62 protein-coding genes, 1 pseudogene and 1 riboswitch (1 of these 64 only partly in view) are annotated in these 55794 nt (G+C 67.7%); of the genes and pseudogenes, 32 read left to right on the top strand and 31 right to left on the bottom strand.

Translation table 11 applies throughout. The features are described 5' to 3' along the window. The 10 genes from A5771_RS05400 to A5771_RS05355 all read left to right on the top strand — a co-directional run. Positions 1–424, top strand: partial view of an MCE family protein gene (locus A5771_RS05400; RefSeq protein ID WP_064854164.1) — the 3' portion only. It extends 617 nt beyond the left edge of the window; 424 of the gene's 1041 nt are visible here — the last part of the coding sequence; its start codon lies beyond the left edge, outside the window; its stop codon occupies positions 422–424. Between the two features lie 7 nt (positions 425–431). Beyond that, a complete protein-coding gene (locus A5771_RS05395; protein WP_064854163.1) occupies positions 432–1514 on the top strand; it encodes an MCE family protein in 1083 nt (360 codons plus the stop codon). Further along, a complete protein-coding gene (locus A5771_RS05390; RefSeq protein ID WP_064854200.1) occupies positions 1511–2647 on the top strand; it encodes an MlaD family protein in 1137 nt (378 codons plus the stop codon). The genes A5771_RS05395 and A5771_RS05390 overlap by 4 nt, the downstream gene beginning before the upstream one ends. Next, positions 2644–3741: an MCE family protein gene (locus tag A5771_RS05385; RefSeq protein ID WP_064854162.1), complete on the top strand. Its 1098-nt coding sequence runs from the start codon at positions 2644–2646 to the stop codon at positions 3739–3741. The genes A5771_RS05390 and A5771_RS05385 overlap by 4 nt, the downstream gene beginning before the upstream one ends. Continuing rightward, positions 3738–5024 carry an MlaD family protein gene (locus A5771_RS05380; protein ID WP_082947069.1) on the top strand — a complete coding sequence of 429 codons (1287 nt, stop codon included), beginning with the start codon at positions 3738–3740 and terminating at the stop codon, positions 5022–5024. Before A5771_RS05385 ends, A5771_RS05380 begins: the two co-directional genes overlap by 4 nt. A gap of 14 nt (positions 5025–5038) precedes the next feature. After that, on the top strand, positions 5039–5602 hold the full coding sequence (locus A5771_RS05375) for a hypothetical protein (RefSeq protein ID WP_064854161.1): 564 nt from the start codon (positions 5039–5041) through the stop codon (positions 5600–5602). After that, on the top strand, positions 5602–6300 hold the full coding sequence (locus A5771_RS05370) for an RsiV family protein (RefSeq protein ID WP_082947068.1): 699 nt from the start codon (positions 5602–5604) through the stop codon (positions 6298–6300). The genes A5771_RS05375 and A5771_RS05370 overlap by 1 nt, the downstream gene beginning before the upstream one ends. Positions 6301–6375: 75 nt before the next feature. Beyond that, the gene (locus A5771_RS05365; RefSeq protein ID WP_064854160.1) at positions 6376–7662 is read left to right on the top strand and encodes an amidohydrolase family protein; all 1287 of its coding nucleotides are present in this window, start codon (positions 6376–6378) and stop codon (positions 7660–7662) included. Between the two features lie 117 nt (positions 7663–7779). After that, positions 7780–9084, top strand: coding sequence for a TetR/AcrR family transcriptional regulator (locus A5771_RS05360; protein ID WP_064854159.1), 1305 nt, complete (start codon positions 7780–7782; stop codon positions 9082–9084). Positions 9085–9165: 81 nt separating this feature from the next. Next, the gene (locus A5771_RS05355; protein ID WP_064854158.1) at positions 9166–10044 is read left to right on the top strand and encodes a mycofactocin-coupled SDR family oxidoreductase; all 879 of its coding nucleotides are present in this window, start codon (positions 9166–9168) and stop codon (positions 10042–10044) included. Positions 10045–10046: 2 nt separating this feature from the next. On the opposite strand, the gene A5771_RS05350 is transcribed toward A5771_RS05355, so the two are convergent. Both A5771_RS05350 and A5771_RS05345 read right to left on the bottom strand, forming a co-directional pair. Continuing rightward, entirely contained in the window at positions 10047–11117 is a 1071-nt protein-coding gene (locus A5771_RS05350; RefSeq protein WP_064854157.1) for an NAD(P)H-dependent amine dehydrogenase family protein, read from the bottom strand. Continuing rightward, entirely contained in the window at positions 11114–12100 is a 987-nt protein-coding gene (locus tag A5771_RS05345; RefSeq protein WP_064854156.1) for an LLM class flavin-dependent oxidoreductase, read from the bottom strand. The genes A5771_RS05350 and A5771_RS05345 overlap by 4 nt, the downstream gene beginning before the upstream one ends. A gap of 108 nt (positions 12101–12208) precedes the next feature. Between A5771_RS05345 and A5771_RS05340 the strand changes: the two genes are divergently transcribed. The 3 genes from A5771_RS05340 to A5771_RS05330 all read left to right on the top strand — a co-directional run bounded on the left by A5771_RS05340 (position 12209) and on the right by A5771_RS05330 (position 16509). Further along, a complete protein-coding gene (locus tag A5771_RS05340; RefSeq protein ID WP_064854155.1) occupies positions 12209–12859 on the top strand; it encodes an SDR family oxidoreductase in 651 nt (216 codons plus the stop codon). A 57-nt stretch (positions 12860–12916) separates the two neighbouring features. Beyond that, positions 12917–13121: riboswitch (cobalamin riboswitch) on the top strand. Between the two features lie 133 nt (positions 13122–13254). After that, a complete protein-coding gene (gene metE / locus A5771_RS05335) occupies positions 13255–15531 on the top strand; it encodes a 5-methyltetrahydropteroyltriglutamate--homocysteine S-methyltransferase (protein ID WP_064854154.1) in 2277 nt (758 codons plus the stop codon). Positions 15532–15630: 99 nt separating this feature from the next. Beyond that, positions 15631–16509 (top strand): crotonase/enoyl-CoA hydratase family protein, encoded by an 879-nt coding sequence (locus tag A5771_RS05330; RefSeq protein ID WP_064854153.1) that lies wholly within the window; start codon positions 15631–15633, stop codon positions 16507–16509. A gap of 39 nt (positions 16510–16548) precedes the next feature. On the opposite strand, the gene A5771_RS05325 is transcribed toward A5771_RS05330, so the two are convergent. Together A5771_RS05325 and A5771_RS05320 are read right to left on the bottom strand one after the other, a co-directional pair. Next, the gene (locus tag A5771_RS05325; RefSeq protein ID WP_064854152.1) at positions 16549–16938 is read right to left on the bottom strand and encodes a DUF1801 domain-containing protein; all 390 of its coding nucleotides are present in this window, start codon (positions 16936–16938) and stop codon (positions 16549–16551) included. A 54-nt stretch (positions 16939–16992) separates the two neighbouring features. Further along, positions 16993–17220 carry a hypothetical protein gene (locus A5771_RS05320; protein WP_234782960.1) on the bottom strand — a complete coding sequence of 76 codons (228 nt, stop codon included), beginning with the start codon at positions 17218–17220 and terminating at the stop codon, positions 16993–16995. Between the two features lie 46 nt (positions 17221–17266). On the opposite strand from A5771_RS05320, the gene A5771_RS05315 reads away from it, so the two are divergent. Continuing rightward, a complete protein-coding gene (locus A5771_RS05315) occupies positions 17267–18163 on the top strand; it encodes a sigma factor (RefSeq protein ID WP_234782958.1) in 897 nt (298 codons plus the stop codon). A 23-nt stretch (positions 18164–18186) separates the two neighbouring features. On the opposite strand, the gene A5771_RS05310 is transcribed toward A5771_RS05315, so the two are convergent. The 9 genes and pseudogenes from A5771_RS05310 to A5771_RS05270 form a co-directional block, all read right to left on the bottom strand. After that, the gene (locus A5771_RS05310) at positions 18187–19014 is read right to left on the bottom strand and encodes a sterol desaturase family protein (RefSeq protein WP_064854150.1); all 828 of its coding nucleotides are present in this window, start codon (positions 19012–19014) and stop codon (positions 18187–18189) included. Between the two features lie 5 nt (positions 19015–19019). Next, on the bottom strand, positions 19020–19736 hold the full coding sequence (locus A5771_RS05305) for a FadR/GntR family transcriptional regulator (RefSeq protein ID WP_064854149.1): 717 nt from the start codon (positions 19734–19736) through the stop codon (positions 19020–19022). A gap of 58 nt (positions 19737–19794) precedes the next feature. Further along, positions 19795–21519: a DUF3556 domain-containing protein gene (locus tag A5771_RS05300; protein ID WP_064854148.1), complete on the bottom strand. Its 1725-nt coding sequence runs from the start codon at positions 21517–21519 to the stop codon at positions 19795–19797. 63 nt (positions 21520–21582) lie between these two features. Next, positions 21583–22623: pseudogene (locus tag A5771_RS05295) on the bottom strand (MmgE/PrpD family protein); the annotation flags it as partial. A 105-nt stretch (positions 22624–22728) separates the two neighbouring features. After that, the gene (locus A5771_RS05290) at positions 22729–23238 is read right to left on the bottom strand and encodes a DoxX family protein (RefSeq protein WP_064854196.1); all 510 of its coding nucleotides are present in this window, start codon (positions 23236–23238) and stop codon (positions 22729–22731) included. Between the two features lie 10 nt (positions 23239–23248). Then, the gene (locus A5771_RS05285) at positions 23249–24487 is read right to left on the bottom strand and encodes a hypothetical protein (protein ID WP_064854195.1); all 1239 of its coding nucleotides are present in this window, start codon (positions 24485–24487) and stop codon (positions 23249–23251) included. 11 nt (positions 24488–24498) lie between these two features. Continuing rightward, complete coding sequence (locus A5771_RS05280; protein WP_064854147.1) at positions 24499–25389, bottom strand: alpha/beta fold hydrolase; 891 nt, start codon at positions 25387–25389, stop codon at positions 24499–24501. Between the two features lie 10 nt (positions 25390–25399). Beyond that, a complete protein-coding gene (locus A5771_RS05275; RefSeq protein ID WP_064854146.1) occupies positions 25400–25873 on the bottom strand; it encodes a hypothetical protein in 474 nt (157 codons plus the stop codon). Further along, positions 25870–26373: a hypothetical protein gene (locus tag A5771_RS05270; RefSeq protein WP_064854145.1), complete on the bottom strand. Its 504-nt coding sequence runs from the start codon at positions 26371–26373 to the stop codon at positions 25870–25872. The genes A5771_RS05275 and A5771_RS05270 overlap by 4 nt, the downstream gene beginning before the upstream one ends. Before the next feature lie 25 nt (positions 26374–26398). On the opposite strand from A5771_RS05270, the gene A5771_RS05265 reads away from it, so the two are divergent. Together A5771_RS05265 and A5771_RS05260 are read left to right on the top strand one after the other, a co-directional pair. Further along, positions 26399–27247 (top strand): alpha/beta fold hydrolase, encoded by an 849-nt coding sequence (locus A5771_RS05265; protein WP_109401033.1) that lies wholly within the window; start codon positions 26399–26401, stop codon positions 27245–27247. After that, a complete protein-coding gene (locus A5771_RS05260; protein WP_064854143.1) occupies positions 27248–28069 on the top strand; it encodes an adenylate/guanylate cyclase domain-containing protein in 822 nt (273 codons plus the stop codon). It abuts the gene before it with no gap. Positions 28070–28075: 6 nt separating this feature from the next. Here A5771_RS05260 and A5771_RS22495 read toward each other — a convergent pair whose 3' ends face one another. Then, positions 28076–28231 (bottom strand): hypothetical protein, encoded by a 156-nt coding sequence (locus A5771_RS22495; RefSeq protein ID WP_109401032.1) that lies wholly within the window; start codon positions 28229–28231, stop codon positions 28076–28078. Between the two features lie 22 nt (positions 28232–28253). On the opposite strand from A5771_RS22495, the gene A5771_RS05255 reads away from it, so the two are divergent. Beyond that, complete coding sequence (locus A5771_RS05255) at positions 28254–28946, top strand: hypothetical protein (protein ID WP_064854194.1); 693 nt, start codon at positions 28254–28256, stop codon at positions 28944–28946. A gap of 4 nt (positions 28947–28950) precedes the next feature. Here the strand turns inward: A5771_RS05255 and A5771_RS05250 are convergent, their stop codons facing one another. Further along, positions 28951–29274: a putative quinol monooxygenase gene (locus A5771_RS05250; protein ID WP_064854193.1), complete on the bottom strand. Its 324-nt coding sequence runs from the start codon at positions 29272–29274 to the stop codon at positions 28951–28953. A 100-nt stretch (positions 29275–29374) separates the two neighbouring features. Between A5771_RS05250 and A5771_RS05245 the strand changes: the two genes are divergently transcribed. Continuing rightward, positions 29375–29647: a LysR family transcriptional regulator substrate-binding protein gene (locus tag A5771_RS05245; RefSeq protein ID WP_064854142.1), complete on the top strand. Its 273-nt coding sequence runs from the start codon at positions 29375–29377 to the stop codon at positions 29645–29647. On the opposite strand, the gene A5771_RS05240 is transcribed toward A5771_RS05245, so the two are convergent. After that, on the bottom strand, positions 29644–30156 hold the full coding sequence (locus tag A5771_RS05240) for an OsmC family protein (protein ID WP_064854192.1): 513 nt from the start codon (positions 30154–30156) through the stop codon (positions 29644–29646). The two genes, A5771_RS05245 and A5771_RS05240, sit on opposite strands and share 4 nt — an antisense overlap. 72 nt (positions 30157–30228) lie before the next feature. Between A5771_RS05240 and A5771_RS05235 the strand changes: the two genes are divergently transcribed. After that, on the top strand, positions 30229–30582 hold the full coding sequence (locus tag A5771_RS05235) for a hypothetical protein (protein ID WP_064854141.1): 354 nt from the start codon (positions 30229–30231) through the stop codon (positions 30580–30582). Positions 30583–30603: 21 nt separating this feature from the next. Here the strand turns inward: A5771_RS05235 and A5771_RS05230 are convergent, their stop codons facing one another. From A5771_RS05230 to A5771_RS05215, 4 genes are read right to left on the bottom strand one after another with little or no spacing between them, the layout of a single operon-like run. Continuing rightward, positions 30604–30951 (bottom strand): type II toxin-antitoxin system PemK/MazF family toxin, encoded by a 348-nt coding sequence (locus A5771_RS05230; protein WP_064854140.1) that lies wholly within the window; start codon positions 30949–30951, stop codon positions 30604–30606. Position 30952: 1 nt separating this feature from the next. After that, a complete protein-coding gene (locus A5771_RS05225) occupies positions 30953–31168 on the bottom strand; it encodes a hypothetical protein (RefSeq protein WP_064854139.1) in 216 nt (71 codons plus the stop codon). A 40-nt stretch (positions 31169–31208) separates the two neighbouring features. Beyond that, positions 31209–31607 (bottom strand): VOC family protein, encoded by a 399-nt coding sequence (locus tag A5771_RS05220; protein WP_064854138.1) that lies wholly within the window; start codon positions 31605–31607, stop codon positions 31209–31211. A 10-nt stretch (positions 31608–31617) separates the two neighbouring features. Further along, entirely contained in the window at positions 31618–31854 is a 237-nt protein-coding gene (locus tag A5771_RS05215; RefSeq protein ID WP_064854137.1) for a hypothetical protein, read from the bottom strand. 157 nt (positions 31855–32011) lie between these two features. Between A5771_RS05215 and arr the strand changes: the two genes are divergently transcribed. Further along, a complete protein-coding gene (gene arr, locus A5771_RS05210) occupies positions 32012–32422 on the top strand; it encodes an NAD(+)--rifampin ADP-ribosyltransferase (RefSeq protein ID WP_064854136.1) in 411 nt (136 codons plus the stop codon). Between the two features lie 8 nt (positions 32423–32430). Here arr and ychF read toward each other — a convergent pair whose 3' ends face one another. After that, positions 32431–33504, bottom strand: a complete 1074-nt coding sequence (gene ychF / locus A5771_RS05205; protein WP_064854135.1) for a redox-regulated ATPase YchF — start codon at positions 33502–33504, stop codon at positions 32431–32433. 96 nt (positions 33505–33600) lie between these two features. On the opposite strand from ychF, the gene A5771_RS05200 reads away from it, so the two are divergent. Beyond that, a complete protein-coding gene (locus A5771_RS05200) occupies positions 33601–34689 on the top strand; it encodes a DUF6542 domain-containing protein (RefSeq protein ID WP_064854134.1) in 1089 nt (362 codons plus the stop codon). Between the two features lie 128 nt (positions 34690–34817). On the opposite strand, the gene A5771_RS05195 is transcribed toward A5771_RS05200, so the two are convergent. Further along, the gene (locus A5771_RS05195) at positions 34818–35831 is read right to left on the bottom strand and encodes a 4-hydroxy-3-methylbut-2-enyl diphosphate reductase (protein ID WP_428844388.1); all 1014 of its coding nucleotides are present in this window, start codon (positions 35829–35831) and stop codon (positions 34818–34820) included. A gap of 96 nt (positions 35832–35927) precedes the next feature. On the opposite strand from A5771_RS05195, the gene A5771_RS05190 reads away from it, so the two are divergent. Genes A5771_RS05190 through A5771_RS05175 form a run of 4 tightly spaced genes read left to right on the top strand, consistent with a single transcriptional unit; the run spans position 35928 to position 39178 of the window. Then, a complete protein-coding gene (locus A5771_RS05190) occupies positions 35928–36542 on the top strand; it encodes a lipid droplet-associated protein (RefSeq protein WP_064854133.1) in 615 nt (204 codons plus the stop codon). Continuing rightward, the gene (gene xseA / locus A5771_RS05185; RefSeq protein WP_064854132.1) at positions 36539–37783 is read left to right on the top strand and encodes an exodeoxyribonuclease VII large subunit; all 1245 of its coding nucleotides are present in this window, start codon (positions 36539–36541) and stop codon (positions 37781–37783) included. Before A5771_RS05190 ends, xseA begins: the two co-directional genes overlap by 4 nt. Next, positions 37773–38015, top strand: a complete 243-nt coding sequence (locus A5771_RS05180) for an exodeoxyribonuclease VII small subunit (protein ID WP_064854131.1) — start codon at positions 37773–37775, stop codon at positions 38013–38015. Before xseA ends, A5771_RS05180 begins: the two co-directional genes overlap by 11 nt. Before the next feature lie 53 nt (positions 38016–38068). Continuing rightward, complete coding sequence (locus A5771_RS05175; protein ID WP_064854130.1) at positions 38069–39178, top strand: 3-beta-hydroxysteroid dehydrogenase; 1110 nt, start codon at positions 38069–38071, stop codon at positions 39176–39178. Positions 39179–39184: 6 nt separating this feature from the next. On the opposite strand, the gene A5771_RS05170 is transcribed toward A5771_RS05175, so the two are convergent. Then, positions 39185–39709 (bottom strand): 2'-5' RNA ligase family protein, encoded by a 525-nt coding sequence (locus tag A5771_RS05170; RefSeq protein ID WP_064854129.1) that lies wholly within the window; start codon positions 39707–39709, stop codon positions 39185–39187. A gap of 71 nt (positions 39710–39780) precedes the next feature. On the opposite strand from A5771_RS05170, the gene A5771_RS05165 reads away from it, so the two are divergent. Together A5771_RS05165 and A5771_RS05160 are read left to right on the top strand one after the other, a co-directional pair. Continuing rightward, complete coding sequence (locus A5771_RS05165; RefSeq protein WP_165606109.1) at positions 39781–40833, top strand: NAD-dependent epimerase/dehydratase family protein; 1053 nt, start codon at positions 39781–39783, stop codon at positions 40831–40833. Then, positions 40830–41954, top strand: a complete 1125-nt coding sequence (locus A5771_RS05160) for an AI-2E family transporter (protein ID WP_064854128.1) — start codon at positions 40830–40832, stop codon at positions 41952–41954. Before A5771_RS05165 ends, A5771_RS05160 begins: the two co-directional genes overlap by 4 nt. Here the strand turns inward: A5771_RS05160 and A5771_RS05155 are convergent. Beyond that, on the bottom strand, positions 41937–42566 hold the full coding sequence (locus A5771_RS05155) for a DUF4245 domain-containing protein (RefSeq protein WP_064854127.1): 630 nt from the start codon (positions 42564–42566) through the stop codon (positions 41937–41939). The two genes, A5771_RS05160 and A5771_RS05155, sit on opposite strands and share 18 nt — an antisense overlap. Before the next feature lie 56 nt (positions 42567–42622). On the opposite strand from A5771_RS05155, the gene glpX reads away from it, so the two are divergent. Genes glpX through A5771_RS05140 form a run of 3 tightly spaced genes read left to right on the top strand, consistent with a single transcriptional unit; the run spans position 42623 to position 46436 of the window. Next, complete coding sequence (gene glpX, locus A5771_RS05150; RefSeq protein ID WP_207545391.1) at positions 42623–43654, top strand: class II fructose-bisphosphatase; 1032 nt, start codon at positions 42623–42625, stop codon at positions 43652–43654. 26 nt (positions 43655–43680) lie between these two features. After that, positions 43681–45078 carry a class II fumarate hydratase gene (locus A5771_RS05145; protein ID WP_064854126.1) on the top strand — a complete coding sequence of 466 codons (1398 nt, stop codon included), beginning with the start codon at positions 43681–43683 and terminating at the stop codon, positions 45076–45078. Between the two features lie 8 nt (positions 45079–45086). Further along, the gene (locus A5771_RS05140) at positions 45087–46436 is read left to right on the top strand and encodes an MFS transporter (RefSeq protein ID WP_109401028.1); all 1350 of its coding nucleotides are present in this window, start codon (positions 45087–45089) and stop codon (positions 46434–46436) included. Here A5771_RS05140 and A5771_RS05135 read toward each other — a convergent pair. Both A5771_RS05135 and A5771_RS05130 read right to left on the bottom strand, forming a co-directional pair. Then, positions 46393–46980: a TetR/AcrR family transcriptional regulator gene (locus A5771_RS05135; RefSeq protein ID WP_064854124.1), complete on the bottom strand. Its 588-nt coding sequence runs from the start codon at positions 46978–46980 to the stop codon at positions 46393–46395. The two genes, A5771_RS05140 and A5771_RS05135, sit on opposite strands and share 44 nt — an antisense overlap. Positions 46981–46993: 13 nt before the next feature. Beyond that, a complete protein-coding gene (locus A5771_RS05130) occupies positions 46994–47947 on the bottom strand; it encodes an oxygenase MpaB family protein (protein ID WP_064854123.1) in 954 nt (317 codons plus the stop codon). A 132-nt stretch (positions 47948–48079) separates the two neighbouring features. Here A5771_RS05130 and A5771_RS05125 point away from each other — a divergent pair, with 132 nt between their 5' ends. Further along, positions 48080–48757 carry a PAS and ANTAR domain-containing protein gene (locus A5771_RS05125; RefSeq protein WP_064854122.1) on the top strand — a complete coding sequence of 226 codons (678 nt, stop codon included), beginning with the start codon at positions 48080–48082 and terminating at the stop codon, positions 48755–48757. An 11-nt stretch (positions 48758–48768) separates the two neighbouring features. On the opposite strand, the gene A5771_RS05120 is transcribed toward A5771_RS05125, so the two are convergent. From A5771_RS05120 to A5771_RS05100, 5 genes are all read right to left on the bottom strand, one after another. After that, on the bottom strand, positions 48769–49614 hold the full coding sequence (locus tag A5771_RS05120) for a polysaccharide deacetylase family protein (protein WP_064854121.1): 846 nt from the start codon (positions 49612–49614) through the stop codon (positions 48769–48771). A 20-nt stretch (positions 49615–49634) separates the two neighbouring features. Beyond that, positions 49635–50942, bottom strand: a complete 1308-nt coding sequence (locus A5771_RS05115) for a PhoH family protein (RefSeq protein WP_064854188.1) — start codon at positions 50940–50942, stop codon at positions 49635–49637. A 196-nt stretch (positions 50943–51138) separates the two neighbouring features. Continuing rightward, positions 51139–51966, bottom strand: coding sequence for an acyl-ACP desaturase (locus tag A5771_RS05110; RefSeq protein ID WP_064854120.1), 828 nt, complete (start codon positions 51964–51966; stop codon positions 51139–51141). A 104-nt stretch (positions 51967–52070) separates the two neighbouring features. Continuing rightward, on the bottom strand, positions 52071–53345 hold the full coding sequence (gene glyA / locus A5771_RS05105; protein WP_064854187.1) for a serine hydroxymethyltransferase: 1275 nt from the start codon (positions 53343–53345) through the stop codon (positions 52071–52073). Between the two features lie 49 nt (positions 53346–53394). After that, positions 53395–54600, bottom strand: a complete 1206-nt coding sequence (locus A5771_RS05100) for a hypothetical protein (protein ID WP_064854119.1) — start codon at positions 54598–54600, stop codon at positions 53395–53397. A gap of 45 nt (positions 54601–54645) precedes the next feature. Here A5771_RS05100 and coaA point away from each other — a divergent pair, with 45 nt between their 5' ends. Beyond that, positions 54646–55584 (top strand): type I pantothenate kinase, encoded by a 939-nt coding sequence (gene coaA, locus A5771_RS05095; RefSeq protein WP_064854118.1) that lies wholly within the window; start codon positions 54646–54648, stop codon positions 55582–55584. Positions 55585–55794 lie beyond the last annotated feature (210 nt).

Genomic DNA, 55794 nt, shown 5'->3' with positions numbered 1-55794 from the left:
GATCCTGGCGCGCCAAGACCGGGACCTGCAATCGGTGATCGACTACTCCCGCACCGCATTATCGACACTGGCTGCGCGGCGCGACGAGTTGGCGGCATCGACCGGTTCGATCACCCAGGCAACCGATCGCCTGTCGGTTCTGCTGGATGCGATCTATCCGCAGCTTGCGGAGTTTCTGGCGCGCGAGCCCGGATTCGTGGGGCATCTCACCGGCGAAGGCCGGCAGCGGTTCGCCCACTACGGGGCGAATCTGGTGCTGGTGCTCAAAGGCCTTGCCCGAGCAACCCAGAGCGGAAGCTATATCGACGGCTACATCTGCGACATCAACTCCACGGTGTTCGCGTTCTTGGGCCGGGTCATCCCCGGCACCGTCAAACTGGCCTCCCCGGGCAACATCGTCCAACACTCACCGATCTGCAGGTAGGACGGCGATGTCACCGAGACCCAAGCGCGCGATCGAGGGCTACAACCCGATCTGGGTGGGCACCATCACGGTGGCAATCATGGCCGTGGTCGTCACCGCACTCGTCGGCATCGGCAAGTTGGCACTGGGGCACTCCGGGTATCGGGCCGAGTTCGCGCAGGCCGCCCAACTGCGGCCCGGGGATCAGGTCACAGTGGCGGGAATCGAGGTCGGCACCGTCAAAGACGTCGCGCTCACCGGCGATCACGTCACGGTGAAATTCACCGTCGGCAACGGTGTGCGGGTCGGCGATGCCTCCCGAGCGGCGATCAAGCTGACCACCCTGCTGGGGCGGCGCTACCTCGAGTTGTCCCCCGCCGGAGACGGCGAACTGCGTTCTCGCACCATCGCCTTGGCCAACACGTCGGTGCCCTACAACCTGCAGGCCACCCTGGCCGACGCAACCACCACCTTCGAACAGGTCGACGCCGACCGCATCGCCGCCTCCATGGCCGAGATGAGCAACGGCCTCGCCGGTGTGCCTGAGGCACTGCCGGAGGCCCTGCAGAACGTCCAATCCCTGGCCACCGTGATCGCCACCCGGCGCGATCAGATCGGGTCCCTGCTCCAGAACGTCGACACCATCACCGGGTTGATCCGCGACCAGAAGGCCGACCTCGGCGCGCTGGTCATCCAGGGCCGCGACCTGCTCCAGACGATCAACGCCCGGCAGGCGTCGCTACACCGCTTGCTCGACGGCACCACCGCCCTGGTCGACACCGTGAAAACGATCCTGGGCGACGAACCCGCGATCAACGAACTGCTGGCCAACATGCAGCAATTCGCGCAGATGGCCGCCAGCCACGACGCGCTGGTCCGCAATACGCTGCAGGTGATGCCGGTGGCGTTCCGCAACCTCGCCAACGCCAGCGGCAGCGGTACCGCGCTCGACATAAACCTGCCGGCCGGGGTGCTCATCGACTCGTGGATGTGTGCACTCAGCGGACGCGGAAAGCAATTCGGGCTGGCGCAGTACTTCACCGATTGCCAACCCGCCGGGGACCCGTTCCCGGGCTGGCCGCCGCCGGACCCGGCGAGGCTGCCCAGATGACCGCCATTACCACCCGTACCAGGTCGATCGCGATCGGGCTGGCACTCCTCGCCGTCGCCGGAATACTGCTGTGGCACTTAGCATCCGGTAATCGGCAGCGGGCTTTGACCGTCACGGCGCAGTTCGAAGAAGCCGTCGGGCTCTACGAGGGCAATGCGGTGTCCATCCTCGGCATGCCGGTCGGCAAGGTCACCGAAATCGTTCCCAAAGACAGCTACGTCGAGGTGAAACTCGTCATCGACAAAAACGTCGACATCCCCGCCGACGTTCAGGCGGTCACCGTCGCGACGTCCATCCTGACCGATCGGCACGTCGAGCTGACACCGCCGTACGGCGGTGGCCCCAAGCTGCGCGACCGGGATGTCATCAGCCTTCCCCGTACCAGAACGCCCGTCGAGTTCGATCGCACCCTGGCCATGGCCGACAAGCTCTCTCGCGCTTTGGAGGGCGACGGCCAGGGCCACGGCCCGCTCGCCAACTTGATCGGGATCGGCGCCAAGATCTCCTCCGGTAGCGGGCCCGACATCAAGTCCGCTCTCGATCAACTCTCCCAAGCGCTGCGGCTGAGCTCCGACAACGGCGCGGCCACCGGAAAGTCCATCGCGTCGATCGCTGCCAGCCTCGCCGACTTGACCCAGGCCGCCGCCGACAATGACACCGCGATCCGGGAATTCGGCTCGAACATCCGCGCGCTCAGCGACCTGATCGCCGCCGAAAACCTCGGCGCGGGCAGCACCGGCGCCAAGGCCAACCAGATCCTCGACCAGGCGGCCGCACTCCTGGAGAAGAACCGCGACACCCTCAAGGGAACCGTCAGTGATTTCGGTTCCCTCACCGTCGCCCTCAACGACAACCGCCGCCAGGTCGAAGAGATCCTCGATGTACTACCGCTGGTGGGCACCAACATCTACAACGCCGTCGATCCCAGTGGTCACACACTGCGGATCCATCCCACGCTCGACAAACTCATGCTCAACGGCCAAATGGCGAAGGAGATCTGCAATCTCGCCGGGATCAAGGATCTGGGCTGCGCCACCGGGACGGTCGCCGACAACGCGCCCGCGTTCGGCACCACCTTCTTCGTGGAGGGAATGACGGGACTACTCGAACACATGGCGGGAGTCGCAAAATGATGCGGACCGTGGTGGCAGCCGGTATGGCGCTGACGCTCTCTGGGTGTGCCGGGGGTCTGGCCAGCATCCCGCTGCCCGCGCCGGGGCGCATCGACGGCGATATCACCTTGACGGCGGTGTTCACCAACGCGTTGAACCTGCCGGTGAAGGCGAAGGTCAAACTCAACGGCGCCGATATCGGTGAAGTCCAATCCCTTAAGGCCCAGAACTTCTCCGCGCACGTGACGATGAAGGTCAGCGCCAACGCACCGCTGTACGCCGACACCATCGCCGAGCTGCGATCGGCGACTCCTCTCGGCGATATCTTCATCGCGGTGCGACGCGGTCCGGATGCGACTGCGGATTCTGCGCGCCTAGTCGACGGCGACACCATCGCGGCAGACCACACCACCTCCGCCGCGACCATCGAAGACGTCCTTGGTTCGGCCGCTCTCCTGGTCAACGGCGGCGCGATCCGCCGGCTGGTCTCCACCGTCAACGGCGCAGGAGCTGCAGTAGGCGGGCGGGGCGAAAAGGTCGCCGCACTGCTGCACAACTCCAACACTTTGCTGTCGCGGTTCAACGCCCGCTCAACGCAGATCGACCAGGCGTTGCGCAACACCTCAGATCTGGCCGCCACCCTGACCGCTCGCCGTGACACCCTCCACACGGCGCTCGCCGGGGCCACGCCGGCCACGGCCACCCTGGCCGACAACGCCACCAACCTCGCCGACATGGTTTCTGCTGCCGGCCGGATCACCCGGCAGCTCAACCGCTTTCCCTCGATGCAGGGTACCGATACGCGCAGCACCATCAGCGATCTCAACCGGCTCTCGGATGTTTTCAACCAGATCTCGACCGACCCCGATCTGAATCTGAACATCTGGAATCGGATGATCACCGGGATTACCCACATCACCAGCGGACCGGACATCCACGCCGTCGGAATCGTCACCCAGCTGGCGATCGGCGCGCTGCCCGATAAGAACTATCCCGGCGATCCGGGCATCCACGGCCCAGACGGCACCGACTGGCATGCCATGATCGGCAGCCTCCGATACGAGTGGAATCTGTTGTTGAGCCGCATCTACGGGCCCGAGCATCAGCCACGATGATGAACAGCACCCTGCACCTGTTGGAAGGACCGGCACGACTGCTGGTCGATTCGGCCGGGGCCTGCAAGCGCCACCGCGTCGCGGTGTCGGTGACCGGCATCATCGTGACCCTGATCGCCGTTCTGGCCTACATCATCGGCGGAACGCTGGGCATCAGCCCGTTCCGTTCCACCATCGCCGTACACGTACACCTGCGCGAATCCGGCGGCCTGCTACCCAACCAGGACGTCACGCTGCGGGGCGTGCGGGTCGGCAAGGTCGCCGCGGTAGAACTCGGCGAAACCGGAGTCGTGGCCACGGTCGAGATCGACAGTCGCAAACGGGTGCCGCAGAACAGTCTCGTCCGGGTCTCCGCGCTGTCCGCGGCCGGCGAGCAGTACCTGGACTTCCAGCCCGAGCAGCCCGGCGCACCGGCCCTGACCGACGGGGCCGTCATCGCCGAGGACCACACCGCGGTACCGGTGCCGCTGGCGCAACTGCTGGCCGACGCCAATGGACTGCTGGCACAGGTGGACCCGCAGCAGCTCGCCGCCATCACCACTGAACTTCGGGTGTCGAATCAAGGGCCGGCCAAGCTCGCTGCCCTACTCGACGGCGGGGCCTTCCTCATCTCGACCCTGGACTCGGTGCTTCCCCAGACGGTGAGCGTCCTGCGGACCAGCCGCACCGTTTTGACCACCGTCGTCGACAGCAGCGCCGGGCTGATGCGCACCTCGCAGAACGTGCACGACATCATGCGGGGCGCGGCAGCGATGGATGGCGGGTTCCGCACGCTGGTCGATAGCGGTGATCGGCCATTCACCATGCTGGACAAGATCATCGAAGACAACTCCGACACCATGGTCCAGCTGCTGGGCAACCTCGTCACGACCGCACAACTGTCCCACGCGCGGTTGCCGGCGCTGAACGAGATCGTCAACTCCGATCGCGGCGGCTCGGCGGTAGAGGCGTTGAGCAGCGTGGTGCGCGACGGGGCGGTCTGGGTGATCGCGGATCTGTGGCCCCGGTACAGCTGCGACTACGGGCTCCCGCCCCTGCCACCGGCCATACCGAACTATCCCGAGCCGTATCTGCACACCTACTGCCAGAACCCCGATCCTTCGGTTCTGGTCCGCGGCGCCCGTAACGCGCCGCGCCCGCCGGGAGACGGCACGGCGGGCCCACCGCCGGGTTATGACCCGCTGGCACAGACCGATCCGGTCCCGGCCGACTCGCGCACCCTGCCCACACTTTTCGGCGGGGTTCCGATGCAGGTGCAACTGCCCCCGGACCCACCGAGCTGACGAAGGAGGAAACCATGACCGCTCAACTCTGCGACGAGACGCCCGCGGCCGACGTCTCCGAAGAGGGCGACGAGGAGGCCGCGTCGCCACCCGTTCCCCGCCGCCAGCGTCGTGTCGCCCTGGCAGTCGCTGCCGTCATCTCCGTCGCGGCGCTGGGGGCGTTGGCTTTCCTGGGCTGGAACTACCAGCAGCAGCGCGGCATCGCCGCGGCAAGCAAGGCGGCGCTGGCGTCCGCGCAGACCTATGCCACCACGCTGACGAGCATCGACACCACCAGCGTCGACGACAACTTCGCGAAGGTAGTCGACGGCGCGACCGGCGAATTCCGGGACATGTACAGCCAGTCGGCGGCCCAACTGCGGCAGGTGCTGATCGACAACAAGGCGATGAGCAGGGGAATCGTGGTGGACTCCGCGGTCAAGTCGGCGACGAAGAACAGAGTCGAGGTGCTGCTCTTCATCGACCAGGCGATCACCAATGTCGCCAACCCGGCGGCACGGCTGGATCGCAGCCGGGCCGCGATGACCATGGAACGGGTCGACGGCCGATGGCTGGCCAGTCGCGTCGAGCTCAAATAGTGGGCCTCGCACGGCGAATCGCTCCGATCCTGGTGCTGCTCGTGCTGGGCAGCACCGTTACGGCGGCGGTCGCCCGCGCCGAAACCGCCGAAGCGGTGATCTCCGGTGCCAGCCCCGACGGTCTGGGAACCTGGACCGTGCACTATCAGCGCCTCGGTGCCGGCGAGTCACCGACGTCGGAGGCCATCAACGACCACATCGACGCCGAGGCGAACCGTGAAGTCACCCAAGCAACCTGGGACGGATCAACGCGGCGGCCATGGACCTTTGACGCGAAGGGAACGCTGCACGTCCGGGCCACGACGGTATCGGAGGTCTTCGTCGGGTCCTACAACACCGCGGAGCCGCACATGCCGATGCAGACGGTCGGCACGGTTGTCTGCGACACCCGCACCGGTGACATCATCACGTGGGACAACCTGTTCCGCGACAAGACCGCCGGGCTGACTCGCCTCGGCGAACGGGTAGAGGCGCGTCTGACACCGGTCGCTTCGCCGGTGGAGTTGCGCGACTGGCGGCGCGCCGGCCAGTTCGCACCGGTCGACATCAACTTCAGGCGCTGGATCCCCACCCGCGACGGCATCGAGTTCCACTTTGCTGACGTGCAATTCGGCCGCGGCCTCAAGGTCATCACCATCCCGTGGGCCGAGATCGACGACCTGATCACCCCCGAGTTCGCCTCCATCGCGGAACGTTGACCAAATATCTGTTCCGCCGTAGAGTCGGGCACACGTGACGCCGGTTGATGACCCGCACAGCCCGAGGAGCCCGGAATGAAGATGGACGACTTCGTCCTCGTTTCAGTCGACGATCACCTCGTCGAGCCGCCCGACATGTTCGAGGGCCACATCCCCGACAGATACAAAGATGATGTGCCTAAGCTGATCCAGCGCGCCGACGGCACCGACGCCTGGGTCTTCGAGGGACAGGAAGCCACCAACGTCGGCCTCAACGCGGTCGCCGGCCGCCCCCCGGACGAGTACGGCGCCGAGCCGACCAAACTGAGCGAGATCCGCGAAGGGTGCTACAACATCCACGAGCGGATCCGCGACATGAACGCCAACGGCGTTGCCGCCGCGATGAACTTCCCGTCCTACCCGCAGTTCTGCGGACAGTACTTCGCTCGCGCCAAGGACAAGGATCTCGCGCTGGCGGTGCTGCGGGCTTACAACGACTGGCACATCGACGAATGGTGCGGCACCTACCCGGGCCGGATGGTCCCGCTGGCACTGCCGCCGATCTGGGACCCGAACCTGATGGCCGACGAAGTCCGGCGGGTGGCGAAGAAGGGCTGTCACGCGGTCACCTTCTCGGAGAACCCCACCAAACTCGAGTACCCCTCGCTGCACGACCCGCACTGGGATCCGTTCTGGCAGGCCTGCAGTGACGAGAACACCGTCGTCTGCCTGCACATCGGTTCGTCGTCATCGGTGGTGATCACCTCGATCGACGCCCCCGTCGACACCATGATCACCCTGCAGCCGATGAGCATCGTCAATGCGGCGGCGGACCTGGTCTGGTCGCCGACGCTGCGCAAGTTCCCCGACCTGACCTTCGCGCTCTCCGAGGGCGGCATCGGCTGGATTCCCTACTTCCTGGAGCGCGTCGACCGGGTCTACAAGATGCACCGCGCCTGGACCCATCAGAACTTCGGCGGCAAGCTGCCCAGCGAGGTCTTCCTGGAGCGCATCGTGACCTGCTTCATCGACGACGGCTTCGGCATCGAGAACCGGCACAAGCTCAACCTCGACATGATCACCTGGGAATGCGACTATCCGCACTCCGACTCGACGTGGCCACTGGCACCGGAGTCACTCGCCGGCTACCTCAACGGCGTGCCCGATGACGAGATAGACAAGATCACCCACGAGAACGCGCTGCGGCTCTTCTCCTTTGACATGTTCGGGAAGCTGCCGCGCGAGCAACTCACCGTCGGTGCGCTGCGGACGCAGGCGCGCGACGTGGACCTGGGCTACCGCTCCTCGCAGCGGCTGAAGAAGACCGGCACCGACACCGTGACCGTGCTCGACCTGGCCGCTAAACTGCCCACCGGGACGTAATCGGCGCCCGGCCCAACTGCCCGGTCCGACAGTTACCTTCTGGTAGCGTTCAACCAAATGTTCGGTCACTAGGTGCTCGGGTACATCCCGGCTGATCACGGGCGTAGTGGAGGTACGGTGGGGCGCCGAAAGCCAGCCGGAGCGGTAACTTCCGCGAACCGTACCGGCGGCTACGACGACGGCACGCGCCGCACCGAGATTCTGCAGACCGCCGCGACCCTGATCGCCTCCTCGGGCCTGCGGACCTCGCTGCAGGAGATCGCCGATGCCGCCGGCATTCTGCCCGGCAGCCTGTACCACCATTTCGACTCCAAGGAAGCCATCCTGGTCGAGCTCGTCCGGCGCTACCACGCCGACCTCGAGCAGGTCGGCGACGTGGCACAGGAGCGGTTGGACGAACTGGGTTCAGCGCCGGTCACCGACGCGATCGTAGAATTGGGCGCGGCGATCGCGCGGTGCGCCGTCGCGCACCGCGCCGCACTGCAGATGTCGTTCTACGAGGCGCCCAGCGCGAATCCGGAACTGGTCAAGCTGCTGCAGAATCCGCCTACCGGCGCTCAGCACGCCATGCTGCAGACCCTGCGGGCCGCGCGCTGGAGCGGTCACATCCGGCCGGACATCGACCTACCGACGCTCGCCGACCGGATGTGCCAGTCGATGATGCATGTCGGGCTCGACGTCATCCGGCACAAGGCGGCCGCCGACCAGACCGCGGCGCTGCTCAGCCGCATCATGTTGCAGGGCTTGGCCGCTCGGCCCTGCAGCGACGAGGAGTTGGACCGCTCTCCGGCGTTCATGGCCGCCGAAGCGGCGATCCAGACCTGGGCCGACGAACGCGCGGCCGAAGCCGATGACAAGGCCGCCCACGTCCGCCGGATCGCCCGCGCCGAGTTCGGGAGCAAAGGCTACGAGGTCACCACCGTCCGCGATATCGCCTCCGCGGCGGGGATGGGAACCGGCACGGTTTACCGGTTGATTGGCTCGAAAGACGAGCTGTTGGCCTCGATCATGGCCTCATTCGGCGCCAAAGCCGGTGGTGGATTCGCGGCCGTGCTGCGTGCGGACGCGACACCGATAGCCAAGCTCGACGCCTTGAGCTGGATCAACATCAACGCCCTGGACCAATTCCCGGACGAGTGGAAGATCCAGCTCGCCTGGATGCGGCACTCTCCGCCGGACACTCCCAACCCCGGCCTGGCGTTCACCACCCGACTGCGGCAACTCAAATCGCTGTTGTCGGCCGGGACTCGCTCGGCCGACATCCGGGTCGAGACGCCGTCGATGGAGATGCTGTCGCGATGCGTGATGGACCTGCTGTGGGTGCCGGAGAACATTGTGCGCGCCCAGGGAACCCGCGCCGCGCTGATCCTGGCTCGCGACACCCTGGTGCGCGGGGCCGCCGAGCGCAGCCCCGCCGGCTAGCGAACGCCGGCGAGAAACTGCTACCAAAGTTTTGTTCCGATACCTATTGATTAAGCGGATTCCGTCACATAGGTTCGGTCCATGTCCGGAAAGCTCAGCGGCAAGGTCGCATTCATCACCGGCGCTGCCCGCGGCCAGGGCCGCGCTCACGCCCTGGCGATGGCCAGAGAAGGCGCCGACATCATCGCGGTGGACATCTGTCGCCAGATCGAGTCGAACCCCTACCCGCTGGCGACGCCCGATGATCTCGCCGAGACCGAACGAGCGGTCAAGGAACTGGGCCGCCGGGTCGTCGCGCGCATCGCTGACGTGCGCGAGCGGCACGAACTGCGTGACGCGGTGGAGGCCGGCCTGGCCGACCTGGGCAAGATCGACATCGTCGTCGCCAACGCCGGCATCCTGCCGATGGCCATGGGCAAACCCGACCCGATGCAGTTCGTCGACGCCTCCGACGTCGACCTGGTCGGGGTGATGAACACCGTGGCGGTCGCCATTCCGCACCTGCCCGACGGCGCATCGGTCATCGTCACGGGTTCGACCGCCGGAATGATCCGCGGCACCACCGACAATCCGAACATGGGTCCCGGTGGCGCCGGCTACGGGTGGAGCAAGCGCATCGTGATGGAGTACGTCGACGAGATGAGCCTGCACCTGGCGCCCCGGATGATCCGGGTCAACGCCATCCACCCGACCAACTGCAACACCCACCTGTTGCAGAACGACGGCATGTACTCGATGTTCCGCCCGGATCTGACCTCGCAGGGCAAGAAGGCCACCCGCGAGGACGCCGAACCGTTGTTCACCCTCTTCCAGGCCATGCCTATCCCATACATCGAGCCCGAGGACATGGCCAACCTCGGGGTCTTTTTGGCCAGCGAGGACGCCCGCTACATCACCGGCCAGCACATCCGCGTCGACGCCGGATCGCTGCTCAAGTGGCCCAATGGGCCAGGTGGATAACGTCAGAATGCGTGGCGGGGCAACGTGATCGGCAGATCTAGCGAGCTCAGCAGCCCCGGAGCGGCGTCCACCACATAGGGCACCGCGTTGACGACGCGCATCGCGGTCGCCGCCATCGCGCCCCGGCCGGCGCCGTGGCCTGCCGCGTCACCCAGGGTCATCGCGCAATGGATGTCGGGATCGCCGTCGATGTCCACCCGATAGGTGGCGTCACAGTCCGAGGCCAACCAGTCCGGTGCGACGTCGCGGGCCATCCGGATGATGTGCTCGACCACGATGGCTTCTCGTCCGTCAACGACCCCGACCGCCCGGGTGCACACCGCGCCGCACGTCCCGGCCGCGATGGTCCCGAAGGCCACTTCGATATCGCGATGCGTGACTCGCCTGTCCAGCGAACCGCAGATCTCCTGGACTTGCGCGCCCAGACCCTGCGCCATCAGGTGAATCGGTGCGCTCCAAGCCATCTCGATAAAGCCCGGGGTGCTCAGCATCGGCTCGAAGTCCAGCGGCCGGCCGAACCCCATCCCATCCATCATTACGTCGGCAACCGGGTAGTGGTCGTTGAGCGCGATCTCGCGCACCGTCAGCGTGCGAATCGACTTGGACTGAGTAGCCAGCATCAGGGCGAGCTGATCGGAGCCGAAGCCGGGAAAGACCCCGGACACATAGAACGACGCCGCACCGGCCTTGGCCGCCGCCTGCAGCTGTTCGCGCCACTCGGGATGAAAGTAGCTCGGCGGATACACCAGGCTGGTCGTCGACGTCGAGACGACGTTGATTCCCGCCTCCAGCAGCCGCAGATAGTCGGGCACCGCTGCAGCGTCGCGGTCCGGTCCGCTCGCGGCATACACGACGCACTCCGGCCGCAGTTGGATCAGCGCATCGGCGTCACCGGTTGCCGCCACCCCGAGCGCGGCGCCGCCGGCGAGTTCGCCGGCATCACGGCCCGCCTTCTTCGCCGAATGCACCCAGACGCCAACAAGTTCCATATCGGGCCGGCGCCGGATCGCGTCGATCGCAATGGAGCCGACACCGCCGGTTGACCACACCACGACGCGGATCTTCCGATTCATGCATTCCCCTCCGAGTTCGCGCGCCCAACGGCTGCCACTGCATGTTCCAGATAGGGCCAGGCAAGGGTGGGCGGAAGCCCGCCGCACAGCGGAAGCAGCGGCAGGCTGCGACCGGACCGCAGCTGCTCGACGGCCTCCCCGATGGTGAAGATGCGGTACGGCCCGGGTGCTTCCCGCAGTTCCGTCACGCTGGCGGCCCGCGAGATGCTCGCTACGCTCTCATCTCCGTGCCGGTAGCCGGCGGCGGTGACGGCATCGTGAAGCAGGTACGGTCCGAGTTCGCCCCAAGCCTTATCCACGTCGTCCGCAATGAAGACGGTCGTCGGCGCGTCAGGCTCGGGGAACTGGGCCGGACCTGGTTCATGGCCGTGCTCCCGGCACTGCGATTCGTAAAGGTCTTTCAGGCCAGCCGGATTCGCCTGAGCGAGAAATCCCAGCCCGTGGCGGGCGGCCCGCCGGGCCGCTGCCGGACTACCACCGGCAACCATCATGTGCGGGCCGCCCGGGGTCACGCACGTCGGCGTCACATGGATCCGACGGCCCTGATACTGAACCGGTTCGCCGCGCAGCAGCCGCAGCAGCAATTCCAGCTTGTCGTCAGCCAGGCGTCCGCGCGCACGCATGTCGATGCCGAAGTGCTCGTACTCTTCGGCGCGGTGCCCGAGACCGAAGGCGTAGGCGACGCGCCCGTTGCTGAGGATGTCGAGCACGCTGATGTCTTCGGCTAGCCGGACCGGATCCCAGAACGGCAGGACCACCGCGGCCAGCATGATCGTCAACGCCTCGGTGCGGGCGGCGATGGCCGTGGCCAGCAGCAACGGCGAGGGCAGGTGGCCATCCTCGGTGCCGTGATGCTCGGAGAGCACGGCGGCGACCGCGCCACGGGTTTCGGCCCAGGCGCACATGTCGATGGCCGCGCCGTAGAGCTCGCTGCTGGGCGTTCCGGACGCGGGCGCCCGCATGTCGAAGCGAAGAGTGAACATCTCGCAGCGGCTCCTTCAGGAATCCGCCCGACTATAACCTAATATTTGTTCCCATGTCGCGGTCGGCGCCGGTCGCATCGGCGGCCGGCAGCAGGTAGCGTCGGATTCATGGCGCGCATTGTGATCGTCGGCGGCCACGGCAACGTCGCCTTGCTGCTCAGCCCCATCCTGACCGACTGCGGTGACGAGGTGACCTCGATCTTCCGCAATCCCGACCACTCCGAGGAAGTCGCGGTGACCGGGGCGGTGCCGGTGGTGGCCGACATCGAACAGCTCGACACCGACGAGCTGGCCGAGCTGGTGGCCGGCCACGACGCGCTGGTGTTCTCCGCCGGTGCCGGCGGCGGCAACCCGGCGCGCACCTACGCCGTCGACCGCGACGCCGCCATCCGCACCATCGACGCCGCCGCGCAAGCCGGCGTCCGGCGCTTTGTGATGGTGTCCTACTTCGGCGCCGGTCCTGATCACGGCGTGGCGGAAGACGATCCGTTCTACCCATACGCGCAGGCCAAGGCCGCCGCCGACGCCCATCTGCGGGCCACGGACCTGGATTGGACGGTGCTGGGGCCGAGCCGGCTGACCCACGAACCGGCGACCGGGCGGATCACGGTGGGCCCGGACACGGCCAAAGGTCAGGTGTCCCGGGCCAACGTCGCGCAGGTGATCGCGGCCTGCCTGGCCGACCCCACGACGATTCGCCGCACCATCGAATTCAACGACGGCCAGACCCCCGTCGCGGCAGCGCTGCAGGCCGGATGAGCGGGTAACGTCGACCACGCAACTGGTTTGCCGACATCGCCGGTAGTAGTGGCGGCGTTGACATCGAGCGCAACGCGGTTTTCCGTGGAGCGTGAGAGGGAACCCGGTGAGAGTCCGGGGCTGTCCCGCAGCGGTATGCAGGAACGACCGCCGTCATCGGCACTGGTCAAGGGTTCGCCCACGACTGGGAAGCGACGGCCACTAGGAGCACCCCCGGTGCGCGCCTGCGAGTCCGAAGACCTACCTGTTGTGTCGGGCGCGCCGCGCCCGGCGGATCAACGCCTCGCGGAATGGGCGTCTGGTTTTTCAGCGTTATAGTGCGTTAAATTGCACGGAACCGGATTGGCTGGACGACCGCCGGCGGTGACCCACCCTCTGGATCAAAGGATCGCATCGTGACCGTTCAACCCTTTACCGCCACCGTTCTCGGATCTCCGCGGATCGGGCCGCGCCGCGAACTCAAGCGCGCCACCGAGAGTTACTGGGCCGCCCGGATAGGACAAGACGAACTGAAGAAGGTCGCTGCCGACCTGCGCCGCGACACCTGGGCACAGTTGGTCGCCGCCGGTCTGGACTCGGTGCCGGTGAACACGTTCTCCTACTACGACCAGATGCTCGACACCGCGGTGCTGCTCGGTGCGCTCCCGCAGCGGGTCGCCGGGGTGGCCGACGAGCTGGACCGTTACTTTGCCGCCGCACGGGGCAACTCCGAGATCGCCCCGCTGGAGATGACGAAGTGGTTCGACACCAACTACCACTACATCGTTCCGGAGATCGGCCCGGACACCAAGTTCGCGCTGAATCCGGCCAAGGTGCTCGCTGAGTTCAAAGAGGCTGCCGAGCAAGGGATTCCGGCTCGCCCGGTGATCATCGGTCCCATCACCTTCCTGCTGCTGAGCAAGGCGGTCGACGGTGCGCCGGCGCCGATCTTCCGCCTCGACGAGCTGACCGACGTCTACGCCGAGCTGCTTTCCAAGCTGGCCGAAGCCGGGGCCGAGTGGGTGCAGATCGACGAGCCGGTGTTGGTGACGGACGGCGCCCCGGACGCCCCGGCGCTGGCCGAACAGGTCTACAGCCGCCTCGCCGGTGTGGCGGGCCGGCCGGCGATCTTCGTCGCCACCTACTTCGGCGACCCGGGCGGTGCGCTGGCCGCGCTGGCCCGAACCCCGGTCGAGGCGATCGGCGTGGATCTGGTCTACGGCTCGGTGGACTCAGTGGCCGCGGTTCCGGAGTTGGCCTCCAAGACCCTGGTCGCCGGTGTCGTCGACGGCCGCAACATCTGGCGCATCGACCTGGAGGCCGCGCTGGCGAAGCTGGCGACCGTCCGGGAGTCGGTGGCTGCGGTGGCTGTCTCCACGTCTTGCTCGACGCTGCATGTCCCCTATTCGCTGTCGTATGAGGCCGATTCGGCGCTGGACGACAACCTGCGCAGCTGGCTGGCGTTCGGCGCCGAGAAGGTGACCGAAGTGGCCGTCCTGTCTCGGGCCCTGGCCGAGGGCCGCGATGCCGTCTCCGACGAGATCGCCGCCTCCAACGCCGCCGTCTCCTCGCGCAAATCCGACCCGCGGCTGAGCAATGCCGATGTCCGCGACCGGATCGCGACGATCACCGCGGCCGGCGCGCGCCGCGGCAGCGCCGAGGCCCGGCGTGCCGCCCAGGGCGAGCGGCTGCACCTGCCGCCGCTGCCGACCACCACCATCGGGTCGTTTCCGCAGACCGTCGACATCCGCAAGGCCCGGGCCGCGCTGGTCGCCGGCGAGATCGACGAAGCGGAATACACCCGCCGAATGAAGGCCGAGATCGCCGACGTCATCAAGCTGCAGGAGCAGCTCGGCCTGGACGTGCTGGTGCACGGCGAGCCGGAGCGCAACGACATGGTGCAGTACTTCGCCGAGCAGCTGGAGGGCTTCTTCGCCACCGCCAACGGCTGGGTGCAGTCCTACGGCAGCCGGTGCGTGCGGCCGCCGGTGCTCTTCGGCGACGTCTTCCGTCCGCATCCGATGACGGTGGAGTGGGCCACCTACGCCCAGTCACTGACCGACAAGCCGGTCAAGGGCATGCTCACCGGCCCGGTGACCATTCTGGCGTGGTCGTTCGTCCGCGACGACCAGCCGCTGGCCGACACCGCCAACCAGGTGGCGCTGGCCATCCGCGATGAGACGGTGGATCTGGAGAAAGCCGGCATCGCGGTGATCCAGGTCGATGAGCCCGCGCTGCGCGAGTTACTGCCGCTGCGCAAGGCCGACCAGGAGGCCTACCTGAACTGGGCGGTCGGCGCCTTCCGGCTGTCGACGTCGGGGGTGAGCGACGCGACCCAGATCCACACCCACCTGTGCTACTCGGAGTTCGGCGAGGTGATCGGTGCGATCGCCGACCTCGACGCTGACGTCACCTCCCTCGAGGCGGCGCGCTCGCACATGGAGGTGCTCGACGACCTCAACGCGATCGGGTTCGCAGGCGGGGTGGGGCCGGGCGTCTACGACATCCACTCTCCACGGGTGCCCAGCACCGATGAGATGGCCACCTCGCTGCGGGAAGCCCTCGACGCGGTTCCAGCGCAACGACTCTGGGTGAATCCGGACTGCGGCCTCAAGACCCGCAAAACCGACGAGGTTACCGCCTCGCTGGCCAACCTTGTCGCCGCGGCCAAGCAGGCCCGCGCCGGCGTCTAGGTCTGACGGGACCCCGGTCGCCGAACGTGCGCCTGCTGCGAAAGAATCATGAAAATTTCGCAGTGGGTGCACGTTCGGCGTAGCCGAGGAGGAGCAGACATGGACTTCACCACGATCCGCCACGAGGTCGAGGACGGGATCCTCACCGTGTACCTGAACCGACCGGACAACCTCAACGCCTTCACCGTCGAGATGGCCGAGGAACTGGAGCGCACCTTCATCGAGGTCAACAACGACGACGCCGTACGCGCGGTGATCGTCACCGGCGAGGGACGGGCGTTCTGCGCAGGGATGGACCTGTCCAGCTCGGGCAACGTGTTCGGCCTCGACGAGACCAAGTCGCCGACGCTGGCCGACATGGCGGACCTCGACGATCCGGAACTGGCCCGGGTGCGCGACACCGGCGGGCGGGTGACGCTGGCGATCTACGGCTGCCGCAAACCGGTGATCGCCGCGGTCAACGGCCCCGCGGTCGGGATCGGCGCCACGATGATGCTGGCGATGGACGCCCGACTGTTCTCCACCAAGGCCCGGTTCGGGCTGGTGTTCGGAAAACTAGGGATCACCCCGGAAGCCTGCTCGACCTGGTTCCTGCCCCGGATCGTCGGGGTGCCAACGGCTTTGGACCTGCTCTACCGCGCCGACATCCTGGACGCGGAGGGCGCGCGTGCCTGCGGGATCGCCCAGTCGCTCCACGAACCGGACGTGCTGCTGGCCCAGGCGCGAGAGCTGGCCGACGCCTGGACCAAGGGCCGCTCACCGGTGTCGTTCGCGCTGATCCGCCAGATGCTCTACCGCAACTCCGCGCAGCCCGACCCGGTAGACGCGCACCGGGTCGATTCGCTGGCGATGTTCTACACCAGCATCGGCGACGGGGCCGACGGGGTGCGGGCCTTCCTGGAGAAGCGTGACCCGCAGTTCACCTCCCGGGCCTCGGCGATGCCGCCGTTCTACGGCGAGTGGGTGCCGCGCGGGTAAGCCCCGCCGGCGGTGATCGCCGAGGCATCCAGCGTTACGTCATTGCGCGTTGAGTTCGGCGGCTGCGCGGACGAGGGCCGCGAAGGCCTTCACGTCCAGGGTGTCGCCTTCCAGGAGGTCGATCGCACGCCGGGTATTGCCCTCGAGGCTGGCGTTGAACAGTCCGGTCGGGTCGGGCAGCGAGGCTCCCTTGGCGAAGGTGAGCTTGACCTTCTCCCGGTAGGTCTCTCCGGTGCAGATGATCCCGTCCTGGTACCACGTGGGCACACCGCGCCATTTCCACTGTTCCACCACGGCGGGCAGCGTCGTGATGATCACTTCGCGGATGGTGGCCAGCAGCTCACCGCGCCAGTCGGCCAATTCGGAGATGCGGCCGTCGATCAGAGCTGACGGATCATCGCTGTTGACCGTGCGCTTCTCGGATGCCATATGTGCGCTCCTCGATACGAGTTCCTGAAATCTGATGATGCCGGATTCACGGTCTCACGCCTCGGGCAGCTCGGCGAACCGCTTCTTGACATCGTTGTACCAGCCCATCGACTTCATGGGGCGGCGCCAGCGGCCCTTCATGTCGTCTCGGGCGGGCACGTGGGCCTCGTCGCCGGCCCTGACGAGTTCCTTGAGGTGCCGGTCCTGCGCCTTGATGATCTCGTCGGCGCTCTCACCGCGGTGGGCGAAGTTGCATGGGCCACCCAGTTCCTGGCAGGTCATGGTCTTCACGGGGGTTCTCCTCCTCTGGTCGCACCGGGCGGTCCGGGTGCGTCAGGATGTTGACGCACCCGACGACGAAAGTGTGACCGCCATGGTGAGCGACGAGCAGCTTGCTGACGGCTTCGAGGCCGAGCGCCCACGCCTGCAGCGCATCGCTGCGCACATCCTGGGAGATGCCGACGCGGCGCAGGACGTCGTTCAGCAGGCGTGGTTGCGGCTGGAGGCCGCCGATGCCCCGATCACAAATCTGCCCGGCTGGCTGACAACAGTGACCTCTCGGCTGTGCGTGGACCGGCTACGAGCTCGTACGCCGATACCGACGGAGTCGATAGACGTTGAAACGGCACCCGATCCCGCCGACGACCTGGTACTGGCTGACACCGTCGGTATCGCACTGCAGGTGGTGCTCGATCGGCTCACGCCCGCCGAGCGGGTGGCGTTTGTCCTACACGACAGCTTCGGTTTTGACTTCGAGTTGATCGCGACGATGCTCGACACCACCTCGGTCGCGGCGCGCAAGCTGGCCTCGCGGGCTCGGGCCAAGGTGCGCCCACCAGCGCCCGCCGATGCCCTCGCCGATTGGGAGGTCGTGGACGCGTTTATGACCGCGGCGCGCGAGGGAGACTTCGCCCAGCTGCTCGAGTTGCTGGCTCCCGACGTGGTGGTGACTGCCGATGCGTCCGCGGTTGCGCTGGGCACGCCGACTCGCTTGGAAGGCGCCGGCGAGGTAGCCAGTTTCTTCAACGGCGCTGCGGCAGCTGCCTTCGCTGTCTTCGTCGAGGATCGCCCGGGCGCCGCCTGGATCCACCGCGGACAGGTCAAGGTCGCCTTCGACTTCACCGTCACGACCGGGCAGATCCATCACCTGCGGTTCCGCGCAGCCGACGACGTCCTGGCGGGGGTCCGACATCGTGTCGGTGACAGCGCCCGGGACTCTGGGTAACCTTCGCGAGTCAAGCTGCCTGTTCAGCCGGCGGGCTGCCATCCCGGCCCGCGAAAGAGGTGGCCCCACACCGCCCGCCAATTGCGTGCGCTCCGTACGTCGCGCCAGATCGCGACGTACTCGTGGGTGGCCACCCGCACCGGGTTGAACGTCTCGATGTTCTTGGTCAGCCCGTAGACCACCCGCTCCCCCTCCGGCTGGAAGGTGCCGAACAGCCGGTCCCACACGATGAGGATGCCGCCGTAGTTCGTGTCGAGGTACTTCTCGTTCGACCCGTGGTGGACACGGTGGTGTGACGGGGTGTTGAAGACGAATTCGACAGGCCGCCAGAGCTTCCCGACCCGCTCGGTGTGGATGAAAAACTGGTAGAGCAGGCTGATGGACTGCTGCAGCAGGATCATCCACGGGGCGAACCCGGCGAACGCCAGCAGCACCCAGAACGGGACCGCGGTGAACGGCGTCCAGGTCTGGCGCAGGGCGGTGGACAGGTTGTAGTGCTGACTGGAGTGGTGCACCACGTGGCTGGCCCAGAACACCCGGATGGTGTGGTGAGTGCGGTGGTACCAGTAGTAGGCGAAGTCGTCGGCGACGAACAGCGCGATCCAGGTCAGCGGGTTACTCGCCGGCAGGTGAACCGGCGCCAGCAGATAGGCCCCGCTGAAGACCGCCAACACCGCCAGCTTCCAGCCGATGTTGATGATCACGTTGCCGATGCCCATAGTGAGACTGGTTCGGGTATCCCGTAATTCGTAGCCACGCTCCTCGTCGTTCGGCAGCACCGCGAAGGACACCGCCTCCAGAACCAGGCAGAGCACGAAGACCGGGATCGCGTGGGCGATGAGATCGAACACCGCAGTTACCCCGCCCCGTCGGCGTCGGCCTGGCAGGCCGCCACGAACCGGGTCAGCAACTCTTCGGCCAACCGATACGCGGCGTCCTCGTCGGCTGCCGCGATCGCGGCGGCCAGGTCGATGTGTGCGCTACGGTCGGCGAATTCGGCGGCTCCCAGCGCGTAGATCGCCTCTCGTCCGATCTCGTCGTAGGCGGCGACCAGGGTGTTCAGCGCCAGCCGGTAGGCGATGTTGCCCGACCCGTCGATGACGGCGATCCAGAACGTCAGGTCGGCGTCGATCACCAACTCCAACTCCCCGGAAACCGGGTATGCCTTCGCGGCGGCAGTGATCGCGGACCGCTGCTGCGCCGAGGCGCTCCGCGCACAGAGTCGTGCGGCATCCGCCGCGATCGAACGCCGCATCACCGCGACGTCGCCGATGATCTGGCGTGCGGGGATCACTCCGGCGAGGGCCAGCCCGGTCAGGGCATCCAGGCCGGCGCTGGTCCGCCAGTCCAGCACCCGCGTCTTGCCGCCGTGGCTGATCCGGACCAGCCCGGCCTGCTGCAACCGCTTGAGCGCCTCGCGCACCGCATGCCGGTTGACCTGCAGCGTCAGGGACAGTTCGCGTTCCGACGGCAGGGGTTCGCCGGCCGGCAGGCGTCCGGTCAGGATCTCCTCGATGAGGCGCACGAAGATCGTGTCGGAGACCGCGGTCCGCGGAATGGGCGCCAGATCCATGGGCTATATGGTCGAGCACCCGGCCCGACTGGTCAACTGGTTGGACCAGTTATCTGGATCACATCTCGACGTGCACCGGCACGTCGTCGTCCCACGGCTGGCGGGTCACCATGTCGGCCACCCGCACATAGCCGCGTTCGAATTCCCCGGTGGCGGCGTCCACCAGCCGGTAGGACTGGGTTTGCCGGTGGATAGGCTGGGCGTCGAGAATCACTACCCGCACCTCCCCCGGCTCGAACCCGCACCGCTGCTGCAACGCGGCGATCAGCTGTTCGTTGCTGAAGTGCCCGTCACCGAAGTTCCAGCCGATCGCGGTGCTGGTGATCCGCTCACCGTCCGTGAGGACGTAGTCGTCCTCGTTCTGATCGGCCATCGCACGATGCGCCAAGGTGAACAACGCCCGGCCGTGAGTATTGAAGGCGCGGAACGCATATCCCATGTACATCGGGATCTGGGCAGCCTCCTTGCTGCCGTAGAACTTCTCCAGCTGGGCGGCGGGCATGCTGGCGATCGCCACGATGCCCTCGGCGATCTTCGCGTCGGCGGACGGCTTGATGCACCACAGTGTGGTATCCCAGTTGCCGGCGTAGTAGCGCATGCCCGGCAGGAAGGACACCTTGCGCGGGAACAGGTTTCCGAGCGCGACGGTTCCCGCGACCACGACGAACAGCAGGATCGGCAAGGGCGTCGTCAGATCGCCCAGCCCGACGCCGGCGTGGCCGACGAACAGCGCCAGCACCGAGAACATCATGAAGACGTTCCATTCCAGCGGAACTCCCATCGGAATCGCCGACAGGATGCCGAAGTGGAAGCACAGCATGACGAACGCGGCGATCGCGCCTGCCCACCCGCCGTGGCTGAAGAACAACACCAGCGGGACACCCATCTCGATCACCGTGGAGAAATGCGCGAGCCAGCGCGACAATCGGCCCGGCCTCAGGTCGTCCGGGAAGTGTTCGAAGAACTTGCGTTTGATCGACCGCGAGCGAAACAGCGGGTTGTTGCTCATCATCGTGGAGATGACGAACGGGAAGTGCTTGTTGAGTTTGGAGGTCGCCGCGCCCAACCAGATGACCAGGCACACCAGTTTGGCGCCCAGGATCAGGTCCACGCCGTAGCCGGCGAACAGGAACGCGACGGTCAACGAGCCATAGACCTCACCGCGGGCCGCCAGAAAGATCACCTTGTCGCGCAGCCCCAGCACCGCCAGCACACCCAGCACCGCCCAGATCTGCCACGCCGGCAGCACCCCGACCGTCGTCCCAAGCGCGGGGACCGGCCCTGTCGCGTCGGAGAACAACGCAATGACCAGCAACACCAGCAGCGCCGCGTACAGCGCGGCGTCGAACGGGGTGCGGCGATCGCCGGCGGTCAGCGGTATCCGACCCGGCCACGGCGGCAGCCGAATGGTGTTCGGGCGCAACCAGTACAGGATCGATCCCATCGGCGGGAAGAACCGGTTGTTCAGCGGCCCGAACCCGCAGCCCAGACCGATCACCTCGAACAACATCGTGTAGAGCACGACCTTCTCGAACACCACCGGCTCGGCGTACCACTGCGCCACATCGGTGAAGCCGTCGATACCGCGCGTGGTCAGACAGATCAGCCACGCACCCAGGATGTACAGGCCGATCTTGACCACGTAGAACAGGTGCAGCAGCACCGGGGTGCCGAAGCCGACTTCGGCCCAGTGCCGGGCCATCGGGATGATGCGCTCCGCCCGGGTGCCCCGGCTCCATTCCTCGAAGTCGATCTGTGGGGTGTCCTGTTTGAGAAAGCCCATGACCGCCAGATTAGAACGTGTTCTAGGTACGCGCGGGGAAACCCCCGAGCTCACGTGGCCCGCTCACCGGAAGATCCCCGGCGGGGTATCCGGCGCCTTGTCCAGTACCAGCGGATCGACCACGATGTTCAACGCGCCCAGTTCCCCGCCACCGAGGCCCGCCAGGCCCTCGACCGCCGCCAGGAATCGATTCTGCTCGGCCGGTTCGACCACTGCGTCGGCGAGCCCGGTGAACTTGGCGGTGTACTGGGGGCGCCCGAATGGCCGCGCCCCCAACGGATGCGCGTCGGCGATGGCCAGTTCGTCGGTGATCACCGCGCCGCTCTTCAACGTCACCTCGGCACGCGCCCCGAAGGCCTTCTCGTCCGGCTCGGTCGAGTGGTAACGGCGGGTCCACTCCGAGTCTTCGACGGTGGAGATCTTGTGCCACAGCGCAACCGTGTCCGGGCGGTGCGCCCGCTGAGGCGCGTAGGAGCGTTCGTGGTGCCAGGTGCCGTCCTGCAAGGCCACGGCCAAGATGTACATCGCCGAGTGGTCCAGGGTCTCGCGCGAGGCGTCCGGGTCGAACTTCTGCGGGTCGCCCGAGCCGGTCCCGATCACGTAGTGGGTGTGGTGGCTGGTGTGCAGCACGATCGATGCGACCTGCTCCAGGTCGCCGATGCGTTCCCGCAGCCGGCGCGCCAGATCGATCAGCGCCTGGCTCTGGTATTCGGCCGAGTGCTCCTTGGTGTAGCTGTCCAGGATGGCGCGCTTGGGTTCGCCACGGCCGGGCAGCGCCACCCGGTAGGTGTGTTCGGGACCGGACAACAGCCACGCGATGACGCCGTCTTCGCCCTCCCGGATCGGGGCCGGGGATCCCTCGCCGCGTATCGCCCGGTCGATCGCCTCGATGCCCACCTTGCCGGCGTGCGCCGGAGCATAGGCCTTCCAGCTGGAAATCAGGCCCTTGCGGGACTGGCGGGTAGCCGTTGTCAGGTGCAGCGCCTGGCCGATCGCGGAGTAGATGACCTCCGGATCGAGCCGCAGCATGGTGCCGATGCCGGCGGCCACCGACGGGCCCAGGTGCGCGACGTGGTCGATCTTGTGCTCGTGCAGGCAGATTCCCGGGTTCGGACCTCATGTACCTGCATGTTTCACACGGTACGCACGATGTGACAAACGTCAGTCGGCCAACGGATTTCAGTTCAGCCGGGCCGGTAGCGGACTGCCTTACTCGCCGGTCACGGCCGGCGGCCGGTAGAACAGCACCAGCTGGCCGATCGCCCCGGCTAGCCCCAATCCGACCGAGATCGCCAGACCCGCCCAGCCGTTGAGCCAACAGCGGCAGAAGATCTGGTGATCGAGGCTGAGCCGGCCCGGCCCGAGCATTGCCACCACGACGGCACCGGTAGCCAGCACCAGGTTGTATTCCCAGCCTTCGCTGAGCACGAAGAAGCCGTTGCCGCGGTGCACGGTCCACACCGCGACCGACATCAGCGCCACGAACCCGGCGGCCGCGATCGGGGTGAGCAGGCCGGCGGCCAGTCCCAGCCCGGCGGCGATCTCGGCGCTGGCGGCCGTCACGGCCTGGAATTTGCCGTATTTCATCCCGATGCTCTCGAACCACCCCGCGGTGCCCGGGATACGGCCCCCGCCGAAGAACTTGTTGAAACCGTGTGCCGCCAGGGTCACACCCAGCACCAAGCGGAGGATCAGCAAAGCAACATCAGCAGCGGCCATGTGCCCCAAACTACAATGACGCATCCAGTAATCGTAGATATCCGTCGATTTCGCTGATCGCCGACTCGGCGGCGTGCACGCTGATCACCACCGTGTCGCCGATGCCGTGGACGCCGTGGGTGAGGCCCATCGCCGGGGACAGCGCGGGAAACCCCGCGGTCAGCAGCACCGGCACGCTGCCGAAGCGCAGATCCGCCGCACCGCGGTACACGCTGGACACCACGGTGTTGCCGGTCACCCGCACCGGCCGGGTCTGCGCGTCGAACTTTCCGATACCCCAGCGCAACAGCGCCGCCGGTGTCACCGCGAAGGCCCGGTCGGCGGCCGCCGTGGCCGGGTGCTCAGCACGAAGGCGGCCGCCGGCCAGGTCGGCAGCGATCCGTTCGCAGCGCGCCTCGCGATCCGATCGCGGATACAGGCCCGCCGCAATGTTGCCGAAATGGTTGTGCGCCAGGCGAATACCGGTCTTAGCCATCGGCACCTCAGCTCCCAGAGAATCGCACGGCTCGTCGAGGTACTCCGACAGCGCCGCGGACACCGCCGACAGCACTGCCACGGTGACGGTGGGCCCGCTCAGTTCCGCACGGTGGCGCACCAGGGTGCGTACCGCGCGGGCCCCGGCAGGCCGGTTGTTGGTGGCCAGCGGCGGCCGGTCCCCGACGGCAGGCGGCAGCCGTCCGGCGGCGGTGTCCTGGACGCGGCTGCGGTGCTCCCGTGCCGCGACGACGGCGCGCCAGGGCAGAAACCCGCGCGCCGGGGCGGCCACCTCAGTCACCGGCGCCGCGCGCCCGAACAGCCAGGCCGCCAGCGCTGAGGCCCGCGCCCCGTCGGCGAGGGCGTGTGCCACCTGCAGCACTGCCACGGTGCCGGCGCCGCGGTGGCCCGGGATGCCGTGCACCGGTGCGAACACGTGCAGCCGCCACGGCGCCGCCCGGACGTCGAGCTGGTCATCACCGAGCCGCACCACCGCGTCCAGGCAACCGGCCCAGCTGTCCTCACGGACCCGATGTCGAACCACGCCGATGTGGTCGAATGCCCGAACCCACCGCGGGTAGCCCAGCGAACCGGCATCCTCGACTCGCATGGTCAGCGCCGGGCTCTGCCGGGCCCGGTCCAGCAGCGCCTCGACGGCAGCGTCGAGGCCCGCCGGCACTCCGGCGAACGCGTAGAGCAGGAACTGGTCGCTGGGGATCTTCGCCGACATCCAGTAGAACTGCGCGTCGACCGCGGCCATCCGGTGTCCGCGCATCGCCCGGCTCATCAGGTCAAGAATTGCAGCACCCGGTCGGCCACCTCGTCGGGCTGCTCGAGTTGCAGGAAATGCCCGGCATGCTCCACCACGGCCGCGGTACTGCCGTCCGCCAGTGCCGGATTCACCCACCGCGTGAAGGCCGGTGACATGCAGCCGTCGTTCCGTCCGTGCAGGTACAGGATCGGCAACCGCGGCAGCTGCAGCCAGTACCGGTGCAGATCGGCGTAGCGGTCCGGCACCTGCGCGCTGCGCAGGGCGCGGTAAGTGCCCAGCGCCGCCCGCCAGCCCTCCGGGGTCCCGATCGCCGCGTCGACGTGCCGCAGATCCTCCTCGGCGTCATAACCCGGCGACCAGCGCCGCCACAGCCGCGGCAGCACCCACGAGGCGGACCGATCCGGCAGCCACGGCAGTTGGAAGTAGCCGATGTACCAGCTACGCACCAGCTGCGCCGGAAGGTGGCCGGCCAGGACGATCTTGTCGCCTGCCCCGGCCGCGCGAAGGGCCGCCGGCGGGGGCACCGACATGATCACCGCCTTGGCGAACGGGCTGTCCGGCATGGCGGCCAAGCCGGTCGCCGTTAACGCGCCCCAGTCGTGACCGATCACCACATCGCGTCCGGTCCCGCCCACGGCGTCATAGACCCGCAGCGCGTCGTCCATCAACGCCCCGAGGTGGTAGCTGCCGTCGTCCGGGATCGACGACGGAGCGTAACCCCGCATGAACGGCGCCACCACGTGCCAGCCGGCCGCGACCAGCCGGGGAGCCACCCGACGCCATCCGTAGGGAGTATCGGGAAAACCGTGCAGGCACAACGCCACCGGGTTACCCGGCTCTCCCCAACTCAGGGCCTTGAGCGCCACCTCGGGTGCCGCCACGTCGATCCAGCGCGGTTCACTCATCGTCTACCCCTCAGACCGGCTCGAAACCCGCGACCAGCCACCGGCCGTCGACTTTGTCCAATGTCACCCGGTAGCTCGAATCGACATAGGCGGGCTCGGCGGAGCCGACCGTGACGGTGCGGTCGGCGAAGACCAGGACCGCCGCGTGATCGCGGGTGGCCCACACCGATGCCGCGGCCGGAACCTCGGCCACCGCGGTGACGTTGCGCGCCTTGGCATCGGGGATGATCCGATCGCGGGCGCGCGCCGCGAATTCCGCCCGGAAGCCGTCGGTCATCAGTTGCTGTGCACCGGCCAGATCGCGTTCGATGGTGTCGGGCGCAAACGTCAGTATTCGGATGGTGGTTTCGGTTGCGGCCGCGATGGTTTCGGCGCTCCCCGCCTCGCTGGCGCGAATCGTCCCCTCGTACCACTTCAACCACCCGGCCGCTACTGCCATGGCCAGGATCAGCCCGGGCAGCACACCGTAGACCAGCCGCCTCATGACACGTACTCAACGTCGGAAACCTTGGCCTGCTTGCCCACCCGCTGCACCGTCATCCGCATCCGCAGCTCGTGCGGCTGCTGGTCCAGACCGCCCAGATGCTTTGAGGCGACGCTGACAGCGACCAGCACCTGCGCCTCGTCGCCGGACTGCCATTCCAGACCCGCCTCGCTCACCGCGCTGGCCGCCTGCGAGTGCTCCCGGGTGACGGTCTCGATCAGCACCGGGGCCCGTTCGGCGAACCGCTGGTAGAACTCGCCGGTCGCCGAGTCGAGGACGCGCTGCACGTCACCCTGGGGGTCTTGGTAGTCGACCGTGGTGAGGTGAAGGGCGGTCTGGCGGGCGGCATGCAGAAACATCTCCCGCTGCGCGACGACGTGGTGAGCCGCTTCGGCACGGAACCCGAGCCAGCCGAGCAGGCAAGCCGAGACCAGCACCCCGATCAGCCCCGCGATCAGTGCGCGACGCTGCCCGGCGCCGGCGATGTCCTCACCCACCATGATTCACACTGTCTACCATTTCCTGATGAGCACAGCCCAGACCGTCGACTTCGACGGCGTCGGCGGAGTCACGCTGGTCGCCGATGAATGGAACCGGGGTATCGCCGCAGACGGCGACCCGACGATCGTGATGCTGCACGGGGGCGGCCAGAATCGGCACTCCTGGCACAAGACCGGTCAGATCCTGGCCGACCGGGGCTACCACGTCGTCGCGCTCGACACCCGCGGCCACGGCGACAGTGACCGCGCGCCCGGCGCCGACTACGCCATCGAGACGCTCGCCGCCGACGCCGTCGCGGTCATCGAGGCGATCGGCCGCCCGGTGGTGCTGATCGGGGCGAGCATGGGCGGGCTGACCGGGATACTGGTCGCCGATCAGGCCGGCCCGCAACGGGTGGTCAAACTGGTGCTGGTCGACGTAGTGCCGCGCTACGAAAAAGACGGCAGCGCGCGGATCCGCGACTTCATGTTCAGCCACATCGACGGCTTCGACTCACTGGAGCAGGCCGCCGACGCCGTCGCGGAGTACCTGCCGCACCGGACCAAACCCCGCAGCCCCGAGGGGCTGAAGAAGAACCTTCGGTTCCGTGACGGCCGCTGGTACTGGCATTGGGATCCGGCGTTGATGACCAAGCCCGGCGACGACCCGGCGCTGCGCACCGACAAGATCGAGGCGGCCGCCATCGGCCTGCAGATCCCGATCCTGCTGATCCGGGGCAAGCTCTCCGACGTGGTCAGCGCCGAAGGCGTCAGAGACTTCCTGGACAAGGTTCCCGGCGCGCGGTTCGTCGAATTGTCCGAGGCCGGGCACACCGCGGCCGGCGACGACAACGACGCCTTCAGCGCGGCCGTCGTCGAGTTCGTGTCCGCCTGAATGTTCGGGATCGAATGGCTGACGCCGACGCTGCTGGCGGTCGGCGCACTGGCGGCGGTGGTCGTCGCCGAGGCCGTCGCCCTGGCGGTGTTGACCCGACAGCTGCGTCAGGCCCGGGCCGAGGCCGAGGAGCTGCGACAGCGCGTCGACACCCGCAACCTGCTGTTGAGTGGCGGACGCGAGGCCGTCAAAACCGTGTGGCAGACCGCGAACCTGGTGCGCAAGCAGGGGTTCGGCGCGGCGGTGCGGTCGTCGATCGAAGATCTCGCCGATTGGGCCGAGGTGGAGCGACCCGACCTGGCCCGCCTCACCCCGGACGGGCACGTGGTGATCCTGTTCACCGACATCGAGGAGTCCACCGCGCTGAACGAACGCATCGGCGACCGCGCCTGGGTGAAGCTGATCGCCCGCCATGACGAGATGGTGCAGCGCACGGTCGGCCAGCACGGCGGGCATGTGGTCAAGAGCCAGGGCGACGGCTACATGATCGCGTTCGCGCAACCCGAGCAGGCGGTGCGCTGCGCCATCGACATCCAACACGCACTGCAGCAGCGCCGCGGCCGCAAGCCGGCGCATCCGATCCGGGTCCGGATCGGGATTCACATGGGCCGCTCGGTGCGCCGCGGCGACGACCTGTTCGGACGCAACGTCGCGATGGCCGCCCGGGTCGCCGCCGCCGCCGACGGCGCCCAGATCCTGATCAGCGGCCCGGTGCGCGACGCGGTCAAGGACTGCGCCGACATCGCCGTCGGGGCCGGCCGCGACGCCGAACTGAAGGGCTTCGCCGGAACCCACCGCCTGTACGCGGTGAACGTCGACTAGCCTCGCTCAACCGCCGGCTTCGGCCAGCCGCTGATGCAGCCGGGCGCGGACCTCCTCGGGCGTGTAGGCCCGCCGCCGACGCTGGTCTCGCGCCACCAGCACTCCCCCGGCGGCGACACCGACCACGCCCGCCAGGCCGATCCATTTCCAAATGCTGCGCACGATCACACCCTATGGTGCTGACGTGGACGAACACACCGTGACGTTGGAGCGTGCGCTGGCCGAGACCCGCACCGGCGACATCTGGCTGTTCCGCGGCCGCTCCGGTCCCGACCGCGCCATCCAGACGCTGTCCAACGCCCCGGTGAACCACGTCGGGATGACGGTGGCCCTCGACGACCTGCCGCCGCTGATCTGGCATGCGGAACTCGGAGACAAGCTGCTCGACTTCTGGACCGGCACCAACCACCGCGGGGTGCAGCTCAACGATGCCCGGGCCGCCGTCGAACAGTGGACGGGCCGCTACCAGCAGCGGTGCTGGTTCCGTCAGCTCCACGGAACCATCACCCGCAAACAGGAAGACCGGCTGCTGCAGGCGATCGCCCGAATGGACGGCACGGCGTTTCCCACCACGGCGCGGCTCACCGGCCGATGGCTGCGCGGCCGGCTGCCGACCCTGGGCGACTGGACCCGCGGCATTCCCGTCCTGGAGCGCAAAGCGCGCGAGATCAGCCAACGCCGCAAGGCGCGTACCAGCAAAGTGGCGCTGCAAACCGCCTACTGCGCCGAGACGGTGGCCATCACCTACGAGGAGATGGGGCTGCTGTCGACCGACAAGAACGCGAACTGGTTCGACCCCGGGTCGTTCTGGAGTGGCGACATCCTGCCGCTGACCCCCGGCTATCACCTGGGCCGCGAGATCGTCGTCGTGCCCTGATCGCTCAGTCGACCGTCAGCTCCCCCATCAGCGACCAGTCCGTCGCGTCGAGCTGCTGGCTGATGATCTTCGGGGTCGATACCAGCGCCTGTGGCATCTCGGCCATCGCCCGGGCGAAGTGCTCGCTGTTGACGTGCGCACTGCCGGCCGCACCGTCGCGAAACGCTTCGACCAGCACGTACACGTCGGGGTTGTCCAGGCTGCGTGACCACTCGAACCACAGGTTGCCCTCTTCGGCGCGGCTGGCCTCGGTGAAGTCGGCGACCAGCTGCGGCCAGCGCTCGGCCCACTCCGGTTTGGTCTCGAATTTCACCACGATGAAAATCACCATTGCTCCTACCGACCGGCGCTGAATCAACGGCGAGCGTAACAACGCTGCGCCCAGATCTCGCCGATCCAGACCAGTGTCCCGATGACCGGGAAAGACCGTGGTCGCCGCGTTGTTCCGCGACGCGGGGGTGCGGCGGCGGATCGCGTTTCGCACCAGCCAGATGGATCAGGCGCTGGGCCTGGTCGAGCACGGACTCGGGGTGGCGGTGGTGCCCGAGCCGGTCGCCCGCCACAGCGGCCTGCACATGGTGGGGCTGCGCCCGGTCAGCGGCGGCGCACCGCCCACCCGCCGACTGGCGCTGGTCGGTCGCACCGCGGTGCCGACCAATCCGGCCGCTCGGGCGTTTCTGGAGCTGCTGCCGGCTGCTTAACCCACCTCGAGGCGGGTGTGCACCGGCGTCGGGTTGGTGGTGAGATCCAACACCGGGCAATGGGATTCGACGACCCGATGCAGTTCGGCGTAGCGCTCCGCGGTTTCCGGGCCGGTTACGGTGATGACGACCCGCACCTCGCTGAAGCCGGGACGCACCGCGTCGTCCAAGCCGAAGAAGCCACGCACGTCAAGGTCGCCCTCGGCTTGGCCGGTGATCTCGTCGACGGTGATGCCCAGCTTTTCCGCCCAGTACCGCCAGGTGACGATCTGACACGACAGCAGCGAGCCCAGGTAGTACTCGACGGGGTTCGGGGCGGTGTTCTCACCGCCGAGCGTGGGCGGTTCGTCGACTTCGACGCTGTAGCGCCCCATGGTGATCGTGCTGGCCACCGCGTCGTGGGCGACCGCGGAGGCCCGGAACACGACCTGAGAGCCGGCCGGATCGGCAGCGGCCGGGTCGCTGGTGGCGGCGACAACGGCGGCCAGGCGGGTGGTCGATGAGGTCATGCCGGTCAAGGGTAATGGGCGGCCGGCTGCCAACGATTGGCCGATGCCCATGTCACGGGTAGCCTGAGCCCCGTGGAGGTACTACGGCACGTAATAGTTCTGCTGCACATCGTCGGCTTCGCGGTGACGTTCGGGGCGCTGGCCGCCGAGGCCGCGGCACGGCGCTTCCAGCTCACGCCGGTGATGGACTACGGCGTGGTGCTGTCGTTGGTGACCGGCCTGGCGCTGGCCGCGCCCTGGCCCGCCGACGTGGTGCTGAACTACCCCAAGATCGGGACCAAGCTGGTGCTGCTGATCGCCCTGGGCGCGGTGCTCGGGATCGGCCGGGCCCGGCAACGCCGATCCGGCGAGGCGGCTCCGCGGGTGCTGTTCTACGCCGCGGGCGCGCTGATCCTGACCGCCGCGGGACTCGCCGTCATCTGGTAGTCGGCCGGTAGGGCCTGAGCCTCACGACAATCCGAGAAAGTCGCGCAGCCAGCTATCGACCTCGCGCATCGTTGCAGCGCCAACGATGCCCATGACGTCGAAGAGTCGTTCGCGCGTGACCGTCCGCGGTTGTTCGGTCATGGCGAACGTCGGCTCGCCCAATGTCAGCTCCGGCCCCTGCAGAAGCACGTGGTTGGGCCAACCGCGGTCTTTCGTCGTCGCTGGGACGATGATCGCCAGGGTGTCAGCCTGTTCGAGGTAGAGATCGCTGGCGACCACGAGCGCCGGACGTCGGCCGGCCTGCTCGCGCCCGCGTACGGGATCGAGTTCCGCCCAAACCACCATCCCCCGCCGCAGCTCACTCGCCATGTCAGACGTCGTTCAGTACGACGTCCCACTCGCGGAACTCGTCCCAGTAGGCACGATCCGCCCCGCGGAATGCCCGCCCGAATGCCTCCATGCGCCGGCGTCGTTCGTAGCCATCGAGGAGCCCTTCGATGAAGCCGGCCGCCGTTATGCCTCGTTCCTGCGCTTCGCGGTTGATCCGGTCGCGCAGCTCGGCCGGCACCTTGATCGTCGTAACCATAATGGGAGTATACCGATTGGTATTCCAGCTGCTCAGCCCATCAAATTGCGAATTTACGCCTGGCCTGGTCGGTGACCGGGGTGAACAGGTTGACGAGATTGCCGTCGGGATCCCGAAACAGCAGCGCGCGGTTGCCCCACGGCATGGTCGTCGGCTCGGTCACGACCTCGGACACCTGCCCGCGGAGGCGCTCGAACTCGGCGTCCACGTCGTCGACGATGAACTCCAGGATCGCGCTGCGATTGGCGCCCGGCTCGGCGGACCCGGCCCCGAACAGCGGGACCGTCTTGTCGCTGCCGATGGCCAGCGTGCCGACAGGTGTCGGGATCTCGGCGAACAGCTCATTGCCCCACACTGCGGAGACGCCGGTGACCAGCTCGTAGAAGCCGACCAGGCGCTTGACGTCGGCGGTGATGATGCGAGTCGAGACGAAATTCATGCCGGGGACGTTAGCCGCGACCCCCGACAACCCGTCCTCTCGATACGGCAAGGACCGGCCGCGCCACAGCCCGGTACGGGCCCATGGCGCGCTCAATGGACAGGCGTACGCCGCCGATCAACCGATTGATGCGACGCCGCCGGGCGCGGAGCTTCAGCAAGTACCGGCCTCCGACGCACACCGCCGCGGTCACCACCAGAATCCACAGCGTCGCCGCCACCAGGTAAATCGCCTCCACCACCGCCATGACGACGAGCGTCCTCTGCCCCGGTTGCGGTCAGGTCACCGGCGTGACACACGTCGGCGACGTTCTTTCCCGCGAAATTGAAGCTACGCAGGTGATCCGGCGATTTTTCCAGCATGGCTGCACTCTCGCGGCGGTTCATACCCGGTAGCCTGACGCGGTGAATCCCGTGCTGGATGAAGGCCCGTTCTTCCACGGAACCAAGGCAGAACTGCGGGTCGGCGCGCTGCTCACCGCAGGCTTCCGCTCCAACTACCGGCCCGAAATCGTGATGAACCACATCTATTTCACCGCCGTGCGCGACGGCGCCGGGCTGGCGGCCGAGCTCGCGGCCGGCGACGGCAAGCCGCGGGTGTATCTCGTGGAACCGACCGGTGCGTTCGAGAACGATCCGAACGTCACCGATAAGAAGTTCCCCGGCAATCCGACCCGCTCCTACCGCAGCACAGAGCCACTCCGGGTCATCAAAGAAGTCGACGACTGGACGCGGCTATCCCCCGCGGCGCTGCAGGAGTGGCGCGACCGATTGGCCGCGCTGCGGGCAGAGGAGCGCGACGAGATCATCAACTGACCAGCGCCTTACACGTTGAACCGGAACTCCACCACGTCCCCGTCGGCCATCACGTAGTCCTTGCCCTCCATGCGCACTTTGCCGGCGGCTTTGGCGGCGGCCATCGACCCGGCCTCAACCAGGTCGTCGTAGGAAACCACTTCGGCTTTGATGAAACCTTTTTCGAAGTCGGTGTGGATCACCCCGGCCGCCTTCGGCGCGGTGTCGCCGGCGCGGATGGTCCAGGCCCGCGCCTCCTTCGGACCGGCGGTCAGGTAGGTCTGCAACTTCAGGGTGTGAAATCCGGCCCGCGCCAAGGCATCCAGGCCGCGTTCGGTCTGCCCGATCGACTCCAGCAGCTCCATCGCCGACTCGTCGTCCAGCTCGGCGAGCTCGGCTTCGATCTTGGCGTCGAGGAACACCGCGTCGGCCGGGGCCACCAGCTCGCGCAGCGCAGCCACCCGGGCTGCGTCGGTGAGCACCGCCTCGTCGGCGTTGAACACATACAGGAACGGCTTGGTGGTCAGCAGGTTCAACTCGCGCAGCGGCGCGGGGTCCACGCCGGCGCCGAACAAGGTCTTGCCGCTGTCGAGGATCTGCTGCGCGGCCACCGCCGCCTCGAGCATCGGCTTGCGGTCCTTGTTGTTGCGGGCTTCCTTCTCCAGCCGCGGGATCGCCTTCTCCAGGGTCTGCATGTCGGCCAGGATCAGCTCGGTGGCGATCACCTCGATGTCGGACTCGGGATCCACCTTGCCGTCGACGTGCACCACGTCGTCGTCGGAGAACACCCGCACCACCTGACAGATGGCGTCGCACTCGCGGATGTTAGCCAGGAACTTATTGCCCAGCCCGGCCCCCTCCGAGGCGCCCTTGACGATGCCGGCGATGTCAACGAACGTCACCGGGGCCGGCAGGATCCGCTCGGAACCGAAGATCTCGGCCAGTTTGGCCAGCCGGGGATCGGGCAGCGGCACCACGCCCTCGTTCGGCTCGATCGTCGCGAACGGGTAGTTGGCGGCCAACACGTCGTTGCGGGTCAGCGCGTTGAACAGGGTCGACTTACCGACGTTGGGCAACCCCACGATTCCCAGGCTCAGGCTCACAGGGAGCCAAGTCTAAGGCGTGACGGCCGGCACGTCACCGGGGCGATCTGGCAAGGCCTTGCGGATTCGGGCGCCGCCAGCCGGTACCGTCAGTGTGTGGCAGCGCAGCGGGACAAGTCGGCGGTAGCGGCCGATCACCGTTCGATTCTGCCCAACAAGGCCGGTTTTCCCTGGTGGGGCGCTGTGGCCGTGGCCATGGTCGCGACCGGCATCGGCGTCGCCTTCGACGCCGGCTCCGGCGACAAGGAACTGAGCACCGTCTTCTCCGCCCTGTATGTGATGGGCTGCCTCGCGGCGGTGCTGATGGTGCAGCAATCGGCGGTGTTCACCGCGGTCATCCAGCCTCCGCTGATCCTGTTCTGCACCGTGCCGGCCGCCTATTGGCTGTTCCACGGCGGCGGTTTCCCCGGGCTCAAGGCCATCGTCATCAACTGCGGGTATCCGCTGATCGAGCGGTTCCCGCTGATGTTGTTCACGGCGGCAGCCGTGCTGTTGATCGGTATGGTCCGCTGGTGTCTGGGCATGCTCGGCGGCGCGGCGAGGCCCGCGGACGACGACACCGGCACGAACCGGCCGTCCGCGCTGCTCGACAAGCTCGGCGGGATGCTCACCGCGGCGCTCAACCGCAATCCTGCCCACGCCATCGAGCCGCCGGCCTCGGAAAGCCAGCGCGAACGACGCCGCGGCGACCGTCCCCGGCGGGCGACTCCGGAAGCTCGTCGCGCCGCCCGCAAGGCCACCTCGAGCCGGTCACCCGCTCGGTCCGGCGAGCGTCGTCGAGGTACCAATGGGTCCACCCCGACGCGCTCACGGCACGTCCGGCCGCCCATGGACGATGTTGGGATGACGGAGCGCCCGCCACGGCGCCCGGCACCCGACCTGCGAGACGAGCCGCTACCCCGGCGGCGGCGCCCGGCAACCGAATGGCAGGACGAGCCGCCACGGCGACGCAGCCAACCAGCTCCCAGAACAGATCCCCGCGCCCGCAGCTATCGGCCCACCGAGGCGCCCGAATCGCTACCGCGGCGTCGTCCCGCGGCCGGCCGCGGCAACGGCACCACCCACCACCCGGTCTCCCGGGTGCGCTACCGCAACAGTGCCGGCGACGAGCCCGGCGCGGAACGCCGCACCCGGCCCCGTAAGCCGCGCGACGAGCAAGCCGACTCCTGGGAGTACGACGTCTGACTGAGCCCGATGGCGCCGACCCGCTGCGCCCGGCTGACGCCGCGCTTGCGATCGGCGCTGGCCCGATGGCGCCGACCCGCTGCGCCCGGCTGACGCCGCGCTTGCGATCGGCGCTGGCCCGATGGCGCCTAACGCCGGTCGGGCCGGATCTCCCGAGGCAGCGCGAACACCAGCGTCTCGTTGGCGGTCGCCACCGGGTACACCGTGCCGTAGCCGTGCTCGGCCAACCGCTCCAACACGCCGCGGACCAGGATCTCGGGCACCGATGCGCCCGAGGTCACACCGATGGTCTGCACTTCGCCGCCCGCGGGCTCCAGCCACGACGGGTCGATGTCCTCGGCGTAGTCGACCAGATGGGCGGCGTGGGCACCGGCGTCCAGCGCCACCTCGACCAAACGGTTGGAGTTCGACGAGTTCTTGGACCCGACGACGATCACCAGCTCGCATTCGGGGGCCATCGCCTTGACCGCGGTCTGCCGGTTCTGCGTGGCGTAACAGATGTCGTCGCTGGGCGGATCCTGCAGGCTCGGGAACCGCTCACGCAGCTTGACCACGGTCTGCATCGTCTCGTCGACGCTGAGCGTGGTCTGCGACAGCCACACCACCTTGCTCTCATCGCGCACGGTCACCGAGTCCACCGCGTCCAGGCCGTCGACGAGCTGCACGTCGTCAGGCGCCTCGCCGATGATCCCGATGACTTCCTCATGGCCGGCGTGGCCGATCAGCAGGATGTCGTAGCCGTCGCGAGCGAACCGCTTGGCCTCGTTGTGCACCTTCGACACCAGCGGGCACGTCGCGTCGATGACCCGCAGGCCGCGATCGGCAGCCAAGTCGTGCACGCTCGGGGCCACCCCGTGCGCGGAGAACACCACCATCGCGCCTTCGGGCACCTCGTCGGCCTCGTGCACGAACACCACACCCTTGTTGGTCAGGGTGTCCACCACATGCTTGTTGTGCACGATCTCGTGCCGGACGTAGACCGGAGCGCCGTGCTTCTCCAGCGCCCGCTCCACCGTCTCGACGGCCCGGTCGACGCCGGCGCAGTACCCGCGGGGCTCGGCCAGCAACACGCGCTTACCGGCGGAGTCAGCGGCAACCGGCGCCCCTGAGCTGTCAGAAGTCTGCATATCGAGGGTCGGCATGGCACCCAGGGTACGGACTGACGGCGCCGGACCGCCAACTCGCGCCCAGGCCGTCGCTACTTGGAGATGACCGGCAGGTAAGGCAGTCTGGTGGCCATGGCTACTGCACCATTCGGAGTCCGGCTTCTGGTCGGCGCGGCCACCGTCGCCGTCGAGGAGACGCTGAAGCTGCCGCACACCATCCTGACCTACCCGATGACGCTGGCCAGCCAGGCCGCACACGCGGTGATGCGCTGGCAGCAGGGCATCGCTGAGCTGGTCAACAAGGGCGACTCCACGCTCGAGTCGATCTTTCCCCCGAAGGACGAGCAGCCGGAGTGGGCCACCTTCGACGAAGACGTCGACGACGACCTCAACGGCGCCGACTACCCCGGCACTGCAGATTTCGATGATGCCGATTCGGGCCCACGCACGGAGGGGCGTTTCGCGCTGTACTCGTTCAGCGAGGGCGCCGACGACCGGCCCGCACCGCCCGCCGAGACCGGGGTCACACCGGGTAGTCGTGGGGCCGCCGGCCCGACGGTGCCCACCCCGGACCTGGTCGACGAACTCGACTACGGCGCGCTGACCCTGGCCCAGCTACGGGCCCGGCTGGCCTCGCTCAGCGTCGACGAGCTGGAGACCCTGCTCGCCTACGAGGAGGCGACCAAGGCGCGAGCACCCTTCCAGACGCTGCTGGCCAACAGGATCACCCGCGCCACCACGAAGTGACCGCACCCGCAGCGGGCAATTCCGCTGAGAACCCGTTTCCGGTCCGCGCGGTCGCCATCCGGGTCAAGGGCTGGATCGACCGGCTCGGATCGGTGTGGGTGGAGGGCCAGCTGACCCAGATCAACCTGCGGCCCGGCGTCCGAACGGTGTTCATGGTGCTGCGAGATCCGGCCGCCGACATGTCGCTGACGGTGACGTGCACCCCCGAGCTGGTGGCCGGCGCCCCGGTCAAACTCACCGAGGGCACCCAGGTGGTGGTCTGCGGCAAACCCAACTTCTACACCGCGCGGGGCACTTTCAGCTTGCGGCTCAGCGAGATTCGCGCTGTCGGAATCGGCGAGCTGCTGGCCCGCATCGAACGGCTGCGCCGGCTGCTGGACGCCGAGGGGCTGTTCGACCCACGGCTCAAACGGCCCCTGCCGTTCCTGCCGGCCACGATCGGCCTGATCACCGGCCGGGCCAGTGCCGCCGAGCGGGACGTGATGACGGTGGCCGGCACCCGGTGGCCGGCGGTGCGTTTCGCGGTGCGCAACACCGCCGTGCAGGGCCCGAATGCGGTGGCCCAGATCGTCGAGGCACTGCGCGACCTGGACGCCGACCCGGCGGTGGATGTGATCGTGCTGGCCCGAGGCGGCGGCAGCGTGGAGGATCTGTTGCCGTTCTCCGACGAGACGTTGTGCCGAGCGATCGCGGTGTGCCGCACCCCGGTGGTGAGCGCGGTCGGTCACGAACCCGACAACCCGCTGTGCGATCTGGTCGCCGACCTGCGGGCCGCCACTCCCACCGACGCGGCGAAGAAGATAGTCCCGGACGCCGCTGCCGAGCAGGCGCTGGTCGACGACCTGCGCCGGCGCAGCGCCCAGGCGGTGCGCAACTGGGTGGTGCGCGAGGAACGTGTGCTGGCCCAGCTACGCAGCCGCCCGGTATTGGCCGACCCGATGCGCGCGCTGACCGAGCGCACCGAGGAGGTGGGACGCGCCGTGGCTGCCGTGCGCCGCGACATTGTCCGGCTGATCACCGTGCAGAGCGAACGGGTCGGGCACCTCTCGGCCCGGCTGGCTACCCTGGGCCCGGCCGCCACCCTGGCCCGCGGCTACGCGGTCGTCCAGACGGTGAGCACCGATAGGCCGGCGCACGTGCTGCGGTCAGTGCAGGACGCACCGGCGGGCACCCCCTTGCGGATCCGGGTGGCCGACGGAGCGATTGCCGCTACCAGCGAAGGACATACCGATGGCAACTGAGCAACCCGAGCCGATGAGTCCCGTTAGTGACCTCGGGTACGAGCAGTGCCGCGACGAGCTGATCGAGGTGGTGCAGCGACTGGAGCAGGGCGGGCTGGACCTCGACGCTTCCCTGCGCCTCTGGGAAAGAGGAGAACAGCTGGCTAAGCGGTGTGAGGAGCACCTGGCCGGCGCGCGCCAGCGAGTACAGGACGCGCTGGCCTCCGAATCCGAGGATGCCGACCGGGGTTGACCGCCCCGCGACAAGCCCGGGGAACTGAAACACGTTTCCGTTATGCTCGCCCGATGGGTGATCCCGCACTGACAACCGAACTCGGCCGGGTACTGGTCACCGGGGGCTCCGGCTTCGTCGGGACCAATTTCGTCAAGACGCTGGTCGACCGCGGCTATCAGGTGCGCTCGTTCGACCGGGCGCCGTCGCCGCTGGCCCCGCACCGCAACCTGCAGGTGGTGGAAGGCGACATCTGCGACCCGGCCTCGGTGGCCGCCGCGGTCGCCAACATCGACACCGTGTTTCACACCGCCGCGATCATCGATCTGCAGGGTGGCGCGAAAGTCACCGACGAGATCCGGCGGCGCAGCTTCGCGGTCAACGTCGACGGCACCAAGAATCTGGTCCAGGCCGCACAGCGGGCCGGGGTGAAGCGCTTCGTCTACACCGCATCCAACAGCGTGGTGATGGGTGGTAAGGCCATCTCGGGTGGTAACGAAACCATGGCGTACACCACCAAATACAACGATCTCTACACCGAGACGAAGGTGGTCGCCGAGAAGTTCGTGCTGGAGGAGAACGGTGTCGGCGACATGCTGACCTGTTCAATCCGCCCGTCGGGAATCTGGGGCAACGGCGACCAGACCATGTTCCGCAAGCTGTTCGAGAGCGTGGTCGCCGGACACGTCAGAGTCCTGATCGGCAGCAAACGCGCCAAGCTGGACAACTCCTACGTGCACAACCTGATTCACGGTTTCATCCTGGCCGCCGAGCACCTGGTGCCGGGTGGAACGGCACCCGGACAGGCCTATTTCGTCAACGACGGCGAACCGATCAACATGTTCGAGTTCGCCCGCCCGGTCATCGAAGCGTGCGGCCAGCACTGGCCCCGATTCAGGGTTTCCGGCCGGATGGTACGCGACGTGATGGTCGCCTGGCAGTGGCTGCACTTCCGGTTCGGGCTGCCCCAGCCACTGCTGGAACCCGGTGCGGTGGAACGGCTTTACCTCAACAATTACTTCTCGATCGACAAGGCCCGCCGTGATCTCGGCTATCAACCGCTGTTCACCACCGCGCAGGCGATGGTCGACTGCCTGCCCTATTACTGCGAGTTGTTCCAGCGGGTCAAGGCCGAAGCGCATCCACACCTGGCGACGGTGGTCGCCGAGCCGCATCCGGAATAATCGTCGTCACGGCAGCGACAACAGCGGGGACACCTCACCGGTCGCACTGTTGACCAGTGCCGCGTGATCCAGTCGGGCCTGGAACGGCACCACGTCGAACACCTCCGCGGCCACCAGCTGCAGCTGATCCAGCCTGGCCCGCGGGGCCAGCGAGCAGTGCGGCAGCCACACGCCGGGCCGATAGTGCTTGTGCAGCTCGGCACCGGTGCTCGTGACAACCTCGACGAAGCGCTGTTGGCGCGCCACAACATCGGCGCTGACCCCGGCGAGCAGCCAGGCCCGCCCATGACGGAACAGCCCCAGGCCATCGAAGCTGAGTTCCACCGGGGCACCGTCATCCAGCCCGGCCAGCGCCGCTGCCACCGCGTCGCGGTCCCAGCTGCGCAGCACGGCGTACGAGAGGTGCGGAACATGCCGGCGGTGGGTATGCGATCGCAGGCTGGGCACACCGTGGCTTTCGATACGGTCCCATAGGGCTCGCAGCGCCCGCTCGGATCGCCGGTCGAACAGCAGGCAGACGGCCAGGGCCATGGGGCCAGTTTGTTCCGAACGGCTGTCGCAGGCCTGGCTTTCACGGAAAGATCGCACTGATTGAGGAGGTGATCGTGGGCACGGTGTTGGTGACCGGCGCATTCGGTCTGGTCGGTTCGGCAGTGGTGCGGCAGTTGGCCGCGGACGGCCGAAGCGTTGTCGCAACGGATCTCGACATCCCGGCCAATCGCAAAGCGGCGGCGACACTGCCGAAATCGGTAACGGTGCGATACGCCGACCTCACTGACGCCGCGGCGGTCGATGAGCTCGTCGCCACCGTTGAACCCGCCGCGATCATCCATCTGGCCGCGGTGATCCCACCGCTGATCTATTCGCGCCGCAAGCTCGCCTACCAGGTCAACGTCGAGGCGACCGGGCACCTGCTTGCCGCGGCGGCCCAACAGCCCGACCCGCCGCGCTTCGTGCAGGCTTCCAGCATCGCGGTGTACGGCTCCCGCAACCCGCACACCGTCTCCGGCGTGCTGACCGCCGACACCCCGACCAATCCCGCCGACATCTACGGCGACCACAAAGTGCAAGCCGAACAACGGGTCCGTGATTCCACGCTGGACTGGGTGATCCTGCGACTCGGCGGAGTGCTCGCCGTCGACCTGGGCTCCAGCATCAACCTCGACAACCTGTATTTCGAGCAGTTACTGCCGACCGACGGCAGGCTGCAAACCGTGGACGTGCGTGACGTCGCCGCGGCGTTCGTCGCGGCCACCACCGCACCCGTGGTCGGCGAGACCTTGCTGATCGGCGGCGACGACACCCACCGCCGGCGGCAAGGCGACATCGCGCCGGCGATGGCCGCAGCGATGGGGTTGGTCAACGGGATCCCCGCCGGCTTGCCCGGCAACCCCGACAGCGACGAGGACTGGTTCAACACCGACTGGATGGACACCGGTCGCGCCCAGGAGGCGCTGGGCTTCCAGCACCACTCCTGGCCCCAGATGTTGGCGGAGACGACGGCGAAGGCCGGCCCACAGCGCTACCTGCTCAGGGTGGTTGCCCCCTTGGCTCACGTCGTCCTGCGCTGGCGCGCGCCCTACTTCGGCACCGGCAAGAAGTTCGCCGACCCGTGGCGGGCCATCGCCGACAAGTGGGACGACCCGCGCCCGTGAACTCCGACTTCTCCCCTACTCAGCGGCGTGCCCTTGCGGTCTTCACCGTTATCGCACTGCTGTTCGGGGCGTACTTCCTGCGCACCTTTTTCGTGCTGATCGTGGTGGCCGCGGTGGGCGCCTACCTGTTCACCCCGCTGTTCCGGGCCCTGGGCCGACGGCTGCCGACCGGCCTGGCGGCCACCGGCACGCTGCTGGCCGCGCTGGTCGCCGTCATCGTCCCGGTCAGCCTGACGATCTTTCTGGCCGTCATGCAGATCACCCGCACCGCCGGCGAGGTGGCGGAGTGGGTGCAGGCCACCGATCCCAACGCCCTCGGCGACAAGGTGCTCAAGTTCGTCAACGGCCTGCTGGAGCGGATTCCGTTCGTGCACGCCCAGGTGAGCATGGACACGCTGCGAGAGGCGATGGTGGATGTCGCACAAAAGGGCGGGCAGATGCTGCTGCACGTCCTGCAGGGCGCCGTTGGAGGTTTCGTCGGAGCGATCACCGCGGCGATCATCTTCTTGTACGTGTTTCTGGCGCTGTTGACCCACCGCGAGGAACTGCAGACTCTGATCCGCCAGCTCAACCCGCTCGGTGCCGACGTCACCGATCTGTACCTGGCCAAGATGGGCTCGATGGTGCGGGGCACCGTCGGCGGGCAGTTCGTCATCGCGTTCTGCCAAGGGGTGGCCGGGGCCGCCTCGATCTACATCGGCGGGTTCCACCAGGCGTTCTTCATCTTCGCGATCCTGCTGACGGCGTTGTCGGTGATCCCGCTCGGCGGGGGCATCGTCACCATCCCGTTCGGCGTGGGCATGGCGCTGTTCGGCAACGTCGTCGGCGGGGTGTTCGTGGTGGCGTTCCACCTGATCGTCGTCACCAACATCGACAACGTCCTGCGGCCGATCCTGGTGCCGCGCGACGCCCGGCTCAACTCGGCATTGATGCTGCTGGCGGTTTTCGCCGGGATCGCCATGTTCGGCTTCTGGGGCATCGTGATCGGCCCGGTGGTGATGATCATCATCGTCACCACCATCGACGTCTACCTGGCGGTGTATCACGGCGTGGAGCTGCAGACCGAAGATGAAAAGCCAAAACCCCGACGGTGGCGCCTCCCGCTACCGGGTCGTCGGTAGCGGCGCCTGCGTTTGCACGGCCGCCGCCAGAACGCGGAACTGCTCGGCAGCGGCCGCACCGGTGATCGCCAGCTGTGCCGGGCCGCCCGTCGAGGTCAACCGGGTGGTCCACACCGGCTCGCCCTCGCCCCGGTAGACCACCCAGCTGGTGCCATCGACGTCCTCGCTGCCGGTGGCATGCAGTCCGGGGCGGATCGCGGTGACCAGCGCGGTCTCGTCGGCGTTGCTCTGGGTCAGGCTGACGTACATCCCGGTCGGGGTGATGTAGCCGACTCTCGAGGTGACCGCGCGCAGCCGCTGGCCTTTCGCGTCGGTGCGCCCGTCGGTGATGCTGCCCCGACTGCCGGAGTTGGGTTGCCAGCCTTCCGGCAGCGCCGGCAACCGGATGGGAAACCCGAGCGTCTGCGCATCGGCGTTCAGCGCGGCGACGGCGTCGTAGGAGGGCACCGGCCCCGACGACATGCCGCCGGGATGAAACGAGCACGTCCCGGCCACCCCGGCCAGCACGATGCAGGCCAGGACCAGCGGCGCGATCGACCAGAACATGTCGCGGCCGTCCTGCAGCAGGCGTGGTTTGGCGGGCTTGGGCGCCGGTTGAGGCTCAGTACTCACGGAAGCCAGTATCCCAGCTCAGTGGGGCTGATCCGGTTCTGGGACAATTAGCAACCATGACCGCACCTCCACGCCGTGAACCCCCAGACCGCAACCTGGCCTTGGAGCTGGTGCGGGTGACCGAGGCCGGCGCCATGGCCGCCGGCCGGTGGGTCGGCCGCGGCGACAAGGAGGGCGGGGACGGCGCGGCCGTCGACGCGATGCGCGAACTGGTGAACTCGGTGTCGATGCGCGGCGTGGTGGTGATCGGCGAGGGCGAGAAGGACCACGCGCCGATGCTCTACAACGGGGAGGAAGTCGGCAACGGCGACGGACCCGACTGCGACTTCGCCGTCGACCCGATCGACGGCACCACCTTGATGAGCAAGGGCATGCCCAACGCCATCTCGGTGCTGGCGGTGGCCGAACGCGGCGCGATGTTCGACCCGTCGGCGGTGTTCTACATGAACAAGATCGCGGTCGGCCCCGAGGCCGCCGACGTCCTGGACATCACCAAGCCGATCGCCGAGAACATCAAGGCGGTCGCCAAGGTCAAGGGCCTGTCGCCGCGCGACATGACGGTGTGCATTCTGGACCGGCCGCGGCACGCGCAGCTCATCCACGACGTGCGGGCCGCCGGCGCGCGCATCCGGCTGATCACCGACGGCGACGTGGCCGGCGCGATCGCGGCGTGCCGGCCCGACTCGGGCACCGACATGCTGGCCGGGATCGGCGGCACCCCGGAGGGCATCATCGCCGCCGCGGCGATCCGCTGCATGGGCGGTGAGATCCAGGCCCAACTGGCGCCCACCGACGACGCCGAGCGGCAGAAGGCCCTGGACGCCGGCTACGACCTGGGCGAGGTGCTGACCACCGAGCATCTGGTCTCCGGCGACAACGTGTTCTTCTGCGCCACCGGGGTCACCGACGGCGACCTGCTCAAGGGGGTGCGCTACTACCCCGGCGGCTGCACCACGCAATCGATCGTGATGCGCTCGAAGTCCGGCACCGTCCGGATGATCGAGGCATATCACCGGCTGTCGAAGCTCAACGAGTATTCGGCGGTCGACTTCACCGGCGACGCACACGCCGCCTACCCCCTGCCCTGACGACGTCAAGCGAGGACGAAAAACCTATGAGCGACACCGAATACCGCATCGAACACGACACCATGGGCGAGGTCCGGGTGCCGGTGAATGCGCTGTGGCGCGCGCAGACCCAGCGGGCGGTGGAGAACTTCCCGATCTCCGGTCGCGGCCTGGAGCGCACCCAGATCCGGGCGCTCGGCCTGCTGAAGGGCGCGTGCGCGCAGGTGAACGCCGATTTGGGCCTGCTGGCGCGCGAGAAAGCCGACGCCATCAAGGCTGCCGCCGCTGAGATCGCCGACGGTAAGCACGACGACCAGTTCCCCATCGATGTGTTCCAGACCGGTTCGGGTACCAGCTCGAACATGAACACCAACGAGGTGATCGCGTCGATCGCTGCCGCCAACGGGGTGACGGTGCACCCCAACGACGACGTGAACATGTCGCAGTCGTCCAACGACACCTTCCCGACCGCCACCCACATCGCGGCCACCGAAGCCGCGGTGCGCCACCTGGTTCCGGCACTGCTGGTGCTGCACGACGCGCTGGACGCCAAGGCGACAGAATGGCGCACCGTGGTGAAGTCGGGCCGCACGCACCTGATGGACGCCGTTCCGGTGACGCTGGGCCAGGAGTTCTCCGGCTACGCCCGCCAGATCGCCGCCGGCATCGAGCGGGTGCAGTCGACGCTGCCCCGCCTGGGCGAGTTGGCGATCGGCGGCACCGCCGTCGGCACCGGACTGAACGCTCCGGAAGGCTTCGGGGCCAAGGTGGTCGAGGTACTGGTCGCCGAGACCGGGATCACCGAGTTGCGTACCGCGGCTAACTCCTTCGAAGCCCAGGCGGCGCGTGACGGTCTGGTCGAGGCGTCCGGGGCGCTGCGCACCATCGCGGTGTCGCTGACCAAGATCGCCAACGACATCCGCTGGATGGGCTCGGGTCCGCTGACCGGGCTGGCCGAGATTCAACTTCCCGACCTGCAGCCAGGCAGCTCGATCATGCCGGGCAAGGTGAATCCCGTTCTGCCCGAGGCGGTCACCCAGGTGGCGGCGCAGGTGATCGGCAACGACGCGGCGATCGCCTGGGGCGGCGGCAACGGCGCCTTCGAGCTCAACGTCTACATCCCGATGATGGCCCGCAACACGCTGGAGTCCTTCAAGCTGCTGACCAACGTCTCGCGGCTGTTCGCCGAGCGCTGCATCGTCGGACTGGTCGCCAATGAGGAGCACCTGCGCGAGCTCGCCGAGTCCAGCCCGTCGATCGTGACACCGCTGAACTCCGCGATCGGCTACGAGGAGGCCGCCGCGGTAGCCAAGCAGGCTCTCAAGGAGCGCAAGACGATTCGCCAGACGGTGATCGACCGCGGCTTGATCGGCGACAAGCTCTCAGAGGCCGAGCTGGACCGCCGCCTCGACGTGCTGGCGATGGCCAAGGTGAAGGACGCCTAAGCAAGCTGATGACCGCCGATCACGCCGCGCCCGCAGCGGCCACGTCGGCGACGGCGAAGGTCACCCGTCGACTGCTCCCCTTCCTGGGGCTGCTGTACTTCGTCAACTACCTCGACCGTGTCAATATCGGGTTCGCCGGGCCCAACGGCATGAACGACGAACTCGGAATGACCGCGACGATGTTCGGTTTCGCCTCGGGGATCTTCTTTTTCGGCTATTTGTTCCTGGAGATTCCCAGCAACATCGCGCTGCATCGGTTCGGCGGCCGGCGCTGGCTGGCCCGGATCATGCTGACCTGGGGAATCGTCAGCACCGCAATCGCTTTCGTGCCCAACGCACCGACGCTTGTGGTGCTGCGGTTCCTGCTGGGAGTGGCCGAGGCCGGATTCTTCCCGGGGATCATCCTCTATCTCACGTTCTGGTTCCCCGCAAAGCAGCGGTCCCGGGCGATCTCGCTGTTCATGGTGGCGGTACCGGTGTCGACGGCGGTCGGCTCCACCTTGTCGTCACTGGTCATCGACTGGGGTCAGGGCATTTTCGGTCTTGCCGGATGGCGTGTCATGTTCTTGGTCGAGGGACTGCCCGCGATCGTGCTCGCGTTCGCGTGCTGGTTCTATCTGACCGACCGGCCGGCGCAGGCACGCTGGCTGTCCGTCGATGAGAGGCAGTGGCTGGAGGAAACCCTGGCGAGTGAGCGGGCCGAGGCCGAGGCCGGTCGGCATTGGCCGCTCAAGAAGGCACTGAGCCATCCCCGGATGCTGGCGCTGGCGTTCGTCTATTTCGGGGTCGTCTACGGGCTCTACGCCGTCGGGTTCTTCCTGCCGACGATCGTCACCGGATTTGCCCAGCAGTACGGAACGCAGCTGAGCATCCTCGGGAGCGGCATCGTGACCGCCATCCCCTGGGCCGTCGCGGCGGCGGTGATGGCGCCCTGGGCACGCCACGCCGACCGGACGGGAGAACGCGTCTGGCATGTGGCGATTCCCGCGATCGTCGGGGGCGTGAGCATCCCGGCGGCGCTGTACATGGCCAACCCGTACCTGGCGATGGTCGCGATCACGTTGTCGACGTGCTCGATCATGTGCGCCATGCCGGTCTTTTGGGCGCTGCCGTCGACGTTCCTCACGGGCACGGCGGCGGCCGGCGGGATCGCCTTGATCAATTCCCTGGGCAACCTGAGCGGCTTCGGCGGGCCCTACGTCACGGGCTGGCTGACGGATCTGACCGGCGATACCCACGCCGCACTGTGGGTGGTCGGGGCATTCTCGCTGGCTTCGGCCGCCGTCGTGATCTTCCTCGGTTCCGCTCCAGCGCCTACCAGACCAGCGGCGCCAGATACTTTTTCGCATACGCGCTGACCGCCTCATCGTCACCCGGGTCGAGCACAGACGTCGACACCTGGGCGATCGAAGCAGCCAGTCGCACATGCAATTCGGCGGCAGCCACCAGGTCCGCTTCGGGCATCTGGGCCCCGGCTGCGCGTAGCGCCTTGGCCATCGCGCTCGACGCGCTTTCCAGAAATGCTTCGGCCTCCTGGTACATCCCGGCCATCATCGGTGCACCGGCGTCAAGCCGGAGCAGCTTTCGCACCACCGGATCGGTGGTGAGTAGCCGCAACCCCGCTCGAAACGCCGCAACAGCCGCGTTTTTCGGCCCGGAGTCCACCGCGACGGTACGCAGCTGAACCATCGCATTGTCGAAGGCCCGGCGCCCGAGCTCGGTGATCAGTGCGTCCCGAGTCGGGAACCGCCGGTACAAGGTACTGCGGCTGACCCCCGCCTGGCGGGCGATGACATCAAGGCTGGCGCGGGCCACCCCGACCAACCCGACTTCTTCGGCGGCCGCTTTGAGGATGGCCGCCTCTTGCTCGGCTGGGCTCGCGGTACTGCGTCGCGATGTCATCGGCACCAGTGTGTCATCCCATCGGACAGCCGCGGGGCGCAAAGGATTCCAGCGCGACAGAGCGGTGCACCTTCACCAACTTCTCGTACTGCAGACGGTTGTAGGCCAGCGGCACCAGTACGACGCGATCGGGCAAGACCCGCCATGCCATCTGCAGCAGCTGGGTGTAGAAGTTGAATTCGACGTCGTGGTGCGGCTGCCAGCGGAACCCGGTCAGCTCCCGAACCGCGGGATGCATGATTCCGAATGAGCAGATCTTGACCACGCGGCCGGCCCCTGCGCTGACGACCGACCACAGTGGACCAGCCGCGGCCCGTACCGGGGCGGGCAGCGCCGACGGCAGCGGCAGCTTGCCCAGGCCGGCAGTGACCCGGTCCAAGAACGGGTTGGCCGCCAGGTCCGTCCGCACCATCTCGTCGTAGTAGGCGGCCGCCACGGCATAGGTGGCGGGAAACTTGCCGGACTTGCCGGGCAGCTCAAAGGCGCTGAACGCCTCGACCAGCTGCTGGTAGGCCGCTTCCCGTTCGGCGTCATTCCATTTGATGCCGGTGACCGGAGTGAACGAATTGAGGGTCACGAACATGCCGCTGACGGCAATCCAGTTCCACAGCCGTGGGTTCAGCGCGCTGTAGCGCACGTCGGCGAAGTCCCCCTTGCCCTGGCCGTGCACATCGCGGTGCAGCCGCTTGAGGCGTTCACCTTCGGCTGCACGGTCCTCGGCGTCTCCCCAGATGGCAAGCAGCGCAGAGAATCCGCTGCGTATGGCACGGTCGGTGAAGTTGCTTTCGAACCGCCCGGTCTTGTCGACCGCGGCGGCCACCGGAACCAAGGCCACCTCGTCAAAGGCGGCGGCGCCGAACAGGCCCGACAGCACGCTGCCGGAGTGCCTGCGGAACTGGGCCATCACCGCGGGCCGAACCCGAGCGGCCCGGGCAATGCTGGTGACGTTGCTGGTCACTGCCGTCATCTGGGGCCTCCTCCGCTCGCCTGACACAAAGAATAGTTTTTTGTGTCAAAGTGTCAATAACCCCGGCGCGTAACGGTTGTGACGGCCACAATTTGTCGCCCCCGTGGGCGGCCGGGAATTATTCTTCGTCTTATGAAGCCGGATACTATTGGCGGAGCGGAAAGGGCCCGCGAACTCGACCAGGCACTCACGGGCGGCCAAGCGCAGACCGTCGGCCGATTTCGGTTCTTCATCGACCAAGAGCGCTGGGAATGGTCACCGGAAGTGCAGCAGATGCACGGCTACGCGCCCGGCGAGATGCCGAACCCCACCACAGCGCAGGTGTTGGCGCACAAGCACCCCGACGATGTCGATCAGGTCCATGGCGCACTGGAGGACTCCCGCCGCACGCGGGCTGCCTTCAGCACCCGTCACCGCATGATTGACACGGCAGGCCGCACCCACCAGATCACCGTGGTCGGCAACCCGATACGTGACGACCAGGGCGCGGTGATCGGCACCGAGGGTTTCTACATCGATGTCAGCCCCTCCGAGGCGGCCTACCAGGACCGCATTTCCGAAGGTGTGGACACCATCGTGGACCGGCGAGCCGTGATCGAGCAGGCCAAAGGCATGCTCGCCGTCGTCTATGGACTCGAAGACACCGCTTCGTTCGAGTTGTTGCGCTGGCTTTCCCAGCGAACGAACATCAAGCTCCAGAAACTGGCTGAGCTACTGGTGGCGCGGTTTCGCGCCCTTAGCGCTCCGGTACTGCCCGAAAGACAGGAGTACGACAACGCGCTGATATCACTCGCGTCCTCAGCCGGGTAGTAGCGTCGCGCTCACGCGCCGTTGTTGGGCCCGCCGGAATTCGCCCCGGCAATGTCGGTGATCGGAAAATTCGGCATCGGCGGCGGCGACGGCGTCGCCGGCAGTCCTGGGATGTCCGCGGGCGGAATGTCATGCAGGTCGTGGACCGGTGGGCCGTTCTCCCGGCTGCCGTACACGCTGCCCGGAGCGCGCGGGCCGAGCAGCTGGCTGACCGTAACCACGTGGTAGCCATTGGCTTTGAGCACCGGCAGGAACTGGTAGACCAGATCCACCGTGGACGAGTAGGTGTCGTGGAACAACACCACCGACCCGGGCTTGATCTGAGTCATCAACATGTAGCGGGTGGCATCGGTATCGGCGTCGTTGATCCAGTCGAACGGGATGACGTCCCAGAGGATTCCGGCTAACCCGAACGTGGCGGCCTGGGCATTCACCGCGTCATCGGTGAGCCCGCCGGGCGGGCGCCACAGCGTCGGGGTGGAACCGGTGGCCGAGTGGATCGCGTCGTTGGCCCGGCTGAACTGGGCGGGCACGTCCACCGACGGGATCGTCGTCATATTCGGGTGTTCCCAGGTGTGGCTGCCGATCTCCATCCCGGCGTCGGCGATCCGCTTGGCCCCCGCCGGATCGGCCGCCACCTTGTTGCCGATCAGGAAGAACGTGGCGCGCGCGCCGGCATCGTTCAAGATCCCCAACAGCCGGTCGGTGTACGGCGACGGCCCGTCGTCGAAGGTCAGCGCCACACACTTGACCACCGCGCAGTCCACCGGGCCGGCGGCAGCGTGGTGGGCCGGGGCGGCACACGCCCCCACCACCGCAAGAGCGATCAGACCGGCAAGCACTCGCAGACACTGCACGCGGGCAGCCTACCGGGGGCTCAGCGCAGGTCGGGGCCGCTGATCTCCTCGAGCATCTCGGTGACCAGCGCGGCGATCGGCGAACGCTCACTGCGCAGCAGCGTGATGTGGGCGAACAGCGGGTGACCCTTGAGCTTTTCGATCACCGCGGCGATACCGTCGTGCCGGCCGACCCGCAGGTTGTCGCGCTGGGCGACGTCGTGGGTGAGCACCACCCGCGAACCGGTGCCCAACCGCGACAGCACCGTCAGCAACACGTTGCGCTCCAGCGACTGGGCCTCGTCGACGATCACGAACGAGTCGTGCAGCGACCGGCCCCGGATGTGGGTCAGCGGCAGCACCTCGAGCATGCCGCGCGAGAGCACTTCCTCGAGCACCGCCGGGCTGGCCAGGCCCTCCAGGGTGTCGAACACGGCCTGGGCCCACGGGCCCATCTTCTCGTTCTCACTGCCCGGCAGATAACCGAGTTCCTGGCCGCCGACGGCGTAGAGCGGCCGGAACACCACCACCTTGCGCTGCGTGCGCCGCTCGAGAACGGCTTCCAGACCGGCGCACAGCGCCAGCGCCGACTTGCCGGTGCCGGCCTTGCCGCCGAGTGAGACGATGCCGATTGATTCGTCGAGCAGCAGGTCCAGCGCCACTCGCTGCTCGGCGGAACGACCGCGCAGCCCGAAGGCCTCCCGGTCACCTCGGACCAGCTGCACCCGCTTGGCCGCGTTGACCCGGCCCAGCGCGTGCGAGCTACCGCCGAGCAGGCGAACCCCGGTGTGGCACGGCAGATCCCGTGCGGAGGCCAGGTCGATCTCGCCCTCGTCGAACAGGGCGTCGATGTCATCGACGGCCGCCTCGACTTCGTCCATCCCGGTCCAGCCGGAGACGATGACATCCTGGGCGTGGTATTCGTCGGCCGCCAGACCCACCGCAGCGGCCTTGACCCGCAACGGAATGTCCTTGCTCACCAACGTGACTCGTCGCCCCTCGGCGGCGAGGTTGGCGGCGCAGGTCAAGATCCGGGAGTCATTGTCCGCGGTGCGAAACCCCGAGGGCAACACCGAAGGGTCGCTGTGGTTGAGCTCGACATGCAGCCGACCGCCTTGGGTACCAACGGGAATCGGCTGATCAAGACGACCGTGCTCCAATCGCATATCGTCGAAGAGGCGCAGCGCCTGGCGGGCGAACCAGCCGAGCTCGTGATGGTGGCGTTTGGCCTCCAGCTCGCTGATCACCACCAGCGGGACGACGACCTCGTGCTCGGCGAACCGGGTGCAAGCCCACGGGTCCGACAGCAGCACGGAGGTGTCGAGCACGTACGTCCGGATTTCAGGCACTGAGCGCTCCAGCGGGTGAGGGCCCGCGCGACCCCGCGCGAGCAATTCGACGGGGTGAAGCGGCCCCAGGACCAGGGCCGGTCCTGTCGAGTTCATGACCGGTGGTGCCGCCTAGACAGCAGAGCGTGTGGCTAGCCATCGCTTGCGACGGTACCCCCGTCGGCGGGCGCCCGCCGGGCAGGCGCGCCGGAGCTGATCAGCTGATGGCGAAGGCCTTCAGATCGGGGTGGGCGGCCAAGCCCCAGGCGCTGATCCGGTCGGAGATCACCCGGCGCAACTGGTCGGGCCCGAAAATGCCGGCTTCGGCGATTCCGGCCTGCCGATCGGCGTAGGCGTCGATGTCGGCGCCGACGATCTTCAGCTCGGCGGCCCGAGCGGCGATGGCGGCCACCGTCTCCTCGGGCACGTAGTCCAGGCAGTGCGCGATCAGGTTGGCGAAGAACTCCTCGTGGCGTTCCTCGTCCCCGGCGATGCGGCTGATCAGACCTTTGAGCACCGGCTCGTCGGTCTTGTCGGCCAGATTGCGGCAGAACTCGGCGCACGCGCGCTCGTAGAAGGCCATGAACACCAGCGTCTCGACCTGGCTGTAATGGTCGGCCCGATAGCCCTTCTGCACGTGCTCCATGCGAACACGCTCGTTTTCGTTCGGGTCGATCTCCCGGGTCACCATCAGGTATTCGCGCAGTGCGATGGCGTGCAGGTGCTCTTCGGCGGTCCACCGGCCGATCCAGCGCGCCCACTTGTCCTCGAGGATGAAGTGCTCGACCAGTTCGCGGTGGTAGCCGGCCAGGCTGTCCTTCTCGATGAGCAGGATCTCGCACGCGTCGGTGATCGCCTTGGGCAAGCTGACCTGCGACGGGTCCCAGTCGGTGCCGCCGAGGAAGGCGAAGTTCTTACCCTGTTCGAACGGCACGAAGTCGTGGGCGTACCACGGGTCGACCGTGTCGATGTGACGGACCATGTTCGCGGCGACCACCGGTTCCAGCTCGCGAATCAGCGCATTAGCAACAGGACGTTGAGCCATGAAAGTAACTGTAACCCGAATTCACACTATCTTGTCAACCCGGGGCGGCGTTTCATCCGCGGGCGACCCGTCCCCCGCAAGCGGGAGGTGCCCCCAGCGCCCGGTCAGGCGAGCTTCCAGTCCTCCAGGCCGTCATAGAGCGGGAAGTCCTGTGTCAGCTTGGCGACCCGGGCCCGCAAGGCCGGCACGTCGGCGGCCGAGCCGGCCGCCAGCGCGGTGGCGATGACATCGGCGACCTCGGTGAACTCGGCGTCGCCGAAGCCGCGGGCTGCCAGCGCCGGAGTGCCCACCCGTAGCCCGGAGGTCACCATCGGCGGCCGCGGGTCATTGGGCACGGCGTTGCGGTTGACCGTGATGCCCACCTCGTGCAGCAGATCCTCGGCCATCTGGCCGTCCAGTGGCGAGTCCCGCAGGTCGACGAGCACCAGATGCACGTCGGTGCCGCCACTGACCACCGACACACCGGCCTTGGCGACGTCGGCGGCCAGCAGGCGTTCGGCGATGATCCTGGCGCCCGAGAGCACCCGCTGCTGCCGCTCGGCGAACTCGGCGGTGCCGGCGATCTTGAGCGCGACGGCCTTGGCGGCGATCACGTGCATCAGCGGGCCGCCCTGCTGACCGGGGAAGACCGCCGAGTTGATCTGCTTGGCGAATTCCTTCTTGCCGACGATCAGACCGGAGCGCGGGCCGCCGAGGGTCTTGTGCACGGTGGTGGACACCACCTGCGCGTGCGGTACTGGCGATGGGTGCAGTCCGGCGGCCACCAGCCCGGCGAAGTGCGCCATGTCCACCCACAGCGTCGCGTCCACCTCGTCGGCGATCGAGCGGAAGGCTTCAAAGTCCAGGATCCGCGGGTAGGCCGACCAGCCGGCGATGATCACCTTCGGCTTGAACTCCAGCGCCTGCGCGCGAACAACGTCCATGTCGACGCGGTGGGTGACCGGGTCGACGCCGTAGAAGGCGTTGTCGTAGAGCTTGCCGGAGAAGTTCAGCCGCATCCCATGGGTCAGGTGCCCGCCGTTGGCCAGGTCCAGGCCTAGCAGCCGCTCACCGGGCTCCATCAGCGCCTGCAGCACCGCGGCGTTCGCCTGGGCGCCCGAGTGCGGCTGCACATTGGCGAACTCAGCGCCGAACAGTTCTTTGGCGCGGTCGCGGGCAATGTTCTCCACCACGTCGACGTGCTCACAGCCGCCGTAGTAGCGCCGGCCGGGCAGGCCCTCGGCGTATTTGTTGGTCAGGACGCTGCCGTGGGCCTGCAGCACCGCACGCGGCACGAAGTTCTCCGACGCGATCATCTCCAGGGTGTCGCGCTGGCGCCCCAACTCCTTACCGAGCAGCTCGGCGATATCGGGGTCGAGCTCGCGCAACGGGGCCGACAACACAGCGGAGGCGGGGCGGGATTTGGGCATCGCAGTCACGCGGGCCAGTCTATAGAGCCAGCTCGGCCCGTAGCGACGACGGGATCAGCGGCTCGTCGAGCAGCCGACCGAACCGCTCGGTGAGGTTCACCCCGTCCGGGGCGGCGTCCAGCCAGGAGCGCAGCAGCCGGTAGCCCTCCACATACGTCGAGGTGTAGGCCCGCCACAGCGGCGACGACAGGAACCGCAGGGTTTGGCGCGCGCGATCGTCGGAGACCAGCAGCCACCGGCGCAGGTAGTCGGCCACCTCGTCGGCGTCGCGGCGCTCGTCGTGCAGCATCAGCGCCGCGTCTTGGCGCACATCGGCCAGCGCCGCCGCGGCGTCGGCGACCGCCTCGGCCCGCTCGCCGTCGAACCGCAGCCCCAGGTCGGCGTAGATCTCCGCGGCCCAGCCGCCCCAACCGGGGCCGACCGCGGCGTAGAGCGCCAGGTCGGCCAGGCCCTCGGCCATCAGACACTGCGGGGTGTTGACCAGAAAAATGGTCTGCTCGGCCTGGCCCAGTTGCGCGACCAGCCCGGCTTCCTTGCGGCAGTGCTCGGTGTGATGGCCCGGGTAGGACTCGTGGGCCACCAGCCGTGGCAGATTCGACATCAGCTGCTTGAGATCGGCGTTGACCGCCACCGTGGAGCGATAGTCGCCGTGGTAGTAGTTGAATCCCGACCAGGGCTTGTCGGTGACGACCTCGTAGGTGATGGTCTCGGCCTCCGGCAGCCGGAAGTGGGCGCGCACCCGGTCGCGCAGCGCCGAGGAGAACGCGTGGATAGCCGCCTCGAGCCGTTCCGGCGGAATCTCCTCGGCCCGGCGGTACGCGGCCATCCGGTCAGCCAAGGGGCCGGTCCCGCCCAAAGCTTCGTCGAGCCGGGCATGCGCCTGCCGATAGCGGTCGGTGTCGCCCTTGGCGATGTCGACATCGAAGTAGTCGCGCACCTCGTCGATGAAGCCGACCTCTTCCCCGGCGAACTTGCGCCCCGCACACGCCAGCGCCCGCAGGTGCACTCGCAGGTAGTCGGCGCGCGCCTCCGGCAGACCACTCGGCAGCGCCGCGAGCAACGTCTCGGCCCGGCGGGCCAGCGCGGCCGGCTCGGGCATCGGCTCATTCTCGACACGTCGTCGCAGCGCCGGATCACCGGTGAAGGCGTCGACATAACCTGACTCGATCCGGTCGAAGCGCAGACCGAGCAGCAGGTATTCACGGGTCAATGCGGCGGGCTCCATACCCGATCAGGCTAACCGCCGGGGGTACTGCAAGACTGTACGGTCATGCGGCGGCTTAGCGAGCCGAGTCCCTATGTGGAGTTCGACCGACGTCAATGGCGGGCGCTGCGTATGTCGACGCCAATGCCGCTCACCGAAGAAGAGGTCGTGGCCCTGCGCGGCCTCGGTGAGCAGGTCGACCTGCTGGAGGTCGAAGAGGTTTATCTGCCGCTCGCGCGTCTGCTGCACCTGCAGGTCGCCGCTCGTCAGCAGCTGTTCGCCGCAACCGCGGAGTTCCTCGGTGAGCATGACCAGAACCCGGACCGGCCGGTGCCGTTCATCATCGGCGTGGCCGGCAGCGTGGCCGTCGGCAAGTCGACGACGGCCCGCGTGCTGCAAGCGCTGCTGGCCCGCTGGGGACACCATCCGCGGGTGGACCTGGTCACCACCGACGGATTCTTGTATCCCAACCACGAGTTGGAACGCCGGCACCTGATGCACCGCAAAGGGTTTCCGGAGAGCTATAACCGTCGTGCGCTGATGCGCTTCGTCACCTCGGTGAAGTCCGGTACCGAGTACGCGTGCGCGCCGGTGTATTCACACCTGAGCTATGACATCGTGCCCGGCGCCAAGCAGGTGGTCCGCCACCCCGACATCCTGATCCTCGAGGGCCTCAACGTCTTACAGACCGGCCCGACGCTGATGATCTCGGACCTGTTCGACTTCTCGCTGTACGTCGACGCCCGGGTGGAAGACATCGAGCACTGGTACGTCTCGCGCTTCCTGGCGATGCGCTCCACCTCGTTCGCCAACCCGGAGTCGCACTTCCACCACTACGCAGCGCTCAACGACCAGCAGGCGGTGACCGCCGCGCGCGACATCTGGCGTTCCATCAACCGGCCCAACCTGGTCGAGAACATCCTGCCCACCCGGCCGCGGGCCACGCTGGTGTTGCGCAAGGACGCCGATCACTCCATCAACCGGCTGCGGCTGCGCAAGCTCTAAAGGGTCGAAGCCACTGGCCAGGGCGACTTTAAGGCACAGTTGCGGTGCCCGGCTGCGGCTGGCCCGGCGGCGGTTCGGCCGGCGGCGGGGGCGGCGGGAAATCAGCCGGTGGCGGGAACTCCGGCGGCGGCGGGAAGGCAGGCGGCGGCGCGAACTCCGGCGGCGGCGGGAAGGCAGGCGGCGGCGGGAAGCCCGGCGGCGGCGGGAACC

It is taken from the genome of Mycolicibacter sinensis (genome assembly GCF_001667375.1).
In the GTDB taxonomy this organism is placed as follows: domain Bacteria; phylum Actinomycetota; class Actinomycetes; order Mycobacteriales; family Mycobacteriaceae; genus Mycobacterium; species Mycobacterium sinense_A.
This window is presented reverse-complemented; position numbering and strand designations above follow the sequence as displayed.

Bases quoted from the DNA above. Each gene is read 5' to 3' on its own strand.
- A5771_RS05395 (WP_064854163.1), top strand. From the start codon at position 432: ATGTCACCGAGACCCAAGCGCGCGATCGAGGGCTACAACCCGATCTGG.
- A5771_RS05390 (WP_064854200.1), top strand. From the start codon at position 1,511: ATGACCGCCATTACCACCCGTACCAGGTCGATCGCGATCGGGCTGGCA.
- A5771_RS05385 (WP_064854162.1), top strand. From the start codon at position 2,644: ATGATGCGGACCGTGGTGGCAGCCGGTATGGCGCTGACGCTCTCTGGG.
- A5771_RS05380 (WP_082947069.1), top strand. From the start codon at position 3,738: ATGATGAACAGCACCCTGCACCTGTTGGAAGGACCGGCACGACTGCTG.
- A5771_RS05375 (WP_064854161.1), top strand. From the start codon at position 5,039: ATGACCGCTCAACTCTGCGACGAGACGCCCGCGGCCGACGTCTCCGAA.
- A5771_RS05365 (WP_064854160.1), top strand. From the start codon at position 6,376: ATGAAGATGGACGACTTCGTCCTCGTTTCAGTCGACGATCACCTCGTC.
- A5771_RS05355 (WP_064854158.1), top strand. From the start codon at position 9,166: ATGTCCGGAAAGCTCAGCGGCAAGGTCGCATTCATCACCGGCGCTGCC.
- A5771_RS05350 (WP_064854157.1), bottom strand. From the start codon at position 11,117: ATGAATCGGAAGATCCGCGTCGTGGTGTGGTCAACCGGCGGTGTCGGC.
- A5771_RS05345 (WP_064854156.1), bottom strand. From the start codon at position 12,100: ATGTTCACTCTTCGCTTCGACATGCGGGCGCCCGCGTCCGGAACGCCC.
- A5771_RS05340 (WP_064854155.1), top strand. From the start codon at position 12,209: ATGGCGCGCATTGTGATCGTCGGCGGCCACGGCAACGTCGCCTTGCTG.
- A5771_RS05330 (WP_064854153.1), top strand. From the start codon at position 15,631: ATGGACTTCACCACGATCCGCCACGAGGTCGAGGACGGGATCCTCACC.
- A5771_RS05325 (WP_064854152.1), bottom strand. From the start codon at position 16,938: ATGGCATCCGAGAAGCGCACGGTCAACAGCGATGATCCGTCAGCTCTG.
- A5771_RS05320 (WP_234782960.1), bottom strand. From the start codon at position 17,220: ATGACCTGCCAGGAACTGGGTGGCCCATGCAACTTCGCCCACCGCGGT.
- A5771_RS05305 (WP_064854149.1), bottom strand. From the start codon at position 19,736: ATGGATCTGGCGCCCATTCCGCGGACCGCGGTCTCCGACACGATCTTC.
- A5771_RS05300 (WP_064854148.1), bottom strand. From the start codon at position 21,519: ATGGGCTTTCTCAAACAGGACACCCCACAGATCGACTTCGAGGAATGG.
- A5771_RS05290 (WP_064854196.1), bottom strand. From the start codon at position 23,238: ATGGCCGCTGCTGATGTTGCTTTGCTGATCCTCCGCTTGGTGCTGGGT.
- A5771_RS05285 (WP_064854195.1), bottom strand. From the start codon at position 24,487: ATGCGCGGACACCGGATGGCCGCGGTCGACGCGCAGTTCTACTGGATG.
- A5771_RS05280 (WP_064854147.1), bottom strand. From the start codon at position 25,389: ATGAGTGAACCGCGCTGGATCGACGTGGCGGCACCCGAGGTGGCGCTC.
- A5771_RS05275 (WP_064854146.1), bottom strand. From the start codon at position 25,873: ATGAGGCGGCTGGTCTACGGTGTGCTGCCCGGGCTGATCCTGGCCATG.
- A5771_RS05270 (WP_064854145.1), bottom strand. From the start codon at position 26,373: ATGGTGGGTGAGGACATCGCCGGCGCCGGGCAGCGTCGCGCACTGATC.
- A5771_RS05265 (WP_109401033.1), top strand. From the start codon at position 26,399: ATGAGCACAGCCCAGACCGTCGACTTCGACGGCGTCGGCGGAGTCACG.
- A5771_RS05260 (WP_064854143.1), top strand. From the start codon at position 27,248: ATGTTCGGGATCGAATGGCTGACGCCGACGCTGCTGGCGGTCGGCGCA.
- A5771_RS05240 (WP_064854192.1), bottom strand. From the start codon at position 30,156: ATGACCTCATCGACCACCCGCCTGGCCGCCGTTGTCGCCGCCACCAGC.
- A5771_RS05230 (WP_064854140.1), bottom strand. From the start codon at position 30,951: ATGGCGAGTGAGCTGCGGCGGGGGATGGTGGTTTGGGCGGAACTCGAT.
- A5771_RS05225 (WP_064854139.1), bottom strand. From the start codon at position 31,168: ATGGTTACGACGATCAAGGTGCCGGCCGAGCTGCGCGACCGGATCAAC.
- A5771_RS05220 (WP_064854138.1), bottom strand. From the start codon at position 31,607: ATGAATTTCGTCTCGACTCGCATCATCACCGCCGACGTCAAGCGCCTG.
- A5771_RS05215 (WP_064854137.1), bottom strand. From the start codon at position 31,854: ATGGCGGTGGTGGAGGCGATTTACCTGGTGGCGGCGACGCTGTGGATT.
- A5771_RS05195 (WP_428844388.1), bottom strand. From the start codon at position 35,831: ATGCCGACCCTCGATATGCAGACTTCTGACAGCTCAGGGGCGCCGGTT.
- A5771_RS05190 (WP_064854133.1), top strand. From the start codon at position 35,928: ATGGCTACTGCACCATTCGGAGTCCGGCTTCTGGTCGGCGCGGCCACC.
- A5771_RS05180 (WP_064854131.1), top strand. From the start codon at position 37,773: ATGGCAACTGAGCAACCCGAGCCGATGAGTCCCGTTAGTGACCTCGGG.
- A5771_RS05175 (WP_064854130.1), top strand. From the start codon at position 38,069: ATGGGTGATCCCGCACTGACAACCGAACTCGGCCGGGTACTGGTCACC.
- A5771_RS05170 (WP_064854129.1), bottom strand. From the start codon at position 39,709: ATGGCCCTGGCCGTCTGCCTGCTGTTCGACCGGCGATCCGAGCGGGCG.
- glpX (WP_207545391.1), top strand. From the start codon at position 42,623: ATGACCGCACCTCCACGCCGTGAACCCCCAGACCGCAACCTGGCCTTG.
- A5771_RS05145 (WP_064854126.1), top strand. From the start codon at position 43,681: ATGAGCGACACCGAATACCGCATCGAACACGACACCATGGGCGAGGTC.
- A5771_RS05140 (WP_109401028.1), top strand. From the start codon at position 45,087: ATGACCGCCGATCACGCCGCGCCCGCAGCGGCCACGTCGGCGACGGCG.
- A5771_RS05135 (WP_064854124.1), bottom strand. From the start codon at position 46,980: ATGACATCGCGACGCAGTACCGCGAGCCCAGCCGAGCAAGAGGCGGCC.
- A5771_RS05130 (WP_064854123.1), bottom strand. From the start codon at position 47,947: ATGACGGCAGTGACCAGCAACGTCACCAGCATTGCCCGGGCCGCTCGG.
- A5771_RS05125 (WP_064854122.1), top strand. From the start codon at position 48,080: ATGAAGCCGGATACTATTGGCGGAGCGGAAAGGGCCCGCGAACTCGAC.
- A5771_RS05110 (WP_064854120.1), bottom strand. From the start codon at position 51,966: ATGGCTCAACGTCCTGTTGCTAATGCGCTGATTCGCGAGCTGGAACCG.
- A5771_RS05100 (WP_064854119.1), bottom strand. From the start codon at position 54,600: ATGGAGCCCGCCGCATTGACCCGTGAATACCTGCTGCTCGGTCTGCGC.
- coaA (WP_064854118.1), top strand. From the start codon at position 54,646: ATGCGGCGGCTTAGCGAGCCGAGTCCCTATGTGGAGTTCGACCGACGT.